The sequence below is a fragment of the Tabrizicola sp. T74 genome (assembly GCF_057219935.1).
The window spans coordinates 160,828-217,083 of record NZ_JBXVVT010000002.1 but is presented as its reverse complement, the minus strand read 5'-3'; the positions used below and the strand labels follow the sequence as shown (position 1 = coordinate 217,083).

At 64.1% G+C, this 56,256-nt stretch carries 49 protein-coding genes, 1 tRNA gene and 1 pseudogene (2 of these 51 cut by a window edge); 19 read left to right on the top strand and 32 right to left on the bottom strand.

Annotation, left to right across the window (positions count from 1 at the left end; all coding sequences use genetic code 11):
* Both AC2EAL_RS07740 and AC2EAL_RS07735 read left to right on the top strand, forming a co-directional pair.
* On the top strand, positions 1 to 1,016 hold the 3' portion of the coding sequence (locus tag AC2EAL_RS07740) for an amidohydrolase (protein WP_484723616.1). The gene continues 589 nt to the left of window position 1, outside the view; 1,016 of the gene's 1,605 nt are visible here — the last part of the coding sequence; the start codon falls outside the window, past its left edge; the stop codon is at positions 1,014 to 1,016.
* 112 nt (positions 1,017 to 1,128) lie between these two features.
* On the top strand, positions 1,129 to 2,196 hold the full coding sequence (locus AC2EAL_RS07735; RefSeq protein ID WP_484723615.1) for an ABC transporter ATP-binding protein: 1,068 nt from the start codon (positions 1,129 to 1,131) through the stop codon (positions 2,194 to 2,196).
* A 79-nt stretch (positions 2,197 to 2,275) separates the two neighbouring features.
* Here AC2EAL_RS07735 and AC2EAL_RS07730 read toward each other — a convergent pair whose 3' ends face one another.
* The 7 genes from AC2EAL_RS07730 to AC2EAL_RS07700 all read right to left on the bottom strand — a co-directional run bounded on the left by AC2EAL_RS07730 (position 2,276) and on the right by AC2EAL_RS07700 (position 10,964).
* Positions 2,276 to 3,118 (bottom strand): carbohydrate ABC transporter permease, encoded by an 843-nt coding sequence (locus tag AC2EAL_RS07730; RefSeq protein WP_484723614.1) that lies wholly within the window; start codon positions 3,116 to 3,118, stop codon positions 2,276 to 2,278.
* The gene (locus AC2EAL_RS07725) at positions 3,115 to 3,996 is read right to left on the bottom strand and encodes a carbohydrate ABC transporter permease (protein WP_484723613.1); all 882 of its coding nucleotides are present in this window, start codon (positions 3,994 to 3,996) and stop codon (positions 3,115 to 3,117) included. The genes AC2EAL_RS07730 and AC2EAL_RS07725 overlap by 4 nt, the downstream gene beginning before the upstream one ends.
* 64 nt (positions 3,997 to 4,060) lie before the next feature.
* Positions 4,061 to 5,332: an extracellular solute-binding protein gene (locus tag AC2EAL_RS07720; RefSeq protein WP_484723612.1), complete on the bottom strand. Its 1,272-nt coding sequence runs from the start codon at positions 5,330 to 5,332 to the stop codon at positions 4,061 to 4,063.
* A gap of 108 nt (positions 5,333 to 5,440) precedes the next feature.
* A complete protein-coding gene (gene arfA, locus AC2EAL_RS07715) occupies positions 5,441 to 6,946 on the bottom strand; it encodes an arabinosylfuranosidase ArfA (protein ID WP_484723611.1) in 1,506 nt (501 codons plus the stop codon).
* A gap of 104 nt (positions 6,947 to 7,050) precedes the next feature.
* A complete protein-coding gene (locus tag AC2EAL_RS07710) occupies positions 7,051 to 7,977 on the bottom strand; it encodes an ArsR/SmtB family transcription factor (RefSeq protein WP_484723610.1) in 927 nt (308 codons plus the stop codon).
* A gap of 164 nt (positions 7,978 to 8,141) precedes the next feature.
* On the bottom strand, positions 8,142 to 10,100 hold the full coding sequence (locus AC2EAL_RS07705; RefSeq protein WP_484723609.1) for an NAD(P)-binding protein: 1,959 nt from the start codon (positions 10,098 to 10,100) through the stop codon (positions 8,142 to 8,144).
* A 72-nt stretch (positions 10,101 to 10,172) separates the two neighbouring features.
* The gene (locus AC2EAL_RS07700; protein ID WP_484723953.1) at positions 10,173 to 10,964 is read right to left on the bottom strand and encodes a lytic murein transglycosylase; all 792 of its coding nucleotides are present in this window, start codon (positions 10,962 to 10,964) and stop codon (positions 10,173 to 10,175) included.
* A 655-nt stretch (positions 10,965 to 11,619) separates the two neighbouring features.
* On the opposite strand from AC2EAL_RS07700, the pseudogene AC2EAL_RS07695 reads away from it, so the two are divergent.
* Positions 11,620 to 12,354, top strand: a pseudogene (locus AC2EAL_RS07695) (IS5 family transposase).
* A 350-nt stretch (positions 12,355 to 12,704) separates the two neighbouring features.
* Here the strand turns inward: AC2EAL_RS07695 and AC2EAL_RS07690 are convergent.
* The 9 genes from AC2EAL_RS07690 to AC2EAL_RS07650 all read right to left on the bottom strand — a co-directional run bounded on the left by AC2EAL_RS07690 (position 12,705) and on the right by AC2EAL_RS07650 (position 22,234).
* Positions 12,705 to 13,181 carry a BLUF domain-containing protein gene (locus tag AC2EAL_RS07690; RefSeq protein WP_484723608.1) on the bottom strand — a complete coding sequence of 159 codons (477 nt, stop codon included), beginning with the start codon at positions 13,179 to 13,181 and terminating at the stop codon, positions 12,705 to 12,707.
* Between the two features lie 47 nt (positions 13,182 to 13,228).
* Positions 13,229 to 14,272, bottom strand: a complete 1,044-nt coding sequence (locus tag AC2EAL_RS07685; protein ID WP_484723607.1) for an NAD(P)-dependent alcohol dehydrogenase — start codon at positions 14,270 to 14,272, stop codon at positions 13,229 to 13,231.
* A gap of 28 nt (positions 14,273 to 14,300) precedes the next feature.
* Positions 14,301 to 15,932 (bottom strand): chaperonin GroEL, encoded by a 1,632-nt coding sequence (groEL, locus tag AC2EAL_RS07680; RefSeq protein WP_484723606.1) that lies wholly within the window; start codon positions 15,930 to 15,932, stop codon positions 14,301 to 14,303.
* 38 nt (positions 15,933 to 15,970) lie between these two features.
* Positions 15,971 to 16,813, bottom strand: coding sequence for an iron-sulfur cluster assembly protein (locus tag AC2EAL_RS07675; RefSeq protein WP_484723605.1), 843 nt, complete (start codon positions 16,811 to 16,813; stop codon positions 15,971 to 15,973).
* A gap of 5 nt (positions 16,814 to 16,818) precedes the next feature.
* Positions 16,819 to 17,844, bottom strand: a complete 1,026-nt coding sequence (locus AC2EAL_RS07670) for an amidohydrolase family protein (RefSeq protein WP_484723604.1) — start codon at positions 17,842 to 17,844, stop codon at positions 16,819 to 16,821.
* Positions 17,845 to 17,920: 76 nt separating this feature from the next.
* Complete coding sequence (locus AC2EAL_RS07665) at positions 17,921 to 18,289, bottom strand: MmoB/DmpM family protein (protein WP_295079185.1); 369 nt, start codon at positions 18,287 to 18,289, stop codon at positions 17,921 to 17,923.
* An 11-nt stretch (positions 18,290 to 18,300) separates the two neighbouring features.
* Positions 18,301 to 19,359: an aromatic/alkene monooxygenase hydroxylase subunit beta gene (locus AC2EAL_RS07660; RefSeq protein ID WP_484723603.1), complete on the bottom strand. Its 1,059-nt coding sequence runs from the start codon at positions 19,357 to 19,359 to the stop codon at positions 18,301 to 18,303.
* A 36-nt stretch (positions 19,360 to 19,395) separates the two neighbouring features.
* On the bottom strand, positions 19,396 to 20,463 hold the full coding sequence (locus AC2EAL_RS07655; protein WP_484723602.1) for a 2Fe-2S iron-sulfur cluster-binding protein: 1,068 nt from the start codon (positions 20,461 to 20,463) through the stop codon (positions 19,396 to 19,398).
* 103 nt (positions 20,464 to 20,566) lie between these two features.
* Complete coding sequence (locus AC2EAL_RS07650; RefSeq protein WP_484723601.1) at positions 20,567 to 22,234, bottom strand: aromatic/alkene/methane monooxygenase hydroxylase/oxygenase subunit alpha; 1,668 nt, start codon at positions 22,232 to 22,234, stop codon at positions 20,567 to 20,569.
* A 367-nt stretch (positions 22,235 to 22,601) separates the two neighbouring features.
* On the opposite strand from AC2EAL_RS07650, the gene AC2EAL_RS07645 reads away from it, so the two are divergent.
* The 5 genes from AC2EAL_RS07645 (at position 22,602) to AC2EAL_RS07625 (ending at position 27,006) form a co-directional block, all read left to right on the top strand.
* Entirely contained in the window at positions 22,602 to 22,925 is a 324-nt protein-coding gene (locus AC2EAL_RS07645) for a hypothetical protein (RefSeq protein ID WP_484723600.1), read from the top strand.
* A 5-nt stretch (positions 22,926 to 22,930) separates the two neighbouring features.
* A complete protein-coding gene (locus AC2EAL_RS07640) occupies positions 22,931 to 24,043 on the top strand; it encodes a WD40 repeat domain-containing protein (RefSeq protein WP_484723599.1) in 1,113 nt (370 codons plus the stop codon).
* Complete coding sequence (locus tag AC2EAL_RS07635) at positions 24,040 to 24,255, top strand: hypothetical protein (protein WP_484723598.1); 216 nt, start codon at positions 24,040 to 24,042, stop codon at positions 24,253 to 24,255. Before AC2EAL_RS07640 ends, AC2EAL_RS07635 begins: the two co-directional genes overlap by 4 nt.
* A gap of 212 nt (positions 24,256 to 24,467) precedes the next feature.
* Positions 24,468 to 24,902, top strand: a complete 435-nt coding sequence (locus AC2EAL_RS07630; RefSeq protein WP_484723597.1) for an HAD family hydrolase — start codon at positions 24,468 to 24,470, stop codon at positions 24,900 to 24,902.
* Positions 24,903 to 24,996: 94 nt separating this feature from the next.
* Positions 24,997 to 27,006 carry a sigma-54-dependent Fis family transcriptional regulator gene (locus AC2EAL_RS07625; RefSeq protein WP_484723596.1) on the top strand — a complete coding sequence of 670 codons (2,010 nt, stop codon included), beginning with the start codon at positions 24,997 to 24,999 and terminating at the stop codon, positions 27,004 to 27,006.
* A 12-nt stretch (positions 27,007 to 27,018) separates the two neighbouring features.
* Here AC2EAL_RS07625 and AC2EAL_RS07620 read toward each other — a convergent pair whose 3' ends face one another.
* A complete protein-coding gene (locus AC2EAL_RS07620; protein ID WP_484723595.1) occupies positions 27,019 to 29,400 on the bottom strand; it encodes a 1-deoxy-D-xylulose-5-phosphate synthase N-terminal domain-containing protein in 2,382 nt (793 codons plus the stop codon).
* Between the two features lie 122 nt (positions 29,401 to 29,522).
* Between AC2EAL_RS07620 and AC2EAL_RS07615 the strand changes: the two genes are divergently transcribed.
* The 3 genes from AC2EAL_RS07615 (at position 29,523) to AC2EAL_RS07605 (ending at position 31,313) form a co-directional block, all read left to right on the top strand.
* Positions 29,523 to 29,990 (top strand): Lrp/AsnC family transcriptional regulator, encoded by a 468-nt coding sequence (locus tag AC2EAL_RS07615; RefSeq protein WP_484723594.1) that lies wholly within the window; start codon positions 29,523 to 29,525, stop codon positions 29,988 to 29,990.
* A 777-nt stretch (positions 29,991 to 30,767) separates the two neighbouring features.
* A complete protein-coding gene (locus AC2EAL_RS07610; RefSeq protein WP_484723593.1) occupies positions 30,768 to 31,094 on the top strand; it encodes a site-specific integrase in 327 nt (108 codons plus the stop codon).
* 12 nt (positions 31,095 to 31,106) lie between these two features.
* Entirely contained in the window at positions 31,107 to 31,313 is a 207-nt protein-coding gene (locus AC2EAL_RS07605; protein ID WP_484723592.1) for a hypothetical protein, read from the top strand.
* Here AC2EAL_RS07605 and AC2EAL_RS07600 read toward each other — a convergent pair.
* The 9 genes from AC2EAL_RS07600 to AC2EAL_RS07560 all read right to left on the bottom strand — a co-directional run bounded on the left by AC2EAL_RS07600 (position 31,301) and on the right by AC2EAL_RS07560 (position 40,517).
* Positions 31,301 to 31,375 (bottom strand) — tRNA-Glu (locus AC2EAL_RS07600). The two genes, AC2EAL_RS07605 and AC2EAL_RS07600, sit on opposite strands and share 13 nt — an antisense overlap.
* A gap of 62 nt (positions 31,376 to 31,437) precedes the next feature.
* The gene (recJ, locus tag AC2EAL_RS07595) at positions 31,438 to 33,177 is read right to left on the bottom strand and encodes a single-stranded-DNA-specific exonuclease RecJ (protein ID WP_484723591.1); all 1,740 of its coding nucleotides are present in this window, start codon (positions 33,175 to 33,177) and stop codon (positions 31,438 to 31,440) included.
* A 300-nt stretch (positions 33,178 to 33,477) separates the two neighbouring features.
* Positions 33,478 to 34,443 (bottom strand): class II fructose-bisphosphatase, encoded by a 966-nt coding sequence (gene glpX, locus AC2EAL_RS07590; protein ID WP_484723590.1) that lies wholly within the window; start codon positions 34,441 to 34,443, stop codon positions 33,478 to 33,480.
* A gap of 68 nt (positions 34,444 to 34,511) precedes the next feature.
* A complete protein-coding gene (locus tag AC2EAL_RS07585; protein ID WP_484723589.1) occupies positions 34,512 to 35,624 on the bottom strand; it encodes a hypothetical protein in 1,113 nt (370 codons plus the stop codon).
* A gap of 64 nt (positions 35,625 to 35,688) precedes the next feature.
* A complete protein-coding gene (locus AC2EAL_RS07580) occupies positions 35,689 to 36,978 on the bottom strand; it encodes a homoserine dehydrogenase (RefSeq protein ID WP_484723588.1) in 1,290 nt (429 codons plus the stop codon).
* Between the two features lie 65 nt (positions 36,979 to 37,043).
* Positions 37,044 to 37,277 carry a hypothetical protein gene (locus tag AC2EAL_RS07575; RefSeq protein ID WP_484723587.1) on the bottom strand — a complete coding sequence of 78 codons (234 nt, stop codon included), beginning with the start codon at positions 37,275 to 37,277 and terminating at the stop codon, positions 37,044 to 37,046.
* A 71-nt stretch (positions 37,278 to 37,348) separates the two neighbouring features.
* On the bottom strand, positions 37,349 to 37,963 hold the full coding sequence (locus AC2EAL_RS07570) for a TadE/TadG family type IV pilus assembly protein (RefSeq protein ID WP_484723586.1): 615 nt from the start codon (positions 37,961 to 37,963) through the stop codon (positions 37,349 to 37,351).
* A gap of 5 nt (positions 37,964 to 37,968) precedes the next feature.
* Positions 37,969 to 38,511 (bottom strand): TadE/TadG family type IV pilus assembly protein, encoded by a 543-nt coding sequence (locus tag AC2EAL_RS07565; RefSeq protein WP_484723585.1) that lies wholly within the window; start codon positions 38,509 to 38,511, stop codon positions 37,969 to 37,971.
* A complete protein-coding gene (locus AC2EAL_RS07560) occupies positions 38,508 to 40,517 on the bottom strand; it encodes a TadE/TadG family type IV pilus assembly protein (protein ID WP_484723584.1) in 2,010 nt (669 codons plus the stop codon). The genes AC2EAL_RS07565 and AC2EAL_RS07560 overlap by 4 nt, the downstream gene beginning before the upstream one ends.
* Before the next feature lie 349 nt (positions 40,518 to 40,866).
* Between AC2EAL_RS07560 and AC2EAL_RS07555 the strand changes: the two genes are divergently transcribed.
* The 7 genes from AC2EAL_RS07555 (at position 40,867) to AC2EAL_RS07525 (ending at position 49,048) form a co-directional block, all read left to right on the top strand.
* Positions 40,867 to 42,300 carry a Glu/Leu/Phe/Val family dehydrogenase gene (locus AC2EAL_RS07555; protein WP_484723583.1) on the top strand — a complete coding sequence of 478 codons (1,434 nt, stop codon included), beginning with the start codon at positions 40,867 to 40,869 and terminating at the stop codon, positions 42,298 to 42,300.
* 113 nt (positions 42,301 to 42,413) lie between these two features.
* Entirely contained in the window at positions 42,414 to 43,664 is a 1,251-nt protein-coding gene (locus AC2EAL_RS07550) for a sarcosine oxidase subunit beta family protein (protein ID WP_484723582.1), read from the top strand.
* 9 nt (positions 43,665 to 43,673) lie between these two features.
* A complete protein-coding gene (locus AC2EAL_RS07545; protein ID WP_484723581.1) occupies positions 43,674 to 44,060 on the top strand; it encodes a hypothetical protein in 387 nt (128 codons plus the stop codon).
* Entirely contained in the window at positions 44,060 to 44,323 is a 264-nt protein-coding gene (locus tag AC2EAL_RS07540; protein WP_484723580.1) for a sarcosine oxidase subunit delta, read from the top strand. The genes AC2EAL_RS07545 and AC2EAL_RS07540 overlap by 1 nt, the downstream gene beginning before the upstream one ends.
* Positions 44,320 to 47,229, top strand: coding sequence for a sarcosine oxidase subunit alpha family protein (locus AC2EAL_RS07535; protein WP_484723579.1), 2,910 nt, complete (start codon positions 44,320 to 44,322; stop codon positions 47,227 to 47,229). Before AC2EAL_RS07540 ends, AC2EAL_RS07535 begins: the two co-directional genes overlap by 4 nt.
* A complete protein-coding gene (locus AC2EAL_RS07530) occupies positions 47,222 to 47,767 on the top strand; it encodes a sarcosine oxidase subunit gamma (protein ID WP_484723578.1) in 546 nt (181 codons plus the stop codon). Before AC2EAL_RS07535 ends, AC2EAL_RS07530 begins: the two co-directional genes overlap by 8 nt.
* A gap of 93 nt (positions 47,768 to 47,860) precedes the next feature.
* Positions 47,861 to 49,048: a DegT/DnrJ/EryC1/StrS family aminotransferase gene (locus tag AC2EAL_RS07525; RefSeq protein WP_484723952.1), complete on the top strand. Its 1,188-nt coding sequence runs from the start codon at positions 47,861 to 47,863 to the stop codon at positions 49,046 to 49,048.
* 373 nt (positions 49,049 to 49,421) lie between these two features.
* On the opposite strand, the gene AC2EAL_RS07520 is transcribed toward AC2EAL_RS07525, so the two are convergent.
* The 5 genes from AC2EAL_RS07520 to phaC form a co-directional block, all read right to left on the bottom strand.
* Positions 49,422 to 50,369, bottom strand: coding sequence for a LysR family transcriptional regulator (locus AC2EAL_RS07520; RefSeq protein ID WP_484723577.1), 948 nt, complete (start codon positions 50,367 to 50,369; stop codon positions 49,422 to 49,424).
* 3 nt (positions 50,370 to 50,372) lie between these two features.
* Complete coding sequence (phaR, locus tag AC2EAL_RS07515; RefSeq protein ID WP_484723576.1) at positions 50,373 to 50,927, bottom strand: polyhydroxyalkanoate synthesis repressor PhaR; 555 nt, start codon at positions 50,925 to 50,927, stop codon at positions 50,373 to 50,375.
* A 77-nt stretch (positions 50,928 to 51,004) separates the two neighbouring features.
* Positions 51,005 to 51,646: a glutathione S-transferase family protein gene (locus AC2EAL_RS07510; RefSeq protein ID WP_484723575.1), complete on the bottom strand. Its 642-nt coding sequence runs from the start codon at positions 51,644 to 51,646 to the stop codon at positions 51,005 to 51,007.
* A gap of 109 nt (positions 51,647 to 51,755) precedes the next feature.
* Complete coding sequence (locus AC2EAL_RS07505) at positions 51,756 to 52,205, bottom strand: Phasin (protein ID WP_484723574.1); 450 nt, start codon at positions 52,203 to 52,205, stop codon at positions 51,756 to 51,758.
* Positions 52,206 to 52,363: 158 nt separating this feature from the next.
* The gene (gene phaC, locus AC2EAL_RS07500) at positions 52,364 to 54,154 is read right to left on the bottom strand and encodes a class I poly(R)-hydroxyalkanoic acid synthase (protein WP_484723573.1); all 1,791 of its coding nucleotides are present in this window, start codon (positions 54,152 to 54,154) and stop codon (positions 52,364 to 52,366) included.
* A gap of 96 nt (positions 54,155 to 54,250) precedes the next feature.
* On the opposite strand from phaC, the gene phaZ reads away from it, so the two are divergent.
* The gene (phaZ, locus tag AC2EAL_RS07495; protein ID WP_484723572.1) at positions 54,251 to 55,519 is read left to right on the top strand and encodes a polyhydroxyalkanoate depolymerase; all 1,269 of its coding nucleotides are present in this window, start codon (positions 54,251 to 54,253) and stop codon (positions 55,517 to 55,519) included.
* A 72-nt stretch (positions 55,520 to 55,591) separates the two neighbouring features.
* Here the strand turns inward: phaZ and AC2EAL_RS07490 are convergent, their stop codons facing one another.
* Positions 55,592 to 56,256 carry the 3' portion of an alpha/beta fold hydrolase gene (locus tag AC2EAL_RS07490; RefSeq protein WP_484723571.1) on the bottom strand. The gene runs 37 nt beyond the window's last position, so the window shows 665 of its 702 coding nt (coding positions 38–702); the start codon falls outside the window, past its right edge — the gene reads right to left on this strand; it ends in the stop codon at positions 55,592 to 55,594.

Here is a 56,256-nt window from a genome sequence, read left to right as displayed (position 1 = left end):
GGATGTCGGGGCTGAAGGCGGCCTGCGCGCATGCCAACCAGCACGGGATCACCGGGGTTCTGGATGCCCGCATCACCGAGATGGAGGCGCGGATCTATGCGCGCGGTGTCGCCGAGGCGGCCTTGACCCTGCGCGTTGCAGGCACGGCGCTGGTGACCGAGGCCGATACCCCGGAAACGGCAGTTTCCCGGCTGACTGCCCTGCGTGCAGCGCATCCGGGGCCGGATTTCCACGTCCATTCCGCCAAGTTCTTCATGGACGGCGTGTTCGAAAACCGCACGGCGGCGATGCTCGCGCCCTATGCCGATGCCACCGGTGGCAATGCGCCCTGCATGTTCGGGGCGGATGAGACCCGTGCACTGATGACCGCGCTCGATGCCGCGCGCTTTGCGATCCATGTCCATGTCATCGGCGATGCCGCCACCCGCCGCGCGATCGAGGGGCTGGAGGCGGCGCGTGCTGCCAACGGCTTCTGGCCTGCGCAACACCAGCTGGCCCATCTGCAAGTCGTGGACCCGGGCGATTATGCCCGGCTGCAGGGCCTGGCGACGGCCAATGTCCAGCCGCTGTGGGCGCGGCTTGAGCCGCCCTATTCCGACCCGTCGCTGGCGATGATCGGGCCCAGGCGCCGGGCTGATACCTATGCCTTCCGCAAGATGCTGGACCAGGGCGCGGATTTCTGCCTGTCCTCGGACTGGCCGGTTTCGACGCTGAACCCGTTCGAGATCATCGAAACGGCGATCACCCGCCGGAAACGGCTGGACGACGACCCGCTGGAGCCGTTCCTTCCCGAAGAGGCCCTGACGATCGAGGAATGCGTCGAGGGATACACCACCCGCGCCGCGCGCGCCTGTTGGCGGGACCATTTCACCGGCATGCTGCGGGTGGGCTATTCAGCCGACCTCATCATCCTGGATCGCGATATCCTTGCCTGCCCAGCGGCCGAAATCTCGCGGACCCGGGTGCTGGCCACGCTGTTCAAGGGCCAGGAGGTCTGGCGCGCGCCCGACTGGTGATGGCCGCGCGAGATGCGCCCACGAGCGCCAGCGGCAGGGCCGCGCAGGAATAGTGCCTTGACATCGGGTAATAACCCGAAAGTATGATCCTGAAGCGGCCAGGGAGGGTGCAATGAGCGGAATCTCACTCGACGGGGTGTCCAAGCGGTTCGGCAATGTCGAGGTGATCCGTGACCTGAGCCTGCAGATCGCCGCGGGAGAGTTCGTTGTCTTCCTCGGGCCCTCCGGGTCCGGCAAGACCACGCTTCTGCGGATGATCGCCGGGCTGGAAAGCATCGATGCCGGCGGGCTGACGATTGACGGGGTGCGGTCGGAAGGTCTGGCTCCGGGCCAGCGGAATCTGGCGATGGTGTTCCAGAACTATGCGCTTTACCCGCACATGACAGTGGCCGAGAACATGGCTTTCGGGCTGAAGAACATCGGGCTGCCCGAAGCGACGATCAAGGCCCGGGTGGCCGAGGCCGCGCGGATGCTGGAGATGGAGAAGCTCTTGGCCCGGCGCCCGGCGGAACTGTCGGGCGGGCAGCGGCAGCGGGTCGCCATCGGGCGGGCCATCGTGAAGGAACCGAAGGCTTTCCTGTTTGACGAGCCCTTGTCGAACCTCGACGCGGCCTTGCGCGTGCGGACACGGGTGGAACTGGCGGAACTGCACCAGCGTCTGGGCTCGACGATGATCTATGTCACCCACGACCAGACCGAGGCGATGACGCTGGCGGATCGGATCGTGATCCTGAACGACTGCAAGATCGAACAGGTCGGTACGCCGATGGAGGTCTATTCCCGTCCGGCCTCGCGCTTTGTGGCCAGCTTCATCGGCTCGCCCGCGATGAACCTTCTGCCGGTGACGCTGACCGGGCAGGGGGATCGTGCGGCGGCGCGGTTGGGGGATGGGTCGGTGGTGCCCCTGCCCTTTGCGCCGAAGGGCGAGGGGCCGTGGGAGCTGGGTATCCGGCCCGAGGCGCTGACCGTGGCCGCGGGCGGGGAGACAAGGGCCACCGCGACAGTGGTGGAACGGCTGGGCGACCGGACGCTGGTCTATGCCAAGCTGTCGGACGGCTTGCTGGTCATAGCGCAGGATAGCGGCAAGTCGCAGGTCAAAGCCGGGGACGTGATCGGGCTGGCCTTCGATCCCAACGAGTTGCACCTGTTCGACGGGCAGGGACGCGCGGTTTCCGCCTGAGTGCGGAGTTTTTGAAAACTCCGCATCGGAGCCTTTGAAGGCTCCGGTCCGATTTCTTCGAAGAAATCGGCGCCAGGCGTCAGCCCTTGATGCCCGCAGACAAAGTTATCGCTTCGGTCACCTTGCGCTGGAACAAAAGGTAGGCCAGCGCCACCGGCAGACCGGCCAGGACCGCGGCGGCCAACTGGCGGGCGTAGTAGACCCCGAAGGCGTCGTTGACCTGGGTGATGCCCACCGGGACCGTCATCATCTCTGTCTTCGTCACCGACAGGAAGGGCCAGAGGAAGGCGTTCCAGGTCCAGATGAAGGTGACGATGGACAGGGCCGTCGTGACCCCCCAGTTCATCGGCAGGTAGACCTTGAAGAGGATCCGGAACTCGCCCGCGTTGTCCATCACGGCGGCCTCGCGGAAGTCCTTGGGGACCTGGTCGAAGAACTGCTTGTAGACGATGATGATGACTGGGTGGATCAGCTGCGGCAGCATGATCCCGGCCCAGCTGTTGATGAGCCCGAGCTGCGAGATCAGCACGAAGTGGTTGATGATGAGCGCCTGGGTCGGCACCATGAAGCTTGCGAGGATCAGCCACCAGAGCGCCGTGCGGCCCGGGAATTTCAGCTGCGACAGCGCATAGCCGCAGAGAAACGAGGTCACGATGGTGATGACCGTGACGCCCACCGCCACGGCGATGGAGTTCAGGTACCAGGTCATGATCTGGGTGTCGAAGATCGCGGTGGTGTAGTGGCTGAAGGTCAGGTTCTCGGGCCAGAGCTCGATATAGGGACGGACGACCTCATCCTCGGGCTTCAGCGAGGAGATGACACCCCAATACAAAGGGAAGGCCCAGAGTATCGCACAGACAAGGGTGAGGACGGTGATGACCCCGCCCCAGAAGTTCGCGCGCTGCATGCCGACTGCGGTCATCTGCGGCCCCCCGCCAGGCGCAGAAGCTGGAATTGCAGGACCGAGACGACGACCACGAGGACGAAAAGCGTCACGGCCACGGCGGCGGCGCGACCACCCTGGTCCTGCTGGAAGGCGCGCTGGAAGACGTAGTAGACGAGGACCATGTTGTCGTTGGGTCTGCCGCCCTGCGAGAAGAGATAGACCTGGTCGAATATCTTCAGCTGCGCGATGAGCTGGATGGTGAAGACAAGGGTCGTGACCGGCCAGAGAAGCGGCCAGGTGATCCGGCGGAAGGTTGTCCAGCGGCTGGCGTTGTCGAGCGCGGCGGCCTCGTAGATCTCGGCCGGGATGGCGCGGAGGCCTGCGAGGAACAGAAGGATCGAGAAGCCCGCAGTCCACCAGATCGTCACGACAGCGACAGCGGGCATGAACCATTCGCGGGTCTTCATGATCGGTACGCGCTCGATCCCCAGGATGTCGAGGATGTGCATCGTGATCCCGAACTGGAAGTTCAAAAGCCAATCCCAGATCAGGTAGACCACGGAAACCGGCAGGATGTAGGGCAGGAAGAAGAGGGCAAGGATCGCGGCCTGCAACCGGCCTTTCAGCCGCGAGACGCCGAGTGCGATGAGTAGCGCGATTAGAGTGCCGGGCAGGACGGTCAGGACGACGAAATAGGCGGTGTTCCAGGCGGCGGTGCGAAAGCGCGGGTCGCTGTCGAGCCGGGCATAGTTGTCAAGGCCGACCCAGTCGCCCGACCCGATCAGCCGCGCGTCGGTGAACGAGATTTCGAACATCTGGATCGTCGGCCAGACGAAGACCAGGAGGTAGATCGCAAGGAACGGCGCCACCAGAACGGCGGCGACAAGGGCATCCTTGCGGCGATTGGTCAGCATGGCCCGGGTCCCCGAAAGCTCCGGGCCGCGCGGGGAGCACGCGCGGCCCGGAAGGTTGCACGGTTCAGAGAGCGTTCAGCTCTTCCTTGATCGACTCGACGGCTTCCGCCGGGTCCATCTCGCCGTTGAGCGTGGGCACGAAGTAGGTCGACATGACGTCGAAGATCGGCCCGGCCACGCCCGCAAGCGGGGATTTCGGGTCGAAGATCATGTTCGCCGTCAGCGTCGAGTAGGTCGCGTTCGGCTCCATCGCGGCATATTCCGGCGATGCGACGACCGCGCCGTTGGCCGGGATATGACCCGCAGTGGCCCAGAAGAGCGAGTTCTTCGACATCCAGGACATAACCTCCAGAACCGCAGCGCGCTTTTCGGGGGTCATTTCCTTGCCCTGGTTCGCCGGGATCGCGAAGGCATGGCTGTCGGCATAGGTCGCAGGCTTGTCGAAGATCACCGGCAGTTCGACCGCGCCCCAGTTGAAAAGTTTCCCTTGCGCGTTGAGGTCGGTCATCGTGGGCACTTCCCACACGCCGTTGATCATCATCGCGGCCTCACCCGAGGTGAAAAGCGCGACCGTCGCCGGGTAGTCGGTGTAGGTCGACTGCAGTCCCGCCGTCGTCCATTCCGCCAGGACGCCAAGGGCATTGGCGAGCTTCTCGCCGTTGTCGCCGGCCAGGAACTCTCCGTCGGTCATCAGCTCGCCGCTCTGCTGGCCCATCAGCGAATAGATCGTGCGGAACATGAAGTTGCCGTCGGCGGTGACGGAGCCGAGCGGGAACTTGACGCCACTGTCCTTCAGGGCCTGCAGCGTGGCGGTAAAGCCTTCGCGGCTGTCCAGACCCTTGGGTTTGCCGTTTTCATCCAGCATCCCGGCTTTTTCCAAGAGGTCCTTGTTGTAGTAGAGGACGATCGGGTGGGTATCCAAAGGCACCGCGTACTGCTTGCCGTCGATAGTCACCGCGTCCCAGGTCGCTGCCGCGAAATCGGCCGAAGTCAGGCCCATCGCCGCCCAGTCATCGGCGGTGATTTCCTGCATCACGCCCTGTTCCACGGCCAGCGGGATCCGGCTCGCGTGATAGGTCATGATGTCCGGAGCCTCGCCCACGGCGGCCGAGGTCTGGACCTTAGCGTAGAAGGGCGTGCCCCATTCCAGCGTGGTCGCGTCGATCTTGATCGCGCCGGCGTGGGCGGCGTTGAAGTCCTCGATCATCTTCTTCATGCGCACGCCGTCGCCGCCGCCCAGGAAATCCCACCAGACGACAGTCTCTTCCGCCTTTGCGACCCCGGCAAAGCCGATGGTGGCGACGATGGCGGCCTTCAGCATTCCACTTATGGTCATCTTATCCTCCCTTTTCCCGGCGTGGTTCGCCGTGTCCTCCGCAGAAAAGCGTATCCGCTTTCCCGATTCGAGCAATCGAAACCTGATACGTATCCGAAAGCCGGATACTTACAGCCCCACCCGGATCATCGAGTAGGAATGCGGCGGCAGGGTCAGGTGCAGGCCCTTGGCCGTCAGCTTGGCCCCGGTGCCCTTCTGCGGGGCGACGTTGTCGGGGTTGGTCTTCGAGTTCCGCGCCTCAAGGTCATTGTGCTTGATCAGCGTGTGCTCGACGGTCTTCGCGTTGAACCCGTCAAGCGCCAGGTCGACGTCCATCGGTTCCTGCCCGTTGCGGTTGATGGCGAAGAAGGTCAGCGTGCCCGCGTCGTCATTGCGGACGCCCGCGATATCCAGCCACGGGACCCCGGCGGCGGCATCGGCGTCGTAGGTCGGGACCTCGACCGCCAGCTGCATCGCAGTGCCGCGCCCGTTCTTCGAAGCAAACAGGAACGGCCAGTAGATCGTCTGCCGCCAGGCCGGGCCGCCGGGCTCGGTCATGATCGGGGCGATGACGTTCACGAGTTGCGCGATGCAGGCGATCTTCACCACATCCGCGCGACGGATGAAGGTGTTCAGGATGCAGCCGACCTGCAGAACGTCCTCGAAATTGTACTGATCTTCCAGAAGGACCGGCGCCACCGGCCAGTCCCAGGTCCGCATCCGCTCGGCATCCGCTTTCCGTTCGTGATACCAGACGTTCCATTCGTCGAAGCTGATGGTGACCTGCCGCTTGGACCGCTTCTTGGCCTTCACATAGTCGATGATCCCCGCGACGGTGCCGATGTAGGTGTCGAGTTTCTGCGGTAGTGCGAGGAATTCATTGGAATTCTTCTCGTGGTTCTCGAAATACATGTGCAAGCTGATGTGGTCGACCTGGTCGTAGGTTTCCTCCAGCACCGTCGCCTCCCACTGCGGGTAGGTCGGCATGTTGGAGTGGGACGAGCCGCAGACGACCAGCTCCAGCGTCGGGTCGAGGCCGCGCAGCGCCTTGGCCGTCTCGTTCGCCAGATGTCCGTATTCCCCGGCGGTCTTGTGGCCGACCTGCCAGGGGCCGTCCATCTCGTTCCCCAGGCACCAGAGGCGGCAGTTCCAGGGGTCCTTGCGGCCGTTCTTCGCCCGCAGGTCCGACCAGTAGGTCCCGCCCTTGTGGTTGACGTATTCGACGAAGGCGCGCGCCTCGTCCAGGCCGCGCGAGCCGAGGTTGACGGCCAGCATCATGTCGGTCCCGGCCTTTTCGGCCCAGTCGGCGAATTCATGGATGCCGACCTGGTTGGTCTCGGTCGTGCGCCAGGCGAGGTCGAGCCGCTTGGGCCGCTGGTCCTTGGGGCCGATCCCGTCCTCCCAGTTGTAGGCCGAGACGAAGTTGCCGCCGGGGTAACGGCAGATCGGCGTGTCGATGGCGCGGACCAGATCGATCACGTCGCGGCGCATGCCTTCCTTGTCGGCGGTCGGATGGCCGGGCTCATAGATGCCGGTGTAGACCGCACGGCCAAGATGTTCCAGAAAGGACCCGTACAACCGCTTGTCGATGTCCGCGACCGTATAGGCGCTGTGCGCCGTGACCCGTGCCTTCATCATTCTCCTCCCGTCCGGATGATGCGAATCCGCAGTTCCGGTTTGTACCAGATTTTCCGGTATAGTTGCCGGGCTTGGAGAGTCCGTCAAGGAAAAAGGTTGGGTCAGCCTCGGCGCAGGCGCAGGGTGATGTCCTGGTCGTGATTGCCGAAGCCGCGCCCGAAGATGTTCATGCCCCCGGGGTGGCGCGCGTCGTCCTTCACACCGATGCGCACGCGGATCGAGCGATGGTCGTTCAGTTCGAGGTCATTGAGCGCGCAGTCCGAAATCCGCTGCCCGTCAAGGAAGGTGCCAGAGGTGGTCACTTCCCAGCGCTTCAGGTCGCCGTACTGCGACCCGGCAAGCTTCCACCAGTCGGGCGTGTACTTGCCGCGCTTGTCACCGTAATCCCCGGGCGAGGTCCAGGTACCGATCTCGCGCCCGTTGACGGCAACGGTGATGTCGGACGGCCAGTCTTTCGAAGTCCCCGGAACCTCGGAAGACAGTTCCATTGCCAGTTCAAGCGACTGAACAGTGGAGCCAGCCAGCTTGGCATTGTTCGGAAACTGGTACTCGACGAACCCACGGGTGAACCACAATAATCCGGCGCGCATCCGGTCGGGGTCGAGGAAGGTGTCGGGCACATCGAGAAGCCCGATGATGCCGTCACCCGAGCAAAGCCCGCAGGGCGCCGAAACCTCGCAGCGGGTGTAAAGGCCAATGGGCATCGCCACTTCGATGGCATCCGAACCCTGCGATGGCGGGGGGTCCTTGAAGGCGATCAACAGCTCGGTGAAGGTCGACAGGCAGATCTTCTGGCTGCCCTTGCGGCCCTTTTCGGACCGCGTCTGCACCAGCCCCGCGTCCACCAGGATCTGGATGTTGGATGAAACCGTCGACTGCGGCAGGTCGAGGTCTTCGGAAATCTGGTTGACGTTCCGGGGACCGTTCCGGGTCAGATGTTCCAGCATCCGGGCGCGAACCTCGCTGGCAAGACTGCGCAGAATGTCCTGACGTTCCAGGGGGTCAACGACGAGAATCTGATTGGTCATGGCGTCTCTCGGTCCGGCATGACAGTTTAGTATCAGGATCGCCGATGTAAATAAAGCTGGTCGAAAGGCAGCGCCGACGCCGCCAAGATGCCGGGTTGGTCCGGCATCCCGAAGACCAGTTCAGGCCTTTTCAGGCGGCGCTGTTCGTTGCTAGAACAAGAGGATTAGAGGCCCAGCTTGTCCAGCGGTGGCCCCGGGAAGCGGGCGAAATCGGGCGCGCCGTCGGGGGTGCCAAGAAGATCGCGCACCGCCCGGACCGCCTGGTCGATGGCGGAATGCGCATAGGCATAAGCGCCCGAATCCGAGTTGGCGATGGCAATCCGGCCCCAGGGTTGCCGTGCGGCCTCGATCGGCAGGGGGCCGTCGGGCCAGAACTGATCCCACGGGCGCATGTATTCGTAGGCGTAGCCGTGGCTCCAGCGGTTGCAGGTGATCGCCTCGATATCGGTCGCGGGGTCAAAGCTGCTGCCCGCCAGCGCCTTTGCCAGAAGCTCGCGGATCGACCTTTCCATCTCTTCGAAGGTCAGCGTCACCAGCGCCCGCTTGCCAGCCAAAGCCTGTTCCCGCGAGGGAAGGCCCGGCTCAACCATCACCTTCGACAGGTGCAGGATCACCGGGTCCTCGGGCGTATCGGCGAACTGGTAGTCGCCCATCGACACCGGGAAGTCGATCTCGAAGCCGCTCCAGAAATTGCCACGGGCGCGGGCGCCGTCGATCTTCAGCTCGTCCAGCGCCTTCCAGTTCTTCAGAAGGACGTTGGTGTAGATCAGCGGCACCTTCTGCTGGTCGTTCAGCGCGTCGATCTGGGTCTGGGCCAGCTCATCCGTCAGATAGGGGATGACGCGGTGCCAGCAGGCGAGCACCACATGCCCCGCCTTGACCGACTGGAGCCCTCCGGCCCCGGCATAGGTGACCGTCACGCTTTCCGCGCTGGCCGGGTCGCCGTCATGGGCCACCTTCACGACCGTCGCATTCAGCCGCAGCCGCACCTCGTTCTCGGCCTTGTCCAGCGTGGCGTAGTCGACCATGGCCAGGACCTGGTCCTCCATCGTCGAGCCCGGCAAGGCGGCGGGGATCAGGGCGCGGACCAGGTGGCGGGCGATGCCGGCGTTTCCGTCGGGGAAGTGATAGATGTAGTAGTCGGGGTCGGTGAACCCGAGGCGGCCCGAGGGGCTGTGGAACTTCGACACCGTCTCGCCCAGGTCCATCCCGTCAAAGCCGGGGTTCCAGTTGCCGCGCGCGTCGAGCGCCGTGGTCGTGTCGATGCCCACCCCGAAATAACCGGTGGTCGAGGTTTGGAAGTAGTCGACCAGCTGCGGGTCGGCCTTCACGTAGTCAAGCAGGAACTCCTTGTAGGTGATCTGCGACAGCTTGGTCAGCTTATCTTCCGCCGTAAGGCCCGGCATGTAGTCCCCCGGTGCGTCGATCAGCGCGATGAGGTCGGCCTTGGCCTTGTCGTTCAGGGGCGTCTGGGCGACCCAGTCCGCGGTTTCGCCCGACTGGACCACCAGCTTGTCCACCCCCCACTTCGCGGCATCGAAGAAGACGGCGCTGTTCAGGCCGCGTTCCTCGGCCCAGGTCTGGTTGTAGTAGGTCTCGAACTTGGCAGGTTCGATCCCGATGGCGGCAAGGGTCGCGTTGACGGCAGGGCTGAAGTAGCTGGGCGTCTGCATCGACTGCGATCCGCCATAGCCGATCAGCCGCTTGCCACTGGACGAGGTGAACTCGTTCCGCTTGGCATGGCCGCCGAAATCCTCCAGCGGGTCGATCAGCAGGACCTTGGCGCCGGGTTTCTGCTGGCGGTAGGTGAAGGCGGCGGCAAGGCCCGAGATCCCGGCGCCCACGACCACAAGGTCATAGGTCTCGCCCGTGTCGTCGATGGCAGGGTTCGCGCCCCAGAAGCTGCCGTCGCGGATCGCGTGCATGACGTTCTGCGCCGCTTCGGTCTGGCCGCGCAGGCCGGTCCCGGCGGGCGGGTAAGCGGTGGTCTGGGCGGCAGCGGGCCTTATGCCAATGCCACCCAGAGCCGTTGCCCCGATCGCCAGTGCCACGCCGTCCAGAAAGTCACGTCGGGTGATGCCCCGGTCCATACCCAGGCGCTTGTCGGCCTCGCTCCAACCCATGTCCCGTCTCCCTGTGACTTTGCTTTGCCGCAGGGTGAGGGCTGGCTTGCCGTGACGTCAAGGATTCGGGCATCAGCCGTCGATCTTGGCGCCCATGATGGCGATGGCCTGCTGATAGACCTTGGCGGCGTTCCACTGCTTGATGACCGCAAAGTTGGGCTCGCCTTCCTGGTAGCCCTTCCCGGGCTTCCAGCCCTTCTGGCGCAGGAAATTGGCCGTGCTGGCCAGGGCATCAGACTGATTGTACAGATCGACCACGCCATCCCCGTTGCCATCCACGCCGTAGGTATAAGCGTTGCCGGGCAGGAACTGGGTGTGGCCCAGCTCGCCATGCTTGGCGCCGACGGTGTTGGGCGAGATCATGCCTTTGTCGACCATCTTGAGCGCCCCGATCAGATGCGGGCGGAAGAAGTCGGACCGGCGGCAGTCGTAGGTCAGCGTGGCGATGGCCGAGACGACATTGCTGTCGCCCATGAAGCCGCCGAAGCCGGTCTCCATCCCGTGGATCGCGATCAGGACGCCTGCCGGCACGCCATAGGCGGCCTCGAGGCTGGCGTAGAAATCCGGGTTCTTCGCCTTGCGGCTGCGGCCCTGCGCGATGATCGTGTCTGCCCCGCGGACGTTCAGGAACTTTTCCAGGCTGTACTTGAAGCTTTTCTGGTTCCGGTCGGCCCCAATGGTCGCCTTGGAATAGGAGGTGGCCATCAGGGCGTCGATGCCGCGCTTACCGACCCCTTCCGCCTTGGCTTCGGCAGCCATCTCGGACTTCCAGCTTTCGTACTGGCCCCCCGTGTCACTGCAGCTGGCAGCCTGGGCAGTGTAGGGAAGCGCAATCAGCAGGACGGCGGCGGAAACACGGGACAGAAGGCTCACGATCAGGCACCCTTGCAAGGAATTTGCGCCAATCTATTGAGGAAGCGGCAACAATCAAGCACGCAGACGTGATTGGCCCGCGGGTGTTGCTGACATGTTGGTGAAGTGGCAGCCCGTGGGGGTCGAAACATCGAAATCAAATCATGGGAGTTGGGTTGTCTAAACCTGCAATCGACCGCCATTGAAAACACTGGCGAAAAGCCGGCGTTGTCCAATGACGTAACGCCCTGCTTTGGTGTGGTGTCGGCATGAGCCAGCCCCACCTTTTGCCTATCCCCTTCTTCGCGACCTGCGGACGCCAACGCATAACATCATCGCTTGGTGGCAAAACCGCTGGCTCAACAGCACGTTGCATCTAACCGGCAGCCATGAAGTGCGGGGTGTGGCGCTGGCCCTCTGCTGCATTTCCCAGAACCACAGCCGATGGGCACGTTTCCGACCGACGACTCTCTGGCGGCCCGGCTGCTTCGGATCGACCTGTCCCGTTGGCAGGATCTACGCCGACGCGCTGTTTCGCCTCAATACGGCTGGTACATGGCCTGTGGTGAGGACGAGGTCCGCTGGGCGCATCCCGTCGTCCTAGAAATGCTGATCGAAGCACAGAGCCGCGCCGAAAGCCGCCGGATGTCGAACGTGGAACGCGCAGATGGCGCGGCTCCAGCCTTTTTTGCAAGAGCCATAGCAAGCCGCGCGTGGATGACCGGAAGGTTCTGAGCGGGATAATCTTCAACGCTCGCAATGGCTTGCGCTGGTACGATGCGCCGAAGGAATATGGCCCGCCGAAGATTCTCTACGGCCGTGAGAGGCGGAGGAGCGACAAGGGTGTTGTCGCCCGGATGCGGGATGGTCTGGCTGCCGAGGCAGCCGTTCCAAAGACCGTAATGATCAATGCGACCCACCTGAAGGCACACCACACGACGACCTGCCTGCGGTCGAAAAAGGGGGACACGGCGACCAGCGCGGCCGTCTGATCGGCCAAACGAAAGGCGGCATGAACACCAGGCTGCATGTCGTCACCGATGCCGATGTCCGTCCGCTCCGGTTCTTCATGACCGCAGGCCAGGTCAGCGACTATACCGGCGCTGCGGCCCTGCTGGGCGGCTTGCCGAAGGCGGAGTGGTTGCTGGCTGATCGAGGCCATGACGCCGACTGGTTCAGAGAAGCGTTGAAAGGCAAAGGCATAAAGCCATGCATCCCGGGCCGGAAGTCGCGTGGCAGGCCCGTGGAGCACGACAAGCGCCGCTACAAACGCCGCAACCGGATCGAGATCATGTTCGGGCGACTGAAGGACTGGCGACGTGTTGCCACCCGGCACGACAGATCCCCCAAGGTCTTCCTCTCCGCCGTAGCCCTCGCTGCAACCGGCATGTTCTGGCCATGATGCGAGAACCTGTCCTGAGCCTGAAGCAGTGAAACAGGGCCGCGCAATCCGAGAAAGAGAGCGATTGCAAGGCTATGTGACAACTCTACTCTGACAACACCATACCTGCCGTTCCAACGCCGAGCGCGGGCTTAGTTGCGGTTCTGGCGCGTGCAAAAGTTGCAAAGGTTCGCCTCAGTCGATGCTTCGGTCCCGAACCACATTCCGATGGAGTGGCGCGGCCTTCTCGCCGCCTTTTGAGAAGGTCCGGCAGGAGGAACGGAACGGCTTCGCATTGCTCTGAAAGCGTCGACAGATACGTTCTGGCCGGCACCTCGCATAGACGCCCGAGTTCGGCAGAGCGTTCCCGATCAGGCACTGCGCCCATAGCCCCGCGTCAGGTCGCGCAGGCGGGTCAGAATGGCTTCCTGCTCCAGGGAGACGCGCCAGGGGGCACCCTGGGCCAGGCCACCGGTGGTGGCGACCATCGGCATGTCTGGCTCATGATGCTCGGCCACGACCGCCATCGCCCATTTCTCGAACTGGCGTTTCGGGACCGGCCCTGCTTCGGTCAAGCGGATCGCGTCGTGGCGAGGGTCAGCCTTGATCCGCGCATAGAGCGTCTCTACTGCCGCCTGCGGTCCTTCCAGCACCTGGGCGAACCAGTCATCGTAAAGCATGAGCGCACCGGAGATGCCAAGGCTGGCATTCTTGGCCCGTGCGACCTTCAGGATCTCGGCCAGCGCGGCGTCGTCCTTTGCCGGCAACAGGCTGTGGCTGCGGTAGATCAGGCGGTAGCAGGGGCCGGTAGTGGCCGCCGGCTCGGCAGTATTGGTCTCGGTGCCCATGTCTCACTCCCCATGCGCGAATGTGTCTTGCCGTGGCGTGTCACCCCTCAGGGCACGATGACCCCGCGCCCGGCGAAGCGGCGGTGCTTGAAGTCGTCCAGCGCCACGTTGATGTCGTCCAGGCTGTACTGGGCGTAGTGCATCTTGACCTTGCCGTCGGCATTCAGCTCCATCAGCTCGACCAGTTCGGTATAGTTGCCGACCAGGCTGCCGCCGATGTTGATCTCGTTGATGACGAGATGCGCGGTCGGAACCTCGATCTTGCCGCCATAGCCGATCATGATCAGCTCTCCGCCCGGCCGGACCATCTTCCAGCAAAGGTTTTCGACGCCAAGTTCCCCGACAAAGTCCATCACGACCTGCGCGCCGCCGCCGGTGATCTGTTTGATCTCCTCGACGATGTTCGGTCCGCCATCGAGAACGAAATCTGCACCAAGCTCCTTGCAGAGCTGCCGCGCCGCAGGTTCACGGTCGACGGCGATGATCCGGGCGCCTGAGATTTCGTGCAGGCACTGCAGGGCGATATGACCAAGCCCGCCCACACCGACGATCACGCAATAGGCGCCCGGCCGCAGGCCCTTGGCGGCCTTTTTCGCAGCCCGGTAGGCCGTGATGCCCGCATCGGCCATCGGGGCCACGTCCAACGGTGTCACGTTGGGGTTCAGCTTGATCAGGCTACGTTCCGAAGTCAGGAAGTACTCGGCAAATCCGCCGTCCAGACCAAGACCGGGAAAGAGGCTGTGCTCGCAGTGCATGTCGTCGCCATATCGGCACGAGAGGCAGATGCCGCAGGTCCGGTGCGGGTGGCAGATCACCGCGTCACCGTGCTTGACCGAGGTCACGTTCGATCCGACATCCTCGACCCAGCCGGCATTCTCATGGCCCATGATATAGGGCAAGAGGTTGCCGCCCTGATCCATGATGTCCTTCCAGACGCCCTCGATGATATGCAGGTCGGTGCGGCACAGACCGGCGGCGCCCACCTTCACGATGACATCGTTCGGACCCATGATGGTGGGGGACTTGACCGTCTCGATCTTCAGCTGGACGTTCATTGCGGGGTCGTACTCGTAAAGTCTGGCAGCTTTCATGTCAGCGCCCTTTCCTCTGCGTAGGTGGTCATTTCCGGCCAAGCTTTTCCGCGCCGCCGCCAAGGGCCCCACCTGCGGTCGGGTCCTCGTCCTCCTTGAGATCAGCAATCAGGGTTTCCGTGGTCAGGATCAGCGTCGCCACAGAACCCGCATTCATCAGGGCCGCGCAGGTGACCCGGACCGGATCGACCACACCGGCGACCATCAGGTCCTCGAGGCGGCCGGTGGCGGCGTTGTAGCCGTGGTTGCCGGTCAACGCGCTGACCTTGCTGACCACGTCGTTCGGTTCGGCCCCGGCGTTGAAGGCGATCCGCGCCAAGGGCAGGGTCAGGACCGACTGGACCAGCTCTACCCCCTTGCGGATGTCGCCCGCGACGGTCTGGGACAGCGTCGCCAGCGCCGGAGCGACCCGGGCGAGTGCGACCCCGCCACCGACGAGCACGCCCTCTTCGGCGGCCGCACGCACGGCGTTCAGCGAATCCTCGATCAGCTGGATGGTGCGTTTCTGTTCGACCGGGGTCACCCCACCTGCAAGGATCGTCGCCGTCCCGCCGCAGAGCTTTGCCAGCCGTTCCTGCAGCTTGTCCTTGTCGACATTGGGCGGCGCCAGTTCGTAAAGCCTCTGCACCTGCGCCCGACGGGCGGCGATGGCCTGCGCATCACCGTGGCCGCGGATGATCTTGGTGTCGGACTGGGTGGATTCGATCCTGTCGGCACCCCCCATGTCGTCGCGGGTGATCGCCTCGAGACTGTCGCCCAGATCGCGGGACAGGACCTTGCCGCCAGTCAGGATCGCCAGGTCCTCCATCATGTTGCGGCGCCAGTGGCCGAACTCGGGCGGATGAACGACAAGGAACTTGCCGGGACCTTCCTTGCCCAGCAGCGTCACCAGCACTTCGGGCGAGGTTTCCTCGGACAGGATCACCAGCGGGCGGTTGTCGGCGGCGGCGATGGCCTTGGCCGCGTCCAATTGGCCGGCGGTTTTCATCTTGATGTCGGTGAGGACGATGTAGGGGTTCACCACCACCGCCTTCATCGCATCCAGATCGGTGACCATGTGGTGCGAGATGTAGCCCCGGTCGAAGGCCATGCCGTCCACGACATCCAGGGTCGAGACATTGCCGGTGCCGTAGTCGGTGGTGATCACTCCCTGCGCGCCGACGCGGCGGAAGGCTTCGGCCACCAGCGATCCAAGGTCGGCATCGGACGCGCTGATCCGGGCCACGGCGGACAGAAGCGCGTCGTCGGTGGCGGGCTTTGCAACCGAACGCAAGGCCGAGGTTGTGGTTTCCACTGCAAGCGCAATGCCACGGCACAGTTCGACCGGCTTCGCGCCCTTGTCGATCAGCGCCACGCCCTGCTGGATCATGCCGTTCGCGAGCACGATCGATGTCGTCGTCCCGTCCCCCGCCACATCATTCGTCTGCATCGAAACCTCGCGCACCACTTGCGCGCCCATGTTCTCGAACCGGTCGAACAATTCGATCTCGGACGCGATGGATACCCCGTCGCGGCTGATCAGCGGCGTGCCGATCGGGCGGTCGATCATCGCGTTCATGCCCATCGGACCCAGCGTGGACTCCACTGCGGCGCTTAGCCGTTGCACGCCGTGGGCCAGGGCGCGGCGGGCGTCATTTCCGTGAATCATCAGTTTCGGCATGGTCTTCTCCTGCGCGAAAGTCGGGGGCCCTGGGGCCGCTAGTGGAAGGTTCTGGTCGAGTTGGCGCCGTCCGGCAGGTCGGCGGGCACGAAGTCCACTAGGACCGGCACCTCGCCCGAGAGGTCGGCCTGCTTGTAGCGGGTGGCCTTCAATCCCCGGCAGAGCGAGCCCGAGAATTCCATGTTGATGCGCACCGACCGCAACAGCTCCATGTAGGTCCGAAAGCCGTCTGCGGTCAGCGCCGCGCCATCATAGTCCGGCAAGGCGCGGTCCGTGGGCTGGCGGGCCAAGCCCTTGGCCTTCAGGATCGCCAGATAGCGTCCGGTCTGGTGGGCGTCTTCCGGGTCGTCAAACGAGATGGCTTCCAGCTCGGCAAGTGTCAGGTCGACCAGCCATTCCGGGGAATAGGTCAAGGCCTGCAGCGCCTTGATCACCACTTCCTGACGCCGCTGGAACGCCTTGCGGTCAAACTTCTCGCGCAGCGCGCTCAGGTCCTCGCCGGGATGCAGGTCTTCGAAGACCGATCCGAAACTGCGACCGGAGTTGATCGCGGCGCTCATCTCGTCGCCCGACATGTGGTCGTGCAGCGTGATCACCGCACGCGCGACCCAGGGCAGGACCTCGACCTCGCGCTTGATGCTTTCGGCCATGAGGAAGGCAAAGTTGGGCGAACACCAGTAGGTCGGCAGTCGGAAGCCGATCTGCACCTCCCGGGGGTCGTCGTCGTGCAAGGAAGGGGTGATGGACACCGACTCCACAAAACCGAGATCCGTCACGGCTTCGTCAAGTTCGGGGTCCATCACCAGATCCAGCCGCGCCCAGACCTGCTCAAGTGGGGGCTCTGCAAGCAACTCTGCGGTGAGACGTGGCGCGACTGGCATTCTGCTTACTCCGCCGCAATCATCACGGGCTGCTTGGCGAACTCTGCCTTGCGGGCCGCGATGTCGATGTTGTAGAGCCGCGCCGCGTTCAGGCCGAGGATCTTCTCCTTGATCTCGTCCGTCAGCTGGATCCCGACCCGTTCAACCGAGATGTCCTCGGGGATCTGGCAGGCCCAGAACTTCTCGACCAGCCACTTCGGCGTCCAGATCGCGTAGTCCGACCCGAACAGAAGCTTGTCCGGCCCGATCCAGAACAGAAGCTCGGCGATCACCTCGGCGAAGTAGCGCGGCCGAGCGTGAATGAAGGGCAGCGCCACCGCGAGGCCCGCGTAGACATTGGTTTCCTGGGTGGCGATCCAGCAGAAGTCGTCCAGCCGCGGCAGACCGGCATGTTCGATGATCCAGTTCAGGTTCTGGAAATCGGTCGCCGCATAGTCGACGTCATGCACGTCGAACGCGTCCTTGTTCAGCGGGATGATCGTCGGACCCTTGTGAACGTGGATGTTCTTGATGCCCAGCTTGTCGCACAGCTCGAAGCACTTGTAGGCATCGGGGTCGTTCAGCCGCCAGCCCTTGGAGGACCCGTTCCATTCGGCCGTGTACATCTTCACGCCCTGGATGTTGTAGGTTTCCTTCATCCAGTGGATGTATTCCAAAGCCTTCTCGCCATCGCGCGGATCGAAGGAGCCGTTCACGATGAAGCGGTTGGGATACTTCTTGGCCACCGAGTGATTGCGCTCGATGGTGTTGAAGCCGGTCTTGTAGAAGTCCTTCAGGTAAGTCGAATTCAGGATCGCGATGTCATCCGGCCCCTCGATGAAGAGGTCGTTGTAAAGCTGGTCGGCCGAGTACTTCTCGAACTTCGACTTCTCCCAGAGCTGTTCCTTCGGGGACAGGTTGGAGTGGTAGGCATAGAAGCAGTCGATGAACTGCTTGCCGTGGATGTTGGCTTGGTTTTCGGGGCTGCCATCCCAGAAGTGGGTATGGCCGTCGACCACGAAGATCTCCTTGCCTTCAGGAGTGATGTACATGGGAGCTGCCTTTCGGACATCGCGGTGGCTGGACAGGTAAGGGGAGAGGCGGGGGACTGGCCCCCGCGTCCGGGGGTCAGATGAACTCAAGCATCTCGTTCATGTCGCCGTAGAGGATGACGGTGTTGTCGTCGGCGCGGACCATGCGGCCGTAGTGCGTCGAAGAGTTCACCTCGAACAGCTCGGCCGTCATTTCGCGGCCCAGGTATTCGCTGATCTCATCCATCTTGAAGATCATCTTCCCCGTCCCGTCGATCCGGATCAGCGCGGGGTTGTAGGTCACGGTGACCCCCGGTTGCTGGTCCATGAATTCGGCGATGGCACGGGCCTCGACAGAATCCGACATCGTCACACCGCATTGATGTGAAACGGTTTTCTCGAAGGTGATGTCCTTCATCGCCTTGAAGATGTTGTCGTGGCTGTTGTCGCGAGCGATATTCGACATGATGTTTCCTTTCAGCGTGAGAGATTGAGTTCGCCAAGGATCTTCGCGAACCGCTCTTCAGAGACCGCGCGCGCCTCGTCGAAACTGACCGGCTTAGCGTGCGCCTGGCTCCAGATCGGCTGCATGTTGCGGGCGGCCTTCTCGGCCAGGGCCGCATGCTTCTTGACCCAGGACTGGAACAGCGTGCGGTTCTGCGCGCCGAACACCTCGTCGTTCACCAGGAGGTAGATCAGGTCGATCGTGTTCGCGAGGTTGCGCTCGTAGTCGCCTTCCGCGGCCGCAATGACCGACGGGGTCATGAAGTCGTTGTTGGGCGCACCGGCCTGCATCAGGAAGCCCGAGCGGAAAAGCTCGCCCACAAGCGGCTCGAAGATCAGGTTGGTGGCAAAATACTGCTCCAGATAATCAGTGCAGCCCATGATCGTCTCGACCGCCTCGCGGGCGCCCTGCCAGATCGGATCTTCAAGCCAGGCCCGCTTGCCCGCCTCGTCATCCCAGCCCGCGATATCCATGCCGATCTCGGCCAGATAGAGCGTGATGTCCTGCGACAGCCGCAGCTTGTAGGACGAATTGGTCAACGTGGCGTTGTTGATCATCTGGGTGTAGCCGTAGCGCTGCGCCTGCATCAGGCTGGTGCCAAGGCCGAACTCGGCATGTTTCCATGCCCCCAGGTGCCTTTGCAGGATCTTGCCCCAGGCCGCATCGAAGGCGTGCTGGGCGCCGGACTTGCGGCCGTTGCTGATGACCGACTGGACCATCACCTCGATGCGCGACTGGCGCTGGTAGTGGGTCCGCTCCCATTCCTGGTCGGGGGCGCGGAAGGCGTGCCAGTTGCTGCTCTTGGCGCTGGTGCTGTCCTTCTCGTAGGCGCCCTTGCCAGTCGGGAAGGCAATGATCCAATCCTGGATCAGATAGCGCTCGGGATCGGGCTGGACGTCCACCGTGACGTCTTCGTAATGGGTGGCCCGTTTGCCGCGGGGTTCGAAATAGCGGTAGCGGCGGCTTTCGCTGTCGGCAAACCGCGCGGCACCTGCCGCCCCCGATCCGACCGAGCTTGATGTGGCAACCATGTCTCTCTCCCTGTTTGCGAGGCTTCGCCTCTGATGTCAGTGCGCCTTGATCGGCGTGGGTGCGGTGGAGGTCGTGAACTTGTCGAAGAAGGTCCGGTCCGGGTCGAAGTCCTGCAAGAACAGCACCGGCTGCAGGGCATCGATCATCGGCGGTGGGCCGCAGGCGTAGGCGTCCGCATCACCCTCGATGCCCATCCGTTTCAACTCGGTGCCGACGATCTGGTGGACGAAGCCTTGCGCACCAGCCCATGCGTCGTCGTCCTGGGCGTGCGACAGCACCGGGATGAAGGTGATGTGTGGGTTGGCAGCAGTGATGGCGGCAATCTGGTCGAGGTAGAACAGGTCCGCCCGGGTCCGTGCCCCGTAGAAAAAGTAGACCGGGCGATCTTCGCCGCTGGCGATGTGGTCATGCAGGATCGACCAGATCGGCGACATACCTGAGCCTGCCGCGACCAGCACTATCGGTCCGGTTCGGTTTTCCCGTCTGAAGCAGGATCCGTAGGGTCCGTTGACGGTGACTTCGGCTCCGACTTCGATCCCGCCGCTGTCAAGCTCGCCGGAGAAGCGTCCCTCGGGGTATTTCTTGATGATGAACTTGAGGGCTTGGCCTTGGTCCGGCGTATTTGCCATGGAGAACGAGCGTGTAATCTCCTCCCCCGCTTTGGTCCTGACGGTGATGTCGACATATTGTCCGGCCCAGAATTTCATTGGAGATTCCAGCGCGATCTCGATCGACCGGATGTCGTGGGTCAGACTTTCCTTGGCGCTGATCCGCCCCTTGAAGGACTTGACGGCGATGGACTTGGACAAAAGCTCTTCGTCGAAGTTCAAGAGCTCGATCACCAGGTCGTCCTGCGCGAGGGATCGGCACAGCAGGATGCCGCCGTTCTCGCGGTCGCCATCGCTGAGCGCGAAGGTCGAATACTTGAGCAGGTCAACCTCACCCTCGACCAGGTTGCACTTGCAGGCCGAACACTGGCCTTCCTTGCAGCCGTGCGGCAGCGAGATGCCTTGCCGGAAGGCAGCGTTCAGGATCGTTTCGCCTTCTTCGACTTCGAACTCGACCCCGACGGGTTCCAGGCGGACAGTATAGGTATCGGACATTTCCATGGGCCTTTTCAGGACATGTTTTCTTGGACCGTTGCCCGGACGGGCAGCGGCTGTGGGGGTCGTATGGGCCGGATAGTCCGGCCCATACCTCCAGTGCTTAGTGGCAGGGGTTGATCGTGAACCCTTTGGCGTAGTCGGCGAGGTGCGCCTTGCGGGTTGCCTCATCCATGCCGCGCAGCGTGATCAGTGGCGAGCCGAGCGTATGGCCGCGTACGTGATCGAGCGTCCACATGTCCTTGTCGTCAAAGCGCAGATGCGGTTGCGGGATCAGGGTCTTGCCGTCGGAACGGACGAAGTTCAGATCCACGATCGCATCGGCAAGGTCGACGCCGTGATAGAGCGTTTCCCATTCGCGCTTGCCCGAGAAGCGGCCCATCGCAGGCGTCGGACGCCCTTGATACTCGTCCGCAAAGGCCTCGACTGCGGTCCAGCGGTCGATTTCGTGGGCGAAGGTGTGCAGCTGTCCGTCGATCTCGTCCACCACCATGTCCTCGCGGATCAGGCAGGGAACCAGGCACGACCAGCAGCGGTGCGGATAGACGTAGCCGACTTCCTCGTTGAAGGTGATGACCTTCTGACCCGGCTTCGACAGTTTGGCGTACCACTTCCAGAACTCGCCGAATTCCGAGTACCAGCCGGGATACTTGTGCTCGAACCACTCGAAGTCTTTCTCGGTCTGAGCCTCGATCCGCCAGAAGTTCACCGGCCAGCCGACCGCGAAGAACTGTCCGACTTTGTGGACATAGTTCTTCTTGGTGATCCGCTCCCAGGCCAGCGTCACGTCATCATGGTGGATCTTGATGCCGTACTTTTCCATCGGAAGCATGTAGGTCCGGTAGTAGTCTTCATAGACCCAGCGATGCCACATCTCGGCATAGCTTTCCTTGGTCTTGTCGCGGTCGGTGGTGCCGTATTCGATGAAGGTACCGATGGCGGCATCGACGATCGCGTGGTTCTGCCAGAACGCGTATTTCATGTCGCGTTCGATCAGGAGGTGGTTTTCCGGCTCTTTCAGCGCGGCCATCATGAGAGAGTGGCCGTTGCCGATGTGGCGGGACTCGTCCGACTGCACCGAAAGGAACACGGTCGGCAGCGCATAGTCACCGTTGCGTGCGGCTTCGGAAGGCATGGCCACGAACAGCGTGTTCGTGAACGCGGTTTCGGCCACGACGGTCAGATACATGCAAGCCGCCGTCATCGCGTCACCGGTGAGGAAGCCCTCGCCGAACTGGCGGCCGATGGTGGTGGCGTAGCACTTGCCGAACGCCTCTTCGGTGATGTCGAAGCCGGCCGGATCGATGTAGTTCTCCATGTACCACTTCTTCAGGTTCATCTGAATCGTGGAGTGACGGAATTCATCGACCATCTGCATGGTAAAGCCGGTCCGCAGGTCTTCGCCCGGTGCCAGGCGGCTGACCATGGCCATCGAACGGGCCGCCGAGATTTCCGGGAACGGGATGATCGCCAGGAACAGCTTCATCCATTCGACCCAGCGGGGTTCGACGTTGCGGAACATGTCGCCGCGCAGTGCGGCATCCAGTGCGCCGTAGACGCGGTTGTCCTTTTCCTCCTGCATCGAGAAGTAGGACCGCAGCACCTGCTTCATCGGGTCGCGCGGGGCCTTGGTGATCTTGTAGTCGGACGGATAGGTCATCGCTTCCTGCACATAGGAAGGATTCCACCCGAGGTCCGAGATCTTCTTGGTCGCGTCGGATACAGAAATGCCTTTCTGCGACGTAATCTTGTTCAGCGTCAGTGTCGACATTGTTGCTCACCTTTTGTGTTTGGAATGGCGTGGGCATTGTCGTCGGCAAAGGTCCGGGGAACCGCAGCTTCTCTTGAAGCCATGGCTGTCCAACACGTTGGATCAGTTTCACAAATTGTGAATTTCATTCGCAACGCAAGGCCTCCCTTCCTTCGTTCTTGAGCTGCATGAATCGATCTGCAGCTTCTTATTTGTAGGAGAAGCCTAGGGTGCCCGGTTCCACGAAACCTAATGGAAATTTGAGTGTAACGCTGTGTGACACCGCTGTAACGGATCATTACACTTTCAGTTTCGATGCAAAAAGCTGGGCCCAATCCCTAGAGTGCATGTTGGCGGGCTGCCCCGTGGGAAAGTCATCGAAGCAACCATGAATGACGCGAACGACTTTACGATCCAGATGGCAGAGCTGCAGCGGATGCGGGTCGCCCTGGTCATTCTGCTAAGCCAGGAGACGTCTAAGCTTCTTAGTCGCCGTCAGCGGGTGGCCGGCAAGGAGATCGAGCTGATGGTTGCGGAACGCGATCTGGGTGAAGAGCCCGAAGATGACCGCCGGCTGCGGGCTCTGGACGTCCTGCAAGGCGAGGATCGCGCCGCGAAGGCAGTGCTTGCGGAAACCGAGGGCGAGATCAGGCGGATGGAAGACATCCTCGCCAAGATCGATGCCGACATCAGCCGACTTTGCCAAGCCTGAGGGACATGACCATGAAGGACGAGCGCGCGCATCTGCAACTTTTCGACCTGATTGCCCGAGAGTGGCAGTTGCCCTCGCCGACGACTGAGGTGTTGTTCAATGCCTCCAACACTGCCGTCGCCTTTGGCTGTGCCGATGGCAGCATTCATCTCTCCGGCACCAGCGACAAATCCTCGCCCAACCAGCGCACCCGCCGCGCGGTGGACACCGGACGTGTGACCATCGCGCCAAGAGAGGGTCACGTGCCCCCCCTGCGCATGGCTGACCACACCGACGGGCGAAGCTCGACGATAGGGCGGCATGGGCCGACGAACTTCCTCTTTGCCAAGGACAGCGGACGGATCAACACGCTGACCCCCGGCGGGCTTTCGGTCCACGTGCCGCAGCGTGCAACGGGGCCGATCCGGGCTGTCGCGGCCCGTACGGATGATGCCGTCATCGCTTGGTCTGACGGCGCGGTCGTCCAGGTCGGCAGCGGCACAGACGATGCGGCCCTACCGCAGCCGGCTCCGGTCCACGCCATCGCCTTCAGCCCCGACGGCGGCACTCTGGCGGTGGCCCATGCGGCGGGGATGCTGCTCTGGACGCTTGGGCCGACCCCGTCCGCCCGCGACATCCCGCTGCCCGCAATCCCCGCCGCAGTGCAGTGGAGTGACGACGGCACCCATCTTGCCGTCCTGCTGCAGAGCGACGGTTTCTGCCTTCTCACGGCAGATGGCAGCGAATTGCAGCATTTCGGCAGTTTTCCCGCCCCGGTCCGCTCGGTCGGGTTCAACCTGGCCCGGCAGACCGTCGTGGCTTCCGGTGCCTATCGGCCCGCCGCATGGTCGTTGACCGGGCGCGAGAACCTGATCTCGGGCAAGTCCGGCCTCATCCTGATCGACGCGATCGCCACCTGCCCCACGCGCAACCTTGTCGCGGTCGGCTACGCGAACGGCCTCGTGAGCCTGGCAGAAATCGGCCAGCCGACCGAGATCTTGCTGCGCGAAAACACCGGGGCGGCGATCCGTGCGCTGGCCTGGTCCGGCTGCGGGAACTTCCTCGCCCTGGCCGGCGCAGACGGAACTGCAGCCCTCGTCGAGTTCCCCGAAGCCATGTTCAAACCCACCAAAGGATGACCATCATGCCGCACCCGCAGACCGTCGAGCTGACCGAGGAAGAGCGCAGCAAGGACGCGTTCTTTCAGCGCATTGCCCAGGTCGGCGAAGAGATGATCGCCGCTCATGGCAGGGAGTTCGCCACCGGCGCCTTCGTCCTGGCCGCGCGCTGGATCAGCGAAGGGCGCATGGGGGCGAAGGGGGCGGCGGGCGGGAAGACCCGGCAAAACTGACCACGGATTCCAGGTCGGGAAAGTGTAACGCTCTGTTACAGATCGGCGGGGTTGATGCCGCGGAAAACAATAAGTCGGGGCTAACCCGCGCCTTGTGTTAACGTGTTCGCATACCGCCCAAAAATAATGCGACCAAAGTCACCGAACGACGGCAGCGGGGAGGAACGGGGTTGGACATCTTTTCCAAGAAGACGGGTCCGCGCGCAGAGGATGTGCAGGCCCGGCAGCACCTGCAACGCAACTGGGGCACCATCGAAAAGCTGGCCGACACGCTGAGCGGCGGCAAGTACTCTGCCGACAAGGCCAGACGCGCTGCACCGCCGCCGCAGCCGGAGGGGCTGATCATCGTCGACCAGGCCAGACCGCGGGTGGCCGACGATCCCGAACCCTATCTTCGGATCAGCACCAATGGACGGGTCGTGGTGGCCGACGCCAATTCCGGGGTCCAGGTCCATTTCCTGGGCCAACTGAAGCGGGTCGACGGAGCAGTCCGCTTTCTGATTGCTTCGGCTGAAAACGGGTTCTTCAGCCCGCTTGCTCTGGAATTGCAGACCAAGATCGGGGATCTGGCCGGCCGGGCGATCAATCGTGACTATCCTGAGGAAGAATTGGCCCGCGATATCAAGCAAAGACTTGGGATCCAGTGACATCTGCCATTCCGATAAGCCGTAAAGATGCAGAAGGGCTGTTCTTGCCACTGTGAAAGTGGCGCGAATTAAATCCACGGGAGGGGATTTAACCATGAGTTCGAATGAGCACTCGCGCAGTTCGGGCTCGGATCTCGGGTTCGACTTTGCCACGTTCGACCCGCGCGAGACGACAAAGGCGTGGAACCGCTTTCTTGCCAACCGCAATGCGCCAAGCCTTCCCTTGAAGGGGGTCCGGTCGGTCATCTACCAGTCCTGGCAACGGTCCAATACCGTCGGCGTCAAGCCCGAACAGTTCGCCGCACCGGTGATGGAAGGTCGTCTCCCCATCGACAAGTCGGCGCATGACAATGCCGAGCTGCGGCGTGCGACGCTGGCATCGATGAACCACATCGGCACCCTACTGTCGGGTGCGGAAGTCATGCTGATCCTGACCGACCGCAAGGGCGTGATCCTCGACACGGTCGGCGACACCTCGACGCTGAACAAGGCCCGCAAGATCAACCTGACAGTCGGCGGCGTCTGGAGTGAGGACGCCGCAGGCACCAACGGCATCGGAACGGCGCTTTTCATGGGATCGCCTGTCTATGTGCATGGGGACGAGCATTTCTGCGAAGGGATGAAAGCCTGGAGCTGCGCCGCCGCCCCGATCCGCGATCCGGTCGATCAGTCGATCATCGGCGTCATCAACCTCAGCGGGCTGACCGCGATCTTCCAGAAGCACAATGCCGCCTTCGCCGCCACTGCCGCCCGCGACATCGAGGTGGCCATCGCCCAGGAACAGTCCCTGCTGAACATGCGCCTGATGGAAGAGACGATCGGGCATTTCCCGAAGTCTCTGGGGGCCAATGATGGCCTCGCGATCATCGACCGCTTCGGACGACTGATCTTCAACAGCAACTGCAACGAGACGGTGCCAAAGTTGGGTCATGGCCTGGGGCTTGGCGCCAAGTTCCTCGATCTCCCGGACGGGCTGTCCGAGGAAATGATCCTGCGCGCCCTGCCCGAAGGCCTGCGCTGCCAGGACATCCGCCTCTTGAAGGTCGACGGCAACATGAAGGGCGCGGCCCTCGTCTTCCATCAGCCTGGTGCGTTTTCCCACCCGCGCCCCGCCCCCATGTCACGGCAGGCCACGCCCGACCTGCCCGGAGTAGCCATTCCGGACACCAACCTGACCATCGTCGGCGGCAGCCCGGCGATCCTCGAAGCCCTGGACACCGCCAGCCGGGTCGACCTGACGGACGCCGCCATCCTCATCGAAGGCCAGACCGGTGTCGGCAAGCAGCTTTTCGCCCGACTGATCCATGCGCGCATCGCGCCGCCCGGCAAATCCGACTTCACCACGATCAACTGTGGTGCGGTAACCGAAAGCGTCTTCCGCAGCCGCCTTCAGGCTTCCGACGACGCCAGTTCAGGCCCGCTGCTTTGCCTAGACGAGATCGGAGAGCTTCACCCAGAAAACCAGACGCTCCTCCTGCGCCATCTCGAAGAACGCCTCATCCGGCTAAGCGGACCCGAGCGTCCGAACGACTCCCTCATCCTGTTGTCGCTGACCAACCGCAATCTGCAGGCCGAGATCGAGGCGGGGCGGTTCCGACGCGACCTCTATTACCGGCTTAGCAGCACCGTGCTGACGATCCCGCCCTTGCAGGACCGGGGCGACGACGTTTTGCTGATCGCCGAATACTACAACCGCAAGCTCGCGCGCGAGACCGGGCGCGACTTTCTGATCTTCGGCGAAGAGGTCGAGGCGGCGCTTCTCGCCCATTCCTGGCCAGGCAACGTCCGTGAGTTGCGCAACGCGATAATCAGCCTGCACGCTTTGGCAAAGTCGCGCCATGTCACGCTGGCCGACCTGCCCCGCGCGGTGACCGCCCCGGCGCCCGACCCGGTAGATCCGTCGCTTCTGGCCACTCATGAACGGCTGCACGCCGGATCGGTGTCCCTGCGCATGGCCGAGGTGCTGTTGATCGAAAGTGCGCTGGCCCAGAATCGCGGCAACCTCAGCAGCACGGCCAAGGCCCTGGGGATTTCCCGGCCCACGCTTTACCGTAAGCTACACGACTACGGCATCGACGCGCGCCCGGACGAGGCGAAGACCTAGACTGTCCTCGACTTACCCGGCCTTGAAAGCCGTGGGTCGTCCCGCCGTGAGGCCCGACACCTTCTCGACGATGCGTTCGGCCGAGATGCCGAAGTGATCGTAAAGCTCGGCAATCGTGCCGGTCTGCCCGAAATGCTCGACGCCCAGCGGGATGGTCCGATGCCCGCAGACTCCGCCAAGCCAGGCCAGCGTCGCCGGATGGCCGTCGATCACCGTCACCACGTGGCAATGCGGCGGCAGATCCTGCAAAAGCGTCTCGACGGCAGACCGAGCATCACGCCGCCCGCGCGCCCTTGCCCGCTGCGCCGCCGTCCACCCGGCATTAAGCCGGTCCGCCGAGGTCACCGCCAGCACCCCCACGTCGCGCCGGCTGCCGCCGATCAAGCCCGCCGCGCGGATCGCCTCGGGGGCGACAACGCCCTGATAGGCGATGACCACCTCGCAGTTCGGTCCTGGCTTGCGCAGCCAGTAGCCCCCGTCAATCGCCCCTTGGACAAAGGCCTGATCCACCCTGCGACCCGGCTGTTCGATCGGATTGGTGCTCAGCCGCAGATAGACGGAGCCTCCGGTCTCATCCCGCAGCCAGGTGCGCTCGTCCAGATCGCCGTCGCCCGACCGCTGCAGATAGCCGAAGGCCCAGTTGATGATGACTGCCAACTCATCGGCAAAGGCGGGCTCGAAGGCGGCCAACCCATCCTGCGCCATGCCGATCAGTGGCGTGCCGATCGACTGATGCGCCCCGCCCTCGGGGGCCAGTGTCACGCCTGACGGGGTGCCAACGATCATGAACCGCGCATCCTGATAACAGGCGTAGTTCAGCGCATCGAGGCCGCGCGCCACGAAGGGGTCGTAGACCGTGCCGATGGGTATCAACCGCTTGCCGAACAGCGCATGCGACAGCCCGGCGGCCCCCAAAAGCAGGAACAGGTTCATCTCGGCGATGCCCAATTCGATATGTTGGCCGTCCGGTGCGAACTCCCATTTCGCGGTCGATGCGATCCTTTCGGTGCGGAACGTATCGGCCCTTGCTGTCCGCGCGAACAGCTTGCGCCGGTTGACCCAGGGGCCAAGGTTGGTCGTTCCCGTGACATCGGGCGAGGTCGTTACGATCCGCCGCGCAAGTTCGCTGTCGCCCTTGCCCAGATCATCCAGGATCTTGCCAAAAGCCATCTGGGTCGAGATTTGGCGCTCAGGGGCCAGGGTGATCTCCGGCACCGCCACCGTGCCATCCTCCAGGCGGCGCGGGCCGCCTTGAAAGAACGGCACCCGGTCCAGGAAAGCCTGCAGCGCACCGGGGTCCCTGACCGTTGCGAAGCGGTCCCACTCCCGGCCCTCCGGCACCCCCATATGCGCCTGCCAGTCCGCCATCTGCGCTTTGGTCATCAGCCCGCCGTGGTTGTCTTTGTGCCCGGCGATTGGCGTCCCCCAGCCCTTCACCGTATAGGCAAGAAAGCAGACCGGTCGGTCGTGGCCGATGGCGGCAAAGGTTTCGGCCAGCGTGTCCACGCAGTTGCCGCCCAGGTTTTCCATCAGCGCCGCAAGTTCCGCATCGCTGCGCCGCGCGAGCAAGGCCGAGACCGGACCCTGATCGCCCAGATCGTCCATCAACCGCTTGCGCCAGACCGCACCGCCCATGAAGGTCAGCGCCGCGTAAAGCTGGTTGGGGCAGTCGTCGATCCACTGGCGCAGGGCATCGCCGCCCGGTTCCTGAAACGCGGCGCGCTGCAGACGGCCGTGCTTGACCCGCACGACGTCCCAGCCGAACGCTTCGAAGATCCGTTCGACCCGGCTCCACAGCCCTTCATGCACCACCCCGTCCAGAGACTGGCGGTTGTAGTCGATGATCCACCAGCAGTTCCGCAACCCGTTCTTCCAGCCTTCCTGCAGCGCCTCGTAGACGTTGCCCTCGTCCAGTTCGGCGTCCCCGACCAGCGCAACCATCCGGCCTGCACGCACACCTTCGCCCCAGGGCTTGGCCCGGACATAGTCCTGCACCAGCGAGGCGAAGGCGGTGATCGCCACACCAAGCCCGACCGAGCCGGTGGAGAAATCCACATCGATCTGGTCCTTGGTGCGGCTGGGATAGCTTTGCGCCCCGCCAAAGCCGCGGAAGTTCTCCATCCGCTCGCGGGTTTGGGTACCCATCAGGTAATGCACCGCATGCAGCACCGGGGCCGCATGCGGCTTGACCGCGACCCTGTCTTCTGGCCGCAGGGCCGAGAAGTACAGTGCCGTCATGATCGACACCATCGACGCGGACGAGGCCTGATGCCCCCCGGTCTTTATCCCGTCCACTTTGGGTCGGATGTGGTTCGCATGGTGGATCATCCAGTGCGAGAGCCACAACAGGCGCTGCTCGACCGTCTTCAGATGCTGCGCCTCAGCTACGATCATGGCGGATTGGCCCCTTGCTGTTCCAGGATGACACTAGCGCCAAGCGCGCGCGTGTTTTTGCCTTTATCTGCTATCAGGATGATGTACTTTAGCGATAATCACCAAAACGGAGGGGATTGGGAATGCAATCAGCCAACGTCGACCCACTGAACCTTTCGATCCTTCGCGTCCTGCAGAAAAATGGCCGCGCCACGGTCAATGACATCAGTGATACGGTTGGATTAAGTCCGTCGCCCGTCGCCCGGCGGATCCGGCTTATGGAAGATGCCGGCATCATCGCCGGATATTCGGCCCGGATTGATGAAGCGGCGCTTGGCTACGGCTTTTCGGTGTTTGTCTCGGTGAAGCTGGACAAGCAGGTCGATGAGGCCCTGATGCAGTTCGAAGCGGCGATCCAGACCTTTCCCGAAGTGGTGGATTGCTGGCTGATGACCGGCAACCGCGACTACCTCCTGCGCATCGCAACCAGCGGTCTGGCGGAGTTCGAGCGGTTTCTGGTCGGCAAGTTCACCAAGCTGCCGGGCGTGGCCTCGATCGAAAGCTCGATCCCGCTGCGCCGGGTCAAGGTCGGTCAGGCGCGTCTGGCCTAAGCTGATTGGCTAAGCCCCAGGATCAGGACGGTTCGTAAGTCGGTCATGCTGATCACACCGCGTTCAGGTTCCCGCAGGTGCCAGTGCGACGAGCGCGACACGCACGGCCAATCTTGGCAGCGGACGACATCGCGATCGGAGACCCCGGAGCTGTCCTTTTCGCGCCGTGGCGATCCTTCAATAGTACGAAGCTCTTCGCCAATTGCGACCTGACCTTCGTGCTGACGAAGGGGGGCCACGATAGCGGCAACTTAAGCCAGCAGGGCCACAAGGGGCGGCACATCCATATTTCGCACTGACCGGCACGGGCGACTTATGTCGGTCCCAAAGCCTCGCAGGCAGAGACAGAGCCGAAGGCCGGATCGTAGTGGCTGGATTAGGCGGCCTGGCTGACCGCGCGGGGCGGGGGTTTGGTGTAGGTGCTTTCGATGGGGCACCCGGTGCATAGGGCTCAGCCGAATTTCGTGCTACCAATGCGGTCGGCTTGAAAGGCGCAAAAGCGCCAGTCATTCAAACAACCGCGCTCTATGGAACCCAGGCTTAGCTAATCGAGCAGATCCTGCGCAGCCCCAAATACCTGAATTGAACAGGTGTGCGGAAGTCATCGATCCGCCGCGAGCCGGATTGGTTCAGGACCAAGGCTGGCAAGTACCACATCGGGGCGCTTGCTGCCCGCCACGCCGATCGGCGCAAGGGAAGCCCAGACGGTACCAAACGTGGACCGAGGCCGAGATCAGTCACTTCCTTGCCCACGAAGGACCGGGGACAAAGGCGCGTTTGGCAGCGTTTCTGATCCTAAACACCAGGGCGGCGCGGCAGGACGTGGTGCGCCTGGGCTCGCAGAACGTCCGGGAAGACAGAATAAGCTATCGGCGGCACAAGACCGGCTTAGGTGACGAGATCCTGCCAGAGTTGGCGCGCGAAATCGAGGTGCTGCCCAAGGAACAGATGCTGTTCCTGACCCATCAGCAGGGGCGGACCTACAGGGTCGAATCGTGTGGCAACTGGTTCAAGGATCAACGCAGCGCCGCCGGACTTCCCCAATGTTCGGCCCAGGAGTTGCGGAAGAGGCAGGCGACGAGAATCGCGGACGCCGGGGGCTGAGATCTCGGGATCATGAGCTTCATCGCCCATGCGACGTCGAATGAGGGCGGGGCCTACGTCAAGAAAGCGAACCGGGCCAAGCCGGCCGACAAGGCGCTTGTGCCTGCTACGGGCGTGAAAGCAGCACAGAAATTGACCAACCCACCCGAAAGGCTAGGCAAGCCGACCCCGCAAGCCTTTGAACAGAAAGGAAAGACAGGAAAAGGTGGCAGCCCGTAGGGGAGTCGAACCCCTCTTACCTGGTTGAAAACCAGGTGTCCTAACCGATAGACGAACGGGCCACGCTTTCGGTGCGCGGTGTGTAGAATCTGCGCTGGGGTTCCGCAAGAGGAAAAATGCGGGTCTATGCCGGTGCCGCGTCGTCAAGGCGCAGCTGCACCCGGGTGCGGCCGTTCCAGTGGTTCAGCTCCAGCTTTCCAGCCAGGTGAAAACGCCGGTGGCCGGCGCCTTCCAGGCAGGGGCCAAGCGGGCCGTCGAAGGCTCCGAACGCGATGCCGTCCAGCGCGGGGCCCGATCCGTCGGACACCGAGATCTTCAGGTGGCTTTCGCCGATGCGGCGGCAGGTGACGGCAGCATTGGCAAAGGCAAAGCGCGGGGCGGGGGCGGCGGCGCCGAAGGGTCCGGCATTCTCGATCTCTTCGACCAGGGCGACCGTTGCGGCACTGGTGGCCAGAAGGCTGTCGATCCGCAGGTCCTGCGGCCCGGCTACACCCGCACCCTGGCGGGCGAGGAGGTCGGAGAGGCGGGCCATGGCCGGTTCCAGCTGCGCACGGGTCAGGGTCAGGCCTGCTGCCATCTTGTGCCCGCCGCCTTTCTCGATCAGCCCCTCGGCCGCGACACGCTGGATCGCGGCGCCCAGGTCCACACCGGGGACCGACCGGGCCGAGCCCTTGCCGACATCGCCCTCGAACCCGATCACGACCGAGGGGCGGTTCGCCGCCTCTTTCAGCCGGGCGGCCACGATGCCGACCACGCCGGGGTGCCAGCCATCGGCGGCCGCCCAGACCAGCGGCGCGTCCAGTCCCCGCGCCTCGGCCTGGGCGAGGGCATCCTCGCGGACCCGTTCGGTGATCTCGCGCCGGTCGGTGTTCAACTGGTCCAGCCGGGCGGCAAGGCGGGCGGCCTCCATCTCGTCGTCGGTCGCCAGCAGCCGCGCGCCAAGGTCGGCCTGACCGATGCGCCCGCCTGCGTTGACCCGGGGGCCGAGCAGGAAGCCCAGGGCGTAGGGGGTGGGGGCCTGGTCCATCCGCGCGACATCGGCGAGCGCGCGCAGCCCGGGGCGGTCGCGGCGGGCCATGACCTTCAGCCCCTGCCGGACGAAGGCGCGGTTGAGGCCGGTCAGGGGGGCGACGTCGGCCACGGTGGCGAGGGCCACGAGGTCGAGGAGGGCCATCAGGTCGGGGGTCTGCTGGCCCTGCTGCTTGAGCCGCCGGTTCGCCTCGACGAGGAGAAGAAAGACCACCCCCGCCGCGCAGAGATGGGCGAGCGTGCCGTCCTCGTCCTGGCGGTTGGGGTTCACGATGGCCAGGGCCGAGGGGAGGGTTTCTAGGGCCAGGTGGTGGTCGAGGATGACCACGTCCGCCCCCTTGGCGGCGGCGATGGGCTCATGGGACAGGGTCCCGCAATCGACGCAGAGGATGAGGTCGTGGGCTGCGGCAAGCTGGGCCATCGCGGGGATGTTGGGGCCGTAGCCCTCGTCGATGCGGTCGGGAATGTAGAGGGTCGCGGGGAGGCCGAAGTGGCGGAGCCAGACAAGGAGGAGGGCGGCAGAGGAGCCGCCGTCGACGTCGTAGTCGGCGAAGATGGCGATCCTTTCGCGGCGGGCAACGGCTTGAAGGAGGCGGTCGGCGGCGGTCCCCATGTCCTTCAGTGTGAGGGGGTCCGGCATGAGGTCGCGGAGGGAGGGCGCGAGGAAGGCGGGGGCGTCCTCGGGCGTCACCCCCCGGGCCGCGAGGACGCGGCAGAGGGGGAGGGGGAGGCGGGTCTGCTGGGCCATCCCCTCGGCCAGCCGGTCCTGGGTGGGGTCGGGGCCGGTCCAGCGGCGGCCGGTGAGGGATTGGGCGACGTTCAGGAAGGGGGTCATGCGGCTAGGGGTGCCGGAAAGGGGGCGGCCTGGCAAGGGGGGTGTGGGGTGTCCACGGTGGACATTTCTGGAATATGCTTTGGGAGCAAAGAGTTGCTCGTGGGCGTTTACTGAATGTTAAGGGGATGGTTTCCGGGGTGTTAGCAATGATGGCGGGACTGCGAGAGGCGTGGCTTTGGCGTTCATGTAGTGGAATGGTGCGCTGTGAGCCGCACCCTACGCGGGCGGTGGGCAGATTGCCCACCCTACAGGAGTCGGGGTGAACCCCGACCTACGGGGGGTGTCGGGGCTGGCCCCGACCTACTTCACCGGGGTCTTGTAGGTCATCCGGCGGATCGAACCGGATTTGGAGCGCATCAGGATCGTCTCCAGCGTCACCCAACCCGGATCGCGCTTGATCCCGGCGAGGAGGGAGCCGTTCGTCACCCCCGTCGCGGCAAAGATCACATCGGCGCGCACCAGGTCGTCGCGGGTGTAGACGCGGTCGAAGTTGGTGATGCCGGCCTTGCGGGCGCGGGCGCGTTCGTCCTCGTTGCGGAACAGAAGCTTGCCGAAGAACTGCCCGCCCATGCATTTCAGCGCGGCGGCGGCCAGCACGCCTTCGGGGGCTCCGCCAGAGCCCATGTACATGTCGATGCCGGTGATCTCGGGCTCGGCGCAGTGCATGACGCCCGCGACATCGCCGTCGGTGATGAGGCGGATCGCCGCGCCGGTGGAGCGGACTTCGGCGATCAGGTCCTCATGCCTTGGGCGGTCAAGGATGCAGACAGTGATGTCTTCGGTCGAGCAGCCCTTGGCGGCGGCGAGCGCTGAGACGCGTTCGGAGGGGGACATGGCGAGCGTCACGGTGCCGGGCTTGTGGCCGGGGCCGATGGCAAGCTTGTCCATGTAGACGTCGGGCGCGTGGAGGAGCGTGCCGCGCGGGGCCATGGCGATGACGGTCAGGGCGTTCGGCATGTCCTTGGCGGTGAGGGTGGTGCCTTCGAGCGGGTCGAGGGCGATGTCGACCTCCGGTCCCTGGCCGGTGCCGACCTCCTCGCCGATGTAGAGCATCGGGGCCTCATCGCGTTCGCCTTCGCCAATAACGACGACGCCCTTGATGTCGAGGAGGTTCAGCTGGTCGCGCATCGCGTTGACGGCGGCCTGGTCGGCGGCCTTTTCGTCGCCGCGCCCGATCAGGCGGGCAGAGGCGAGGGCGGCGGCTTCCGACACCCGGCCAAGGCCGAGGGACAGGAGACGATCCTGGAATTGCGATTTTTCTGACATGGGTCCCTCGGGGTTTTTCCCCGTTTAGCCGGGGGTTTGCGGCGCGGCAAGGATGGTGGCGCTAACAGTCAGCGCGGCGAGGTGAGGATCGCGTCCGCCAGGCAGGCGTCGATCTTGCGCAGGGCTGACTGAACAGGGGATTCAGCACGGTCGGTACCACTGAGGCGGTGGGTAGATTGCAGGAAGACCTTCTGCCCGCGCGGTGACGCAAAGAAATCCTGTGGCGAGATAAGCGCGACGAAGGGCTGCGCATCGAGGCCATTGTCGTACGGGTGGCCAAAGGCCGCGACATAGGCAATGGCACAGGTAGGTGTCGAGGTGGGGCAGCGTGCTTCGCAGAACGCTGTCAGCGGGACGAACTCTGGTTCCTGGGCCAGGACCGCTGTCGCCGCAAGTGCGGTCTCGGCGTTCAGCACCGGGACGGGCGGGCGCAACACCTGCAGGACGGGGATCACCTCGGTCATGCGCGCCAAGCCATCGATCGGCGTGTAGCCGGCCGCGGACAGGATCCGATCGATGCGCTGCTGATCGACCTTGCCCCGGTTCTCGGGCGGAAGATGCAAACCCGAATACAGGGCCAGCCCCATCCATCCCGCAGGATCGTCCAGTTTCAATCGTTCGGCCACCAGGACTTCGGCTGCAGCGGGATAGTCACCACCTAAATATGTCAGCCTGTCCTGGACGTGTAGGGCGATGGCCCAGTCCGGCACGGGCTGGTCGAAGAACCCCGGCGGCAAAGGCGTGTAGGCTTGTGTCTGGCTTTCCCAGGTCAGGAATAGCGCGGTGCCCTTTGCCGCCTCGCCTGCTGCATAAAGGGTGTAGGCGCGGTCAAGGAGGTCATCCATGTCCGATCTGCCGACACCACCCTGCAACCCCCAGGCGGCGGCGACTGGGTCGGCCTTGAAGAGGACGTCGAACAAAGGAACGCCATCGATCATGAAAATCTGTTGCCGCACGGTCGACGGCACATCCTTGGCGAACCAATCCAGTGCTGCTGGAAGAGTCAGGAGTGCTGCGGTGTTGCCAGCCCAGGCGGCCCGGTGCAATTCGATCAGCGCAAGCGGGTCGTCGGTCTGCAACGCGCGCTCGAAAGGTTTGCGGAAGGCGGGATCATCGGTGCCCGCGACCGGATCGGCATGGGCCGGTGCGGCGCAGAGGAGCATCAGAAGCAATGGCCGCATGATATTCCCAAACCCTGAACCAACAATGCAAGCCTCGGGTCTGACCGAGAGGAATGTCAAGCCGTCAGACTTCCTCGATCCGGATTGCCACCGGGTCCCCGACCAGCACGCCGGTTGCGGCGAAGCGGGTCATGGCGTGGGCGACGTCGTCAGGGGCGGCCTTGTGGGTGACGATCAGAACCGGGGCATTTGCGCCCTGGTGGCCGTATTGGCGCATCTGGTCGATGGAGACGCCGGCGTCGCCAAGGCAGGTGGCGATCTTCGCCAGCGCCCCGGGTTTGTCGAGGAGCGTCATGCGCAGGTAATAGGGCGCGGGCGTCGCGGCGCGGGCGGGCTGGGCGGCGGTCAGGGTGCTCGCAGGCTGGCCGAAGGTCGGCAGACGAAAGCCGCGGGCAATGTCGATCACATCGGCCATCACGGCGCTGGCGGTGGGGCCCATCCCGGCTCCCGGTCCGCGCAGGACGACCTGGCCGACCGAGTCGCCTTCGAGTACGACCATGTTGGTGCCGCCCTGCAGTTGGCCAAGCGGGCTGTCGGCGGGGACGAGGCAGGGAGTCATGCGCTGTTCCAGCCCGCGGCCGGTCATTTGTGCCACGCCCAGAAGCTTGATGCGGTAGCCCATGTCCTCGGCCAGGCGGATGTCGTCGATCGAGACATTGCCGATGCCTTCCAGTTCCACGGCGTCGAAGGCGACGCGGGTCCCGAAGGCGATTGAAGCGAGGAGCGAGAGCTTGTGGCCCGCGTCGATGCCGCCCACGTCGAGGTTGGGGTCGGCTTCCAGGTAGCCAAGCTGGCGGGCTTCCTCGAAGACGGTCTCGTAGGGCAGGTTCTCGGCCTGCATCCGGGTGAGGATGTAGTTGCAGGAGCCGTTCATCACGCCCATGACGCGCTTCATGCGGTTGCCGGCAAGACCCTCGGTCAGGGCCTTGATGACGGGGATGCCGCCCGCGACGGCGGCCTCGAACCGCAGGGCAAGGTTCGCGGCCTCGGCCTGTTCGGCGAGGGCCTGGCCGTGGTGGGCGAGCAGTGCCTTGTTGGCGGTGACGACGTGTTTGCCAGCGGCGAGGGCGGCTTCGGTCGCGTCCTTGGCCGCGCCTTCGTGACCGCCCATCACCTCGACGAAGACGTCGATGTCGGGGCGTTTCGCCAGGGCGACGGGGTCGGTTTCCCAGGCATAGGCCGAGAGGTCCGCATCGCGATTCTTCTTGGGGTCGCGTGCCGAGACGGCAGCGATCGTCACGGGGCGACCGGCGCGGGCGGCGATAAGGTCGGCATGGGCCTGGACGATCTTGACGACACCGATGCCGACCGTCCCGAGACCGGCAAGACCAAGACGCAAGGGGGCTGCGGACATCGGGGAACCTTTGGCAGTTTGTGGCTTGCGTCTGTTAGCCGGAAGCCGCGCGGGGTGCAACGCCGTCAGGTCGGAGGGGAAGCGGCCGGGAGCGCGGCGGCGCGGGCCTTCAGGCGGGCGGCCCGGGCGGCAAGCGCAGGGCCGGGATCGGCATCGGAGGCCTGGCCCTGCGCGATCAGGCCGTTGATCGGCAAGAGCAGCGGCGGCGGGTCGGTATCCGGGCCGAGGGCCTCGTCAACCGCGGGAAACGGGGCGCAGGCTGTCAGGACGCCAAGGACAAGAAGGCAGATTGTTCGCATGACCACCCCGCTGAAACGCCCAGAGCCTATCCGGACATTTCAGCGGGGGAAAGCACTGCTCAGCGAACAGTTCAGTTGTTGCAGGTGTTGGTGCCTTCGAGGCAGAGACGACGATGACGCGGCTTGGTCACGATGAACTGGCCGTACTTCGCGTCTTCCACCCCGACCATGAAGCCGGCGATCGCGGTCTGTAGCTGGGCCTTGAAGGCCACTTCCGTTTCGACCACGAAGACGCTTTCGCCGTTTGCCAGCACCGGGATCTTGTTTGCCGTCCGCCAGTTCTGGATGTGCGTCTCGTTCAGGAGCGTAGCCTTCCCTTCCGGCGAGAAGGAGAACAGCAGCCGGTAGCTACCATTGGACGTGGTGCAGCCCGGGCCGGAAGGTGCAATACACTCGAAGCTGGTGATCCGCACGCTCACAGGATGGCCACCCGGGGTCAGGAAGTCGACCACCTCTTGCAGGCCATTGGCAAAATTCACCGACAACTCGGCCCGCTGGCGCGACAGGAGGTCGGCCACGCCGTAGGCAGCCTTTTGCGTGACGTTGATCGTGCGGAACACGTCCCAGTAGATGAACAACGCCACCAGGGCCCAGATGATGAGCGGCAGCGACACGAGCCCTTCGGCAAGGAGCAAGCCATCTTCATCTCGAAGGAAAGTGCCAAAACGGTGCTTGAGTTTGCGCATGTCGGTCACATCGGTTCGTTGACGAAGACGGTGGTCACGATCATGGCGACCGATCCGTCCGGTTGGGTCGGCATCTTCACGCTGATCCCCGAGGTCGGGAACATCGGCCATTCCTTCAGGCAGATGCGCATCAGCATGATGTCGTTGTCGGTCCCCGTGGTGTATTCGTTTGCCGGCGGCTCGGCGTCGTTGACGTCGCTGGCACGGTCCACACAGGCTACCGGAGGCGCAGCCATCACGAAGTTTGCGGTGTTCACCGGCTGCATCCAGATCCTCATCTTGTTCATGCAGTCGGCCCGCGAACTGGCCATCAGTCCGGCCGTGCAGATACGTTCCTTCAGCTGCTGGTGCGAGGCATCGCGCATGTTCCCCAGCCGCAGCTGGCGCACCACAATGTCGACCGCCCGGTCAAACATGGTGTAGCGCGCCATGTAGATGCTGCTTTCGAACGATGCAGTGAAGATCAGGAAGATAATCGGAAAGACGAAGACAAACTCGATCGGCGTCGTTCCAGAATCGTCCTTGAGGTACCGGCGGAATGCGCTCATTGGGTCAGCCTCAGTTCCGAGATAAGCACGGCGATCTGTTCAAAGGCCGCGTTGAGGTTGTCGGCGTTGGTCACATTGTAGAAGTAGCCGGTGCCGGGCGAAGAACAGTTCTGGACCGGGCCGATGGTGACGTCGTCACCGAGCACGATCCCGAACACTTCGACCCCGGCCTGCTTGGCGGCGGTGCAGTTGGCGTTCAGCAGGTTGTCCATGTTCGTGGTGCCCTGCAGGTAGTTGCCAACCATGGTGTTGTAGACGGTGTTGTAGTTCGTGGCGCCGACCACGTTCGAGCGGAGGTAGAGCTGCTCGATCACCCAGTCGACCGAGGCAAAGCGCCAGACTTCCGACCAATCCAGGCGACGGACAGCGCCGCTGCCGGGCCAGGTCGGCGCCCCGTTGACCGGAGCAAGCCAGGCGCGCGGATCGCAGGCGCCGGTGACGGCCGTGCCCGAGTTGCCGTTGCCTTCCGCGCGGTTGGGATCGGTTGTTCTGACAACAGAGTTGGCTTTCAGGTGCGGGACGAAGAAGTTGCGCCGGACGGTGTTGCCGTTGACGACGGTATTCGCCAGCGACCAGCCCGAGCAGCTGTTGCGCGGGTTGCCGGTCGGGTTCAGGCCCGGGCGCAGGCCGCCGTTCAGACCGACGCCGCTGTCGTTGTACTCGATTGCCATGCGGCCATCGGCACCGCGCCAGATCGGCGACGGACCGGACTTGTAGGCGTCGAGTACATATCTGCTGGCGACGTGGGTACCGTCGGTCATCAGCACGATGATCTTGCGGGTTTCATTGTCGGTGTTGTTGGCGGGGCGGCCAGCCATGGTCCCGCCCAGCAGGGACGTGTAGATCGGGCGCGCGGATTCGTCGATCAGCGCCGTGCCCCAGCGCATCCCAACCGCGATGGACGTGGTGCCGCGCGGATTCAGCTGCGAAATCTGCGTCTTGAGCGCGTCGATGCTGGTCGACGGCAGGGCAATCAGGTTCGATCCACTTTCATCGGTTCCAGTGGCGAAGTTGTCACCGTGGTTGCAGGTGAAGCTGTTGGTGTTCTTGCTGGGAATGGCAGGGGCCGTATAGTTCAACTGCAGTAAGCCACCGTTCTGGCCGTTCGCGTTGTTGGCTGCCGGAAGGGTGATCGTCCCCACGCCCGGCGCGCTGGCGGCGGTCTGAGCGACGGCTTGCATCGGGATCGGGTTCGTCCGCGACAGGGCAAGCGTGCCATAAGTGCTTTCAGGGATCTCGAAGCAGTTGATGGGCGGGTTCTGCACGCCCTGGTTCGCGACCCCGTCCCACCAGGAAAGGTGCGAGACGGTGAACTGGTTGCGCAGGTTGACCGGAATGTTCACGTTCGACGAATACGGCACCATCCCGATCGAGATCAGGTTGTTCGGGTCCTTCGGGATCGTGTAGTTGCCGCCCGCGTCGCGGTTGAACTTGAGAATGTTGACGAAGTTCGTCGCTGCCTGGCGCAGCGCCGCGATCTTGGTGGTCGACCCCGAGGATTCCCCCATCGAGCCGGTGATGTCGAGGACCATGATGACCTCGATCTTCGACACGCCCTGCTGTGCGGCGGAGGTCACCGGCATGTCGAAGTAGGGGATGTCCAGCATGTGCATGAAATGGTTGTACGACCGGACACTGCCCGAGAAAGTCGTCCTGCGCGAGCTGTTGGTCGCCTCACCGGTGATGGTCGGCGTCGCGAAATCGACGGTGAGCCGATCGCCGAGGCCCGCGATGTCGTACCAGTTTTGACCGATCGAGACCGGCGACTGCTCCGGGGGCAGAGTGATGTTCGAGGCCGCAAGGACTGCACGGTCGAAGGTCTGTTGATAGGTGACGCGACGCATCTCGGCGCGCGTGACGTCGATGGCGATGCCGCCCGCGAGGATCATCAACACGAAGAGGAACAGGACGAACATCGTGATCCCCCCGCGTTCGTCGGACTGGAAGTCCTTTACCTTCTGGAGGAGGCGCGCAGAATATGAACGCTTGGCAGCTTGTTCAAACATGTCTCGATCCATCACTAACAGCAGCCCGGCAAAACAGACGGGTCCCCAAGCGGACAGTTAAGCACGACTTCAGGCAGAAGTAAGGCAAACGCTCAGGCAAAGCGGCCATATCGCCACAATCCGGAAACAATCTAGGGTTATCTCGCCCGTTGATCCGGCAGCGTGAAAATTTTCGGTCGCGTTCACGCCTTGGAAAGGATTTCCCGCCTGACCGATTCGCAAAGTCGGTCTTCCGGACCGGTCCCGAATTCTGCCGTTCCTGTGGTTTTCGGGTTTCCACTTCCACGCCCCGGTCGTAGCGTGCCGGCGATGCCGCCAGAGTGGCGCGCGACCTGTTTGGGAGGACGGGATGCAGCAGTCAGGAGAGCCGAGTTTCCGCGAGTCAGTTGACCTAATGTTCAACCGGGCCGCGAAGTTGATGGACCTGAGCCCAGGCCTGGAACAGAAGATCAGGGTCTGCAACTCGACCTACACGGTGCGCTTCGGGGTGCGCCTGCGCGGCAAGATCGAGACCTTCACCGGCTACCGGTCGGTGCATTCCGAACATATGGAACCCGTGAAGGGCGGCATCCGTTATGCGCTGTCGGTTCACCAGGACGAGGTCGAGGCGCTGGCGGCGCTGATGACCTACAAATGCGCTTTGGTGGAAACGCCGTTCGGTGGATCGAAAGGCGGATTGTGCATCGACCCGCGCCAATGGGACGAGCATGAGCTGGAACAGATCACCCGGCGCTTTGCCTATGAGCTGATCAAGCGCGACCTGATCCACCCGGCGCAGAACGTGCCCGCGCCCGACATGGGGACGGGAGAGCGCGAGATGGCCTGGATCGCCGACCAGTATGCGCGGATGAACACGACGGACATCAACGCCAAGGCCTGTGTCACCGGAAAGCCTCCGCACGCGGGCGGCATCCAGGGCCGGGTCGAGGCGACAGGGCGGGGCGTCCAGTATGCCCTGCGCGAGTTCTTCCGGCACAAGGAGGACATCGGCAAGGCAGGGCTGACCGGCGGGTTGGACGGCAAGCGGGTGATCGTGCAGGGCCTGGGCAACGTGGGCTACCACGCGGCGAAGTTCCTGTCCGAGGAGGACGGCTGCAAGGTCATCGCGGTGATCGAGCGGGACGGCGCGCTTCTGGACCCCAAGGGGCTGGACGTCGAGGACATCCGTCAGTGGATGAACCGCCACGGTGGACTGCTGGCAGGCTACCCAAATGCGACCCATGTCCCCGACGGCGCGCCAGTGCTGGAAGAGCCCTGCGACATCCTGGTCCCGGCGGCGCTGGAAGGGGTGATCCATCTGGGCAATGCCGACCGGATCAAGGCGCCGCTCATCATCGAAGCCGCGAACGGCCCGATCACCTTCGGCGCGGACGAGATCCTGCGGAAGAAGGGCGTCGTCATCATCCCGGACATGTATGCCAACGCCGGCGGGGTCACGGTCAGCTATTTCGAATGGGTGAAGAACCTGTCCCACATCCGGTTCGGCCGGATGCAGCGTCGGGCCGAAGAGGCTCGGTCACGCCTGCTGGTCGAGGAGCTGGAGCGGCTGTCGTCGGACAAGGGCCTTGGCTGGTCCCTGGCCGAGGATTTCAAGGAACGCTTCCTGACCGGGTCGGACGAACTGGCCTTGGTGCGGTCGGGGCTCGATGACACGATGCGGACGGCCTACCAGGCGATGCGCGAGGTCTGGCACAGCCGCCAGGACGTCGAGGACCTGCGGGTCGCGGCCTATATCGTTTCCATCGGTCGGGTGGCCCAAACCTACCGGTCGAAGGGGCTGTAAGCAGCTCGCACAGCTTGCGACACGTTTTGTCGCTGGCAGAGCAGGTTTTGCGCGTGTGCTCTTGAATAACCAATCCTGTCCCGGTTTGATGGCCGGGTCAGGAGGCGTCACCCATGCGATATTCCGGCCTGAAGGTCATCACGGAAGGGTTGTTCGGCAACAAGGGCTGGAGGCCCGCCTGGCGCGATCCGGCGCCGAAGGCGGAGTATGACGTGGTCATCATCGGGGGCGGCGGGCATGGGCTTTCCACGGCCTATTACCTGGCGAAGAACCACGGGATCACCAATGTCGCGGTCTTGGAGAAGGGGTATCTCGGGTCCGGCAACATCGGGCGGAACACGACGATCGTGCGGGCGAACTACTTCCTTCCGGGGAACTCGGAGTTCTATAGCCATTCGATGAAGCTGTGGGAGGGGCTGGAGTCCGAGCTGAACTACAACGTGATGCATTCGCAGCGCGGGCTGATCAACCTGTTCCATTCCGACGGCCAGCGGGACGCCTTCGTGCGGCGCGGGAATGCGATGATAAATCAGGGGGATGACGCGATCCTGCTGGACCGGGACGGGGTGCGGGAGCATCTGCCGTATCTCGATTTCGACAACACGCGGTTCCCGATCTATGGCGGGCTGCTGCACCCGCGCGGAGGGTCGGCACGGCATGATGCGGTGGCCTGGGGCTATGCGCGGGGGGCGGACCAGCGGGGGGTGGACCTGATCCAGAACTGCGAGGTCATGGGGATCGATATCGAGAACGGGGTCGTGAAGGGCGTCCAGACGACTCGAGGGTCGATCCGGGCGAAGAAGGTCGGGATCGTGGTGGCGGGGCGGTCGTCTCAGGTCGCGGCGATGGCGGGGATGCGGTTGCCGATTGAGTCGCACATCCTGCAGGCCTTTGTGACCGAGGGGCTGAAGCCGGTGATCAACCATGTGATCAGCTTCGGCATGGGGCACTTCTACATCAGCCAGTCGGACAAAGGGGGACTCGTGTTTGGCGGTGACCTCGATTTCTATGCCTCCTATGCGGCGCGGGGGAACCTGCCGATGGTCGAGCATGTGATGGAAGCGGGCATGACCCTGATGCCGATGATCGGCCGGGCCAAGGTACTGCGGTCCTGGGGCGGGATCATGGACATGTCGCCGGATGGGTCCCCCATCATCGACAAGACGCATGTGGATGGCCTCTTCATCGATTGCGGCTGGAACTACGGGGGGTTCAAGGCGGTGCCGGCGTCCGGCTGGTGCATGGCGCATCTGATGGCGACAGGCGAGCCGCATGAGGTGGCGCGGAAGTTCCGGCTGGACCGCTTTGCGACGGGGCATCTTCTGGACGAAGAAGGCACCGGCAGCCAGCACAACCTGCATTGAGGTGATGAGATGCGGTCGATCGCCTTCTTGCTGATCGCTGCTGCTCCAGCGCACGCGAACATCCTGGGCGAGTGTCCGTTCGGACGCGATCTGGGTCAGCCGGACTGCGAGGACATCCAGTCAGCAGTAAAGGAACTGGAAGACTTGGCGCTTCCTGCAGGCCTAAGGTTCGTCGAACTCAAGCAGGACTTGAATCGGCTGTTTCTGCAGACGGCGGTTGAAGGAAAGCCGGCCGGAGACGCGGGCGAAAAGATGAAGGACGCGGTATGTGGTCTTCCGAGCTGGAGAGACCTGCTGGACCGCGAATACAGAATGAGCGTCCGGATGTCCTATCAACAAGTTGATCTCACCATTCTGGAAGAGATCACTTTCATCGAAGACTGCGAGGCCAACTGATGCGCCTGACTTGCCCCCTTTGCGGTGAACGGGACCGGCGGGAGTTCTACTACTATGGGGCGGAGGATTATCTGCACCGGCCCTCGGAGGGTGCCGAACCTGCCGCTTGGGACAACTACCTGCACCTGCGGGACAATCCGGCGGGGGTGACGAAGGATCTCTGGTATCACGAGGCGGGGTGTTCGCAGTGGCTGCTGGTCACGCGGAGCACGGTGACGCATGAAATCCTTGGGGCGGAATTGGTCGTGGAGCGGAAGGCATGAGGATCGACGGCAAGGGGCTGATCGACCGGACGAAGCCGGTCCGCTTCCGCTTCGACGGGAAGGATTACGCGGGGTACAAGGGGGATACGCTCGCCTCGGCGCTGCTGGCCAATGACGTGCGGCTGGTGGGGCGGTCGTTCAAGTATCACCGGCCTCGGGGCGTCCTGACCGCTGGGTCGGAGGAGCCGAATGCGCTGGTCGAGGTCGTGGGTCCGTCGAACCAGACGCCGAACGTCCGCGCGACGATGCAGGAGGTGTTCGAGGGGCTGGTGGCGCAGTCGCAGAACCGGCTGGGGTCGTTGCGGTTCGACCTTCTGGCGGTGAACGATTACCTCTCGCCCTTCCTGTCGGCGGGGTTCTACTACAAGACCTTCATGTGGCCGCGTGCCTTCTGGGAGGGACTTTACGAGCCGCTGATCCGCCGGGCGGCGGGACTTGGCAGCCTGTCGGGCAAGCATGACCTCGGGACCTACGAGAAGGCCTTTGCCTTCTGCGACGTGCTGGTGATCGGCTCGGGGCCGTCCGGCCTGATGGCCGCGCTGACCGCCGGGCGCGCTGGCGCGGATGTGATCCTGTGCGAGGAGAGCCATGCGCTGGGCGGGCGGCTTCTGTCGGATGGTGGGACCATCGGGGGTCTGCCTGCGGGTGAGTGGGTGGCCTCGGTGGTGGCAGAGCTGCAGGCGCTGCCGAACGTGCGGATCATGGCCCGGACCACGGTGACGGGCGCCTATGACCACGGCACCTATGGCGCGTTGGAGCGGGTGGGGCTGCACAAGCCCGCGCGCCCGAACCTGCCGCGCGAGTGTTTCTGGCGGATCGTAGCGAAGCATGCGGTGCTAGCTGCGGGCGCGCTGGAGCGGCCGGTGGCGTTCGAGAACAACGACCGGCCGGGGATCATGATGGCCTCGGCGGTGCGGACCTACCTCAACCGCTATGGCGTGGTACCGGGCAAGCGGGTGACGCTGTTTGCCAACAACGACGCGGCGAGGGGCGTGGCGCGGGAGCTTATGGCGGCGGGGGTCACGGTGGCCGCGATCATCGACCCGCGGCCCGATGCAAGCGCCGTCGAGGATTGCCCGGTACATGTGGGGGCCGAGGTTGTCGGCAGCCGTGGGCGGCTTGGGCTGTCGGGCACCCAGGTGCGGAAGGGCTCGGAGGTCATCGAGATCGAGACCGACTGCCTGGCCATGTCGGGCGGCTGGAACCCGACGATCCACCTGACTTGCCACATGAACGGTCGTCCGCGCTGGAGCGAGGACCTTGCGGCCTTCGTGCCGATGGAGGGCGCGGTGCCGGGGTTGGTCGCGGTGGGGGCCGCGAATGGGACGATGTCGACCTACGGCGCGCTGTCCTCCGGACATGCTGCGGCTTTGCGGGCGGTGGAGGCGCTTGGGCGTAAGGTGTCCGTCGCCGTCCCGGAGGCTGAGGACATGCCGTATCGCCTGAAGGCTTTGTGGGCAGTGGAGGGGAAGGGCCGGGCCTGGCTCGATTTTGCCAATGACGTGACGACCAAGGACGTGAAGCTGGCGGCGCAGGAGGGCTTCCGGTCGGTCGAGCACATGAAGCGCTACACGACGCAAGGGATGGCGCCGGATCAGGGGAAGAACTCCAACGTCGCGGCGCTGGCGGTGCTGGCGGATGCGACGGGGCGGGGGATTGCCGAGACGGGGGTGACGACGTTCCGGCCGCCCTATGTTCCGGTGTCCATCGCCGCGATGGGGGCCGGGGGGCGGGCCGAAGGCTTTGCGCCACAGCGGTTCCTGACCTCCGACCAGGCCAGCCGCGACCGGGGCGCACCGATGATCGAGGCGGGGCTGTGGTACCGGCCGTCGTTCTTCCCGAAGCCCGGTGAGACGACCTGGCGCGAGGCCTGCGACCGGGAAGTGATGATGGTGCGGCAGGCAGTCGGGATCGCCGATGTGTCCACGCTGGGGAAGATCGACATTCAGGGCAAGGATGCGGGCAAGTTCCTGGACTTTGTATACACGAACACCTTCAGCACCCTGCCGGTAGGTCGGGTCCGCTATGGGCTGATGCTGCGCGATGACGGGCTGGTGCTGGATGATGGCACCTCGGCCCGGCTGGGCGAGGACCATTACCTGATGACCACCACCACCGCCGCGGCGGGGCTGGTGATGCGGCATCTGGATTTCGTCCATCAGGCCTTCTGCGCGGACTGGCAGGTGCGGTTCATCTCCGTGACTGAGTCCTGGGCGCAGTTTGCGGTTGCGGGGCCGAAGGCGCGGGCGCTGGTGAATTCCTTCCTGGAAACTCCGGTAGACCTGCCCTTCATGGGGGTCGCTCCGGTGCGGATCGGGGGCGTGGACGGGCGGCTGTTCCGGATCTCGTTCAGTGGCGAGGAGGGGTATGAACTGGCTGTGCCCACCCGCTATGGCGAGGCGCTGTTCCGTGACCTGGTGGCCCGGGCCGAGACGATGGGCGGCGGGCCTTACGGGATGGAGGCGCTGAACGTCCTGCGGATCGAGAAGGGCTTCATCACGCATGCCGAGATTCATGGCCGGGTCACGGCGCATGACATCGGGATGGAGAAGATGGTGTCGGCCAAGAAGGACTGCATCGGCAAGGCGGCGGCGACGCGGCCCGGGATGTGGGGGCCGGAGCGCGAGCAGCTGGTCGGCCTGAAGGCCATCGCGCCGATTTCGGCGGGCGCGCATCTGTTCGTGCCGGGGGCCGAGGTGCATCGCGAAACCGACCAGGGCTATGTCACCAGCGTCTGCTGGTCGCCCACTGTCGGGGCCTGGCTGGGGCTGGCGTTCCTCAAGGACGGGCGGGCGCGGTATGGCGCGAAGGTGCGGCTGGTCGACCATCTGCGGGGCGTCGACGTGATCTGCGAGGTCATGAACCCGGTGTTCCACGACCCGGAAGGGGAGAAGCTGCGTGCCTGAACTGATCGCAAAATCCGCCCTTGAGGGGCGCAGCCTGACGGTCGGGACCGTCACCCTTGCCGAAGTGGACGTGGGGCCGATCACCTCGATCGCGGTATTCCCGGGTGGGGCAAAGGCGGTGGCGAAGGGGCTGAAGCCGCTGGGGCTGGCGATGCCCGAACCGAACACTTTCGCCGAGAAGAAGGGCGCGCGGATCGTCTGGACCGGGCGCGAGCAGGCCTTTCTGGTGGGCGTTGAGTGCCCGGCACTGGAGGGCGCGGCGGTGACGGACCAGTCGGACGGCTGGACGGTCCTGTCCGTCGCGGGGGCAGGTGTGGCGGATGTGCTGGCGCGCTGGGTGCCCATCGACCTGCGGCTCGCGGCCTTTCCGGTGGGCCGGGCAGTGCGCACGCAGTTGAACCACATGAACGTGGTGATCCTGCGCACGGGCGATCATGCGGTTGAGATCATGGTGTTCCGATCCATGGCCCGCACCGCCTGGCACGAGGTCGAGACCGCTATGCATATGGTCCAGGCCCGCGTGGGGACGAAAATCTAGGCGGAAAGGCGCGAAGAGAAGATTTTGTCACTGGCGCGTCACCAAGTGGAAGTTTAAACCTTTTCTTAAGTCGAGATTAAGAAAAGGTGCATGATGGCCCCCGACGGTCAGACCCTGGCTCCGAACGTCTATGACGCAGAGCCGATCCCCGAGGCCGCGCGGGCCGAGATTGACCGGCTGTTAAGCTCGGGCGATCTGTTCCGCTACACGGCGCCGTCGGATGCGCCGGTGGCCCTGCTGGAGACCGAATTCGCCGAGCTGCTGGGTGCGCGCTATGCGCTGGCGGTGTCGTCCTGTTCGGCGGCGCTGTTCCTGTCCCTGAAGGCGCTGGATTTACCCCGGGGCGCCAAGGTGCTGATCCCGGCCTTCACCTTTGCCGCGGTGCCGTCCTCGGTTGTGCATGCCGACTGCGTGCCGGTGCTGGTCGAGGTGGGCGAGAACTACCGGGTCGACATGGCGGACTTCGCGAAGAAGCTGCCGGAGGCCGATGCGGTGATGATCAGCCACATGCGGGGGCATACCTCGGACATGGACGCGATCATGCAGCTTTGCGATGCCGCTGGCGTGCCGGTAATCGAGGATGCGGCGCATTCGCTGGGCACGCTCTGGGCCGGGCGGAATATCGGGACCATCGGCAAGGTCGGCTGCTTCAGCTTTCAGTCCTACAAGCTGGTGAACGCGGGCGAGGGCGGGATCATGATCACCGACGATCCCGAGATCGCGGCGCGGGCGATCATCATGTCGGGGGCCTACGAGACCAACTGGAAGAAGCATCCGGGCCTGACGAATTCCTGCGCGCACTGGCAGAACAAGCTGCCGCTTTATAACCTGCGGATGCAGAACCTGTCGGCGGCAGTGATCCGGCCGCAGTTGCCGCTGGTGGCCGAGCGGGTGGCGAAGGGCCGTGCCGGGCATGACCGGGTGGCGGATCAGCTGAACCGGTCGGCGCATCTGGCGGTGCCCGAGGCGCTGGGGCCCGAGGAACGCGCGCCGGATTCGATCCAGTTCAACCTGGTGGGTGGCTGGTCGGATGGCGAGGCGGTGGCGTTCCAGACGGCGGCAAAGGCGCGGGGCGTGTCGGTGCAGGTCTTCGGCTTGAGCGAGGGCAACGCGCGGGCGTTCTGGAACTGGCAGTTCCTGGGCGAGGTGCCGGACCTGCCGCAGACGCGGGCGATGCTGATGCGGGCCTGCGACGTGCGGCTTCCGACGCGGCTGACCGAGGCGGAGTTGGACTACATCGCCGCGGCGATCACCGATGCGGCGGCCGAGGTGCGCGGCTGATCTGTCCACGGTGGACAAGATCCAATGACTGAATGAAAACAATGTGTTGGAGATTTTCGTTAGGGAATCGTCAACCTTTTGGCCGGGGCCCCCTCACCCTGACCCTCTCCCCCGGGGGAGAGGGGACGCGGGTTGCAGCGGCGGTGCCAGGCGGAAGGACGCTGGGCCTAGTTGCGGCGTCGGCTGCCTCCGGCGGGAGTATTTCGGAAAAGAGCAAGAGCAAGGGTGAAGGAGCCAGTGGGTCTGCGGTGCGCCTGGCTGAGGCGTCGGCTGCCTCCGGCGGGAGTATTTGGGCCATGGGCAAATGCTGGGCTGGCCTGAGTGTGTTGGCCGGTTAGCGTGAGGAGCGTCGGGTACGGTCGGCGTGGGCCGATCAGAGGACGCGCAGCGCCGGGGCGAGCCAGGGGGCGGCGGCCAGGGCAGGGGTGATGACGACCTCGGCGATCAGGGGTTTCAGGCGCTGGGCGATCTGGGTCGGCACGCCCTGCAGGATCCCGGCGCGGGCGGAAAGAGACAGGGTGCGGCTGAGCGCGGGCAGGGGCAGGGGACGGACCTCGACCTGGGCGCGGAAGGCGCGGGCCTGGTGCAGCGCGAGAGGGGTGAGGATGGTCCAGCCCTCGCCCCCCGCGACCATCGCGAGGATCGCGGCGTAGCTGTCCAGTTCGAACCGATGCGCCGGTTTCAAGCCGTGGCGCGACAGGTGGGCGGCGATCTGGCGGCCCATCAGGTGGCGGGCGGTGTACAGGATCAGCGGTAATTCCTCGATCCGGCTGCCGGGAGGCGCGACGGCGACGAAGGGTTCGGAGAGGATCGGATGCAGTTCGCGCCAGTCCTCGGGCGCGGGGTCGGAGGAGCTGTCGGCGGCGATGACGATGTCCAGCGCGCGCGCCTCAAGCTGGTCCATCAGCCGGTGGCTGGCCCCGGTCTCCAGAAGGAAGCGGCAGCCCTTCAGGTCACGGGCGAGGGTGGACAGGAGCCGAGGGGTGACGTCGCTGTCGAAATCCTCGATCACGCCGAGGCGCAGCGTGGTCATGCCCGACAGGTCGGCCATCGCGAGTTCGGCGCGCGCCTCGGATGCGGCATTCAGGATCACCTGCGCGTGGCGGCGGAACATCGCGCCGGCTGGCGTCACCTGGACCGGACGGCTGGCGCGGTCCAGAAGCGTGGCGCCAAGTGCGGATTCGAGCGCGGTCAGCTGCTGGCTGACCGCCGAGGGCGACACGCCAAGGCGGCGCGAGGCAGCCGAAATCGAGCCTTCCTCGGCTGCGGCGATGAAGACCTCGATCCCCCAGAGCGTGACGCGGCCTTCGGGTTCTGCCATGGGTCAGAGCTTGGAGAGCTTTTTCTGCAGCTCGGCCAGCTGCTTCTTGATCTCGGCGATGTCGTCCGGGCTGGCGGGGGCTTCCTCTTCCTTGGCAGGTCCGGAACCGCCCCAGCCGGGCATGCCGCCCATCATCGTCTTGAGGAACGCCTCTTGCTGCTTGCGCATCGCCTCGAACCCCGGGACGGCGGACATCGGGTTCGGGAAGGCTGTGAGGTTCTCCACCATCTTGGCCTGGCTGTTGCGCAGCATCTCGAAGGAGGAGGCGAGGAACTGCGGCATCACCGCCTGCATGCCGGTCGCGTAGCTGCGGACAAGGTCGGTGAGGACGTCGACCGGCAGGACGCTTTCGCCCTTGGACTCATGTTCGGCGACGATCTGCAGCAGGTACTGTCGGGTCAGGTCGTCGCCGGTCTTGAGATCGACGATCTGCACCTCGCGCCCCTGGCGGATGAAGCCCGCGATGTCTTCCAGCGTGACGTAATCCGAGGTCTCGGTGTTGTAGAGACGGCGGCTGGCGTAGCGCTTGATCAGAAGCGGCTTGTCGGTATCGGCCATGGTTCCCCCCGGGGCGTCTTTTGCGCCTGCAGAGAAGTCTAGGGGAGGCTGCAGCGAAAAGTAAAGCTTTCGCTGCGCTACCCTGCGCGCGCAGCATCGGCGGCGGCGAAGTGATCCAGCTGGTCCTGGTGGGCTTTCCGGAAGGCGGGGCGGGTCAGGATGCGGTCGGTATAGGCCTGCAGCGCCGGATAGGGGCCAAGTGCGGCGCGCAGTTTCTGCACGCGCAGGATGTCGGCCATCAGGAGATCGGCCACGGTGAAGCGACCGGCTGCCAGGTGGTCGCGGGTCGCCAGGACGGCCTCAAGCCGCGAAAGACGCGAGGCGAGCCAGCCCTCGAGCGGGTTTTCCGGCAGGCTGGACAGGCCGATGAACCACCAGGGGACCGAGACCATCTCGATGGAGTTGAGGCCGGAGATCAGCCATTGCAGCGTGTCAGCCCGGGCGATGGGGTCGCGGGGCATCAGGGTTTCGGATGTCTCGGCCAGGTGGAGGAGACAGGCGCCGCTTTCGAAAAGCGTGATCTCGCCATCCTGCAGCGCGGGGACCTGGGCGAAGGGTTGGCGCGACAGGTGGTCCGGGCTGGTGCGGTCCTGGAAGCGGACGGTGGCGATGCGGTAGGGCAGGCCCGCCTCTTCGCAGGCCCAGCGCAGGCGGATGTCACGGACATGGCCGCGTGGGCCTGGGGGCACCCAGTCGTAGGTCCAGATTGTCAGGGTCATGGGCCACCTCCTGTCACCTCAGGATGAAAGCGGGGGCCGGAAAAGAACAAGGCCCGGAGGGATGCTCCGGGCCTTCTCGCGCCCCTTAAGGGGCGAAACTCGTTACGAATTACTTCGCAGCCGCAGCGGCTTTCTTGGCGACCGAAGTCACTTCCGCGGTGGCTTTCTTGACGGCGGCAGTCGCGTCTTCCGACATATCCTTGCCAGCAGCCAGCATCAGCTCGACGGTTTCCATCTGCACTTTCTTGGCGACTTCGGCGAAGGCGGCCAGGTTCTCGGCAGCCATTTCGGCAGCGGCCGAAGCGAAGTCGGTCACCGACTTGGTGTATTCAGCCGGTTCAGCCTTGGCTTTCGACACGTCGGCCAGCTTGGCGATCGAGTCCTTGGCCCACTTCGAGGTGATCTCGGTCGACTTTTCAGCGGCTTCCAGAGCCACTTTCGAGAACTTCTCGGCGAAGGCGGCCTGGGTCTTGAACGCGTTCTGGTAGGCCGAAGCGTCGACCGGGAACGAGGCCATCATGTCCTGCACGACTTTGGTGAAGTCCGGGGTCTTGGTCATGTCATTCTCCATGGGGCCTGCGAGGGGGGAGGGGAGGATCGGCCCGGTTCCTTGATGACTGACATATACGTGCTGCGGTGCAGCAATTCAAGTCCTTTTCTGCAGTGCAGCAAAACCGGAAGGCGAGCCGGGTAACCCCGCGGAAAGCGGCTGAAATGTCAGAGCTGCGGCTGGGCCACGACGTAGGTGCCGGGGGCGGGGGCCAGCGAATCGGCGGGTTTTCGCGCGGGGATCATCGGGCCGGACTGAGCGGCCAGCCACGCGCCCCAGCGCGGCCACCAGCTGCCTTTGTGGAAGGTCGCGGACTTGAGCCAGGCCTCGGGGTCCCCGGCGACGGGGGCATCGTTGGTATAGTGGCCGTACTTGTCTTTGGAGGGCGGGTTGATGATTCCGGCGATGTGGCCGGATTCGGACAGGAGGAAGGTCTTGTCCTTCGATCCCATCTGTTTGATGCCGTTGAAGGACCCGCGCCAGTGGGCGATGTGGTCGGTCTCACAGGCGATGGCGCAGACGGGAAGCTTGACGTCGGCCAGGCTGACGGGCTTGCCGAAGACCTGGAACTCGCCCTTGGCGAAACCGTCGTTCTGGCAGAGGCCGCGGAGGTATTCGACGGCCATCTTCGCGGGCAGGTTGGTGCCGTCGCCGTTCCAGTAGAGGAGGTCGAAGGCGGGGGGTGCTTCGCCCAGCATGTAGGACTTGATTGCGGGGGTGTAGATCAGGTCGTTCGAGCGGAGGAAGCTGAACGTGCGCGACATGAACATCTTGGACAGAATCCCGTCGCGTTCGGTCTGGCGTTCGATGCCGTCGACGAAATCGTCGTTGAGGAAGACGCCGACCTCACCCGGATCGGAGAAATCGGTGAGGGTGGTGAAGAAGGTGGCGGTCTTCACCGTCTCGTCCCCGGCCTTCTGCAGGTGGGCGAGGGTGAGGCCGAGGGTCGTGCCGGCGATGCAGTAGCCGACGGCATTGATCTGTTTCTCGCCGGTGATGCGGCGGACCTCGGCCATCGCGCGGAGGTAGCCGTCGCGGATGTAGTCGTCCATCGCGGTCCCGGCGTAAGTGGCGTCGGGGTTGACCCAGGAGACGACGAAGAGCGTGAAGCCCTGGTCCACGATCCACTTGATCAGCGAATTCGCGGGCTTGAGGTCCATCACGTAGAACTTGTTGATCCAGGGCGGGAAGATCAGGAGCGGGGTCTTGTGGACCTTTTCCGTCGTCGGTGCGTACTGGATGAGTTCCAGCATCCGGTTGCGGTAGACGACCTCTCCCTTGGTGGTGGCGATGTTCTGGCCGACGTGGAAGGCCTCGCGGTCGGCGAGGGTGACCAGCAGATCGCCCTGGTTTGTTTCGATGTCGCGGACGAGGTTTTCGAGGCCCTGGACGAGCGACTCACCATCTGTCTCGACCGCCTTTTTCAGCGCCTCGGGGTTGGTGCCGAGGAAGTTGGTGGGGGAGAACATGTCGACAATCTGTTTCGTGAAATACTCCACCCGCTTGCGGTCGGCGGGGTCGAGCGTCTCCATGTCACCCACGGCGTTGCTGATCGCCTCGGCGTTCAGCTGGTACTGCTGCTTAAGGTAGTTGAAGAAGGGATGCGTTTCCCACAAGGGGTTCTGGAAGCGGCGATCCTTCGGATTCGGGTCGGGAGGTGCCTTGAATTCACCCTTCGCAAGGGTCTGCTGTGCCTCGACATAATGCTTCAGCGTCTTGCCCCAGTAGTTCACCTGATGCTCGACCACCTTCGCGGGGTTCGAGACCATCTCGGCGAAATAGGCGGCGGCGGCCTTCATGTAGACATCGGGCGCCGGGCCGTGCAGCGCGGGATCGACCTGGCGGCGATGGGTTAACGCTGCGGTCAGACGCTTTGACAATTCCTCAACCTTCGCGAGGTTAGCGTTCAACCTGTCGAGGCGTTCTTTGGTCTCGGGGGTGTTGTCTTCTGTTGTCATGCTAACCATTCCCCCCTATCGTCGCCGCTATGCAGCATAACGGTGCGCCTTGCGCCCCGCCATGCGACATCCGCCCGCCGGGGGCAAGGAGACGTGATGAAGTATATGTTCACCTACGACCTGATGGAAAGCGCCCGCAACACCTATGAGTGGATGGGTGCCTCGGCCAGGGCATTTGCCAGCTACCCGGCCTTTGCGATGTCGATGAACCCGGTGCTGCCCTTGATGGCCGCCTGGGGCGATGTGACGGAACGCAGCTTCAGCCGGATGATCGCCAAGCCCGACTGGGGCATCCGGTCGATCGTGGGCCCGGACGGGCAGGATCACCTGGTCGACGTGAAGCCGGTGGTGGAAAAGCCCTTCGGCAACCTGGTGCAGTTCTTCGTGCGCCGCCGGTCGCCGATGGCGCGCAAGGTGCTGCTGGTGGCGCCGATGTCGGGGCATTATGCGACGCTTCTCCGGTCTACGGTGGCTTCGTTACTGCCCGATGCCGACGTCTATGTGACGGACTGGCACAATGCACGCGACATTCCAGTTTCCGCGGGCAAGTTCGACATTGAGGACTACACGCTCTACCTGGCCGAGTTCATGAAGGAGCTTGGACCCGACACCCACGTGATCGCGGTCTGCCAGCCGGTGCCGCTGACGCTTGCGGCGACGGCCTATCTGGCCGCCGAGCACCCCGAGGCGCAGCCGACCTCGCTGATCCTGATAGGCGGGCCGGTGGACCCCGATGCGGCGGCGACCGAGGTCACGGATTTCGGGCGTCGGATCACGATGGGGCAGCTGGAGCACCTGGCGATCCAGCGCGTGGGCTTCAAGTACAAGGGCGCGGGGCGGCTGGTCTACCCGGGCCTTCTGCAGCTGCAAAGCTTCATGACGATGAACGCCGAACGGCACAGCAAGGCCTTTGCCGAGCAGATCTTCCGCGTCTCGCGTGGGGAGGCGTCGGACCATGACGCGCACAACCGGTTCTACGACGAATACCTGGCGGTGATGGACATGACGGCCGAGTTCTACCTGTCGACGGTGGAACGCATCTTCAAGAACCGCGAGATTGCGCGGAACGAATTCGTTGTCGCGGGCCGCAAGGTCGACATGGGCGCGATCACGCGCGTTGCGGTGATGACCGTCGAAGGTGCGAATGACGACATTTCGGCCCCTGGCCAGTGTGTCGCGGCGCTGAAGCTGCTGACGGGTCTGTCGGACGACAAGAAGGGTCACCACCTTGAGCCGGGCGCCGGGCACTATGGCATCTTCGCCGGGAAAAGCTGGCGGCTGAACATCCGTCCGCTGGTGTTGAACTTCATCGACAAGGCGGCGGGCAAGCCCAAGGCGAAGATCGCGCTGGCCTCGGCGCAGTAGCGCCGGGGGACGATTTTTCGGCGAAAAATCGGTGGATAGACAAGTTTTCGCAGAAAACTTGTCGGTGCGGGCTTACTTCAGCATCAGCGTCGGCAGGCGGCCCGCAAGGAAGGTCTGCAGCAGTTTCGTCACCGCCTCGGGCTGCTCCAGCTGCGGCAGGTGACCGGCCTCGGCGATGATCTCCAGGCAGCCCTGCGGCATCATCGCGGCCAGGAACTCCGCGCGGCGGCGGGGGACCAGCGTGTCGCTTTCGCCCGCGATGATCATCGTCGGTACATGGACCTTGCGCAGCGTCTTCTGCTGGTCGGGGCGGCGCTGCAACACACGCAGGTGGCGCTGGAACTGGATGATCCCGAGGTTTTCGGCCATGTCCATGACGAGCGCCATCACTTCGTCGCGCCAGGGGGCATCGTGCAGCGCGGTCATGGGCAGCATCTGCGCCATGCAGGCCTGCAGGTGCCCGGTCTTCGCCGCGATCAGCATCGCCTCGCGTTCGACGGCGACCTGCGGCGTGTCGGGCAACGGGTCGGTGGAGATGAGCGCGATGCGGGTCACTGCCTCGGGGCGCTTGCGCAGGATCTCGATGGCGATGTTGCCGCCAAGCCCATGCGCAATCAGGGCAAAGCTGGGTGGCAGGTGCGGGGCGTGTTCGGCAACGATCTTCTCCAGCGTGTCGCCATGGCCGGGCGAGAGGAGGATGACCGGCCGGTCTGCGCCCAGCCGGGCAAGCTGCGGCA

Excerpts from the sequence above, each read along its gene's own strand:
- AC2EAL_RS07555 (WP_484723583.1), top strand. The coding sequence starts at position 40,867 with ATGCAGCAGTCAGGAGAGCCGAGTTTCCGCGAGTCAGTTGACCTAATG.
- phaC (WP_484723573.1), bottom strand. The coding sequence starts at position 54,154 with ATGACAACAGAAGACAACACCCCCGAGACCAAAGAACGCCTCGACAGG.
- AC2EAL_RS07520 (WP_484723577.1), bottom strand. The coding sequence starts at position 50,369 with ATGGCAGAACCCGAAGGCCGCGTCACGCTCTGGGGGATCGAGGTCTTC.
- AC2EAL_RS07560 (WP_484723584.1), bottom strand. The coding sequence starts at position 40,517 with ATGTTTGAACAAGCTGCCAAGCGTTCATATTCTGCGCGCCTCCTCCAG.
- AC2EAL_RS07725 (WP_484723613.1), bottom strand. The coding sequence starts at position 3,996 with ATGCTGACCAATCGCCGCAAGGATGCCCTTGTCGCCGCCGTTCTGGTG.
- AC2EAL_RS07670 (WP_484723604.1), bottom strand. The coding sequence starts at position 17,844 with ATGTACATCACTCCTGAAGGCAAGGAGATCTTCGTGGTCGACGGCCAT.
- AC2EAL_RS07565 (WP_484723585.1), bottom strand. The coding sequence starts at position 38,511 with ATGAGCGCATTCCGCCGGTACCTCAAGGACGATTCTGGAACGACGCCG.
- groEL (WP_484723606.1), bottom strand. The coding sequence starts at position 15,932 with ATGCCGAAACTGATGATTCACGGAAATGACGCCCGCCGCGCCCTGGCC.
- AC2EAL_RS07620 (WP_484723595.1), bottom strand. The coding sequence starts at position 29,400 with ATGATCGTAGCTGAGGCGCAGCATCTGAAGACGGTCGAGCAGCGCCTG.
- AC2EAL_RS07535 (WP_484723579.1), top strand. The coding sequence starts at position 44,320 with ATGAGGATCGACGGCAAGGGGCTGATCGACCGGACGAAGCCGGTCCGC.
- AC2EAL_RS07510 (WP_484723575.1), bottom strand. The coding sequence starts at position 51,646 with ATGACCCTGACAATCTGGACCTACGACTGGGTGCCCCCAGGCCCACGC.
- recJ (WP_484723591.1), bottom strand. The coding sequence starts at position 33,177 with ATGACCCCCTTCCTGAACGTCGCCCAATCCCTCACCGGCCGCCGCTGG.
- AC2EAL_RS07685 (WP_484723607.1), bottom strand. The coding sequence starts at position 14,272 with ATGAAAGCTGCCAGACTTTACGAGTACGACCCCGCAATGAACGTCCAG.
- AC2EAL_RS07615 (WP_484723594.1), top strand. The coding sequence starts at position 29,523 with ATGCAATCAGCCAACGTCGACCCACTGAACCTTTCGATCCTTCGCGTC.
- AC2EAL_RS07655 (WP_484723602.1), bottom strand. The coding sequence starts at position 20,463 with ATGTCCGATACCTATACTGTCCGCCTGGAACCCGTCGGGGTCGAGTTC.
- AC2EAL_RS07550 (WP_484723582.1), top strand. The coding sequence starts at position 42,414 with ATGCGATATTCCGGCCTGAAGGTCATCACGGAAGGGTTGTTCGGCAAC.
- AC2EAL_RS07665 (WP_295079185.1), bottom strand. The coding sequence starts at position 18,289 with ATGTCGAATATCGCTCGCGACAACAGCCACGACAACATCTTCAAGGCG.
- AC2EAL_RS07635 (WP_484723598.1), top strand. The coding sequence starts at position 24,040 with ATGACCATCATGCCGCACCCGCAGACCGTCGAGCTGACCGAGGAAGAG.
- AC2EAL_RS07645 (WP_484723600.1), top strand. The coding sequence starts at position 22,602 with ATGAATGACGCGAACGACTTTACGATCCAGATGGCAGAGCTGCAGCGG.
- AC2EAL_RS07585 (WP_484723589.1), bottom strand. The coding sequence starts at position 35,624 with ATGCGGCCATTGCTTCTGATGCTCCTCTGCGCCGCACCGGCCCATGCC.
- AC2EAL_RS07650 (WP_484723601.1), bottom strand. The coding sequence starts at position 22,234 with ATGTCGACACTGACGCTGAACAAGATTACGTCGCAGAAAGGCATTTCT.
- arfA (WP_484723611.1), bottom strand. The coding sequence starts at position 6,946 with ATGAAGGCACGGGTCACGGCGCACAGCGCCTATACGGTCGCGGACATC.
- phaR (WP_484723576.1), bottom strand. The coding sequence starts at position 50,927 with ATGGCCGATACCGACAAGCCGCTTCTGATCAAGCGCTACGCCAGCCGC.
- AC2EAL_RS07640 (WP_484723599.1), top strand. The coding sequence starts at position 22,931 with ATGACCATGAAGGACGAGCGCGCGCATCTGCAACTTTTCGACCTGATT.
- AC2EAL_RS07710 (WP_484723610.1), bottom strand. The coding sequence starts at position 7,977 with ATGACCAATCAGATTCTCGTCGTTGACCCCCTGGAACGTCAGGACATT.
- AC2EAL_RS07505 (WP_484723574.1), bottom strand. The coding sequence starts at position 52,205 with ATGACCAAGACCCCGGACTTCACCAAAGTCGTGCAGGACATGATGGCC.
- AC2EAL_RS07580 (WP_484723588.1), bottom strand. The coding sequence starts at position 36,978 with ATGTCCGCAGCCCCCTTGCGTCTTGGTCTTGCCGGTCTCGGGACGGTC.
- AC2EAL_RS07720 (WP_484723612.1), bottom strand. The coding sequence starts at position 5,332 with ATGACCATAAGTGGAATGCTGAAGGCCGCCATCGTCGCCACCATCGGC.
- AC2EAL_RS07730 (WP_484723614.1), bottom strand. The coding sequence starts at position 3,118 with ATGACCGCAGTCGGCATGCAGCGCGCGAACTTCTGGGGCGGGGTCATC.
- AC2EAL_RS07705 (WP_484723609.1), bottom strand. The coding sequence starts at position 10,100 with ATGGGTTGGAGCGAGGCCGACAAGCGCCTGGGTATGGACCGGGGCATC.
- AC2EAL_RS07605 (WP_484723592.1), top strand. The coding sequence starts at position 31,107 with ATGAGCTTCATCGCCCATGCGACGTCGAATGAGGGCGGGGCCTACGTC.
- glpX (WP_484723590.1), bottom strand. The coding sequence starts at position 34,443 with ATGTCAGAAAAATCGCAATTCCAGGATCGTCTCCTGTCCCTCGGCCTT.
- AC2EAL_RS07545 (WP_484723581.1), top strand. The coding sequence starts at position 43,674 with ATGCGGTCGATCGCCTTCTTGCTGATCGCTGCTGCTCCAGCGCACGCG.
- AC2EAL_RS07735 (WP_484723615.1), top strand. The coding sequence starts at position 1,129 with ATGAGCGGAATCTCACTCGACGGGGTGTCCAAGCGGTTCGGCAATGTC.
- AC2EAL_RS07525 (WP_484723952.1), top strand. The coding sequence starts at position 47,861 with ATGGCCCCCGACGGTCAGACCCTGGCTCCGAACGTCTATGACGCAGAG.
- AC2EAL_RS07675 (WP_484723605.1), bottom strand. The coding sequence starts at position 16,813 with ATGCCAGTCGCGCCACGTCTCACCGCAGAGTTGCTTGCAGAGCCCCCA.
- AC2EAL_RS07690 (WP_484723608.1), bottom strand. The coding sequence starts at position 13,181 with ATGGGCACCGAGACCAATACTGCCGAGCCGGCGGCCACTACCGGCCCC.
- AC2EAL_RS07540 (WP_484723580.1), top strand. The coding sequence starts at position 44,060 with ATGCGCCTGACTTGCCCCCTTTGCGGTGAACGGGACCGGCGGGAGTTC.
- phaZ (WP_484723572.1), top strand. The coding sequence starts at position 54,251 with ATGAAGTATATGTTCACCTACGACCTGATGGAAAGCGCCCGCAACACC.
- AC2EAL_RS07625 (WP_484723596.1), top strand. The coding sequence starts at position 24,997 with ATGAGTTCGAATGAGCACTCGCGCAGTTCGGGCTCGGATCTCGGGTTC.
- AC2EAL_RS07660 (WP_484723603.1), bottom strand. The coding sequence starts at position 19,359 with ATGGTTGCCACATCAAGCTCGGTCGGATCGGGGGCGGCAGGTGCCGCG.
- AC2EAL_RS07575 (WP_484723587.1), bottom strand. The coding sequence starts at position 37,277 with ATGCGAACAATCTGCCTTCTTGTCCTTGGCGTCCTGACAGCCTGCGCC.
- AC2EAL_RS07570 (WP_484723586.1), bottom strand. The coding sequence starts at position 37,963 with ATGCGCAAACTCAAGCACCGTTTTGGCACTTTCCTTCGAGATGAAGAT.